This window comes from Gemmatimonadota bacterium, from assembly GCA_016712265.1.
Classification (GTDB): domain Bacteria; phylum Gemmatimonadota; class Gemmatimonadetes; order Gemmatimonadales; family Gemmatimonadaceae; genus RBC101.
Genome location: JADJRJ010000031.1, coordinates 1,037,177 through 1,094,302 on the forward strand (window position 1 = coordinate 1,037,177; position 57,126 = coordinate 1,094,302).

General features: G+C 66.9%; 52 protein-coding genes, 6 tRNA genes and 1 pseudogene (2 of these 59 only partly in view). 37 read left to right on the forward strand and 22 right to left on the reverse strand.

What is annotated here, in order from left to right:
- The 12 genes from IPK85_25295 to IPK85_25350 form a co-directional block, all read right to left on the reverse strand.
- Positions 1-97 carry the beginning of a flagellar hook-length control protein FliK gene (locus IPK85_25295; GenBank protein ID MBK8250685.1) on the reverse strand. Its footprint begins 2,252 nt before the window's first position, so only the first 97 of its 2,349 coding nucleotides appear in the window; it begins with the start codon at positions 95-97; its stop codon lies beyond the left edge, outside the window.
- On the reverse strand, positions 94-750 hold the full coding sequence (locus IPK85_25300) for a hypothetical protein (GenBank protein ID MBK8250686.1): 657 nt from the start codon (positions 748-750) through the stop codon (positions 94-96). The genes IPK85_25295 and IPK85_25300 overlap by 4 nt, the downstream gene beginning before the upstream one ends.
- Positions 747-1,214, reverse strand: coding sequence for a flagellar export protein FliJ (gene fliJ, locus IPK85_25305; protein ID MBK8250687.1), 468 nt, complete (start codon positions 1,212-1,214; stop codon positions 747-749). Before fliJ ends, IPK85_25300 begins: the two co-directional genes overlap by 4 nt.
- Positions 1,214-2,533 (reverse strand): FliI/YscN family ATPase, encoded by a 1,320-nt coding sequence (locus tag IPK85_25310; protein ID MBK8250688.1) that lies wholly within the window; start codon positions 2,531-2,533, stop codon positions 1,214-1,216. Before IPK85_25310 ends, fliJ begins: the two co-directional genes overlap by 1 nt.
- Entirely contained in the window at positions 2,526-3,131 is a 606-nt protein-coding gene (locus IPK85_25315; GenBank protein ID MBK8250689.1) for a hypothetical protein, read from the reverse strand. The genes IPK85_25310 and IPK85_25315 overlap by 8 nt, the downstream gene beginning before the upstream one ends.
- Before the next feature lie 22 nt (positions 3,132-3,153).
- Entirely contained in the window at positions 3,154-4,203 is a 1,050-nt protein-coding gene (fliG, locus tag IPK85_25320) for a flagellar motor switch protein FliG (GenBank protein ID MBK8250690.1), read from the reverse strand.
- Between the two features lies 1 nt (position 4,204).
- Positions 4,205-5,803 (reverse strand): flagellar M-ring protein FliF, encoded by a 1,599-nt coding sequence (gene fliF, locus IPK85_25325; protein ID MBK8250691.1) that lies wholly within the window; start codon positions 5,801-5,803, stop codon positions 4,205-4,207.
- Positions 5,804-5,816: 13 nt separating this feature from the next.
- Positions 5,817-6,158, reverse strand: coding sequence for a flagellar hook-basal body complex protein FliE (locus tag IPK85_25330; protein MBK8250692.1), 342 nt, complete (start codon positions 6,156-6,158; stop codon positions 5,817-5,819).
- Position 6,159: 1 nt separating this feature from the next.
- On the reverse strand, positions 6,160-6,486 hold the full coding sequence (locus IPK85_25335; GenBank protein MBK8250693.1) for a hypothetical protein: 327 nt from the start codon (positions 6,484-6,486) through the stop codon (positions 6,160-6,162).
- Between the two features lie 9 nt (positions 6,487-6,495).
- Complete coding sequence (gene flgC, locus IPK85_25340) at positions 6,496-7,002, reverse strand: flagellar basal body rod protein FlgC (GenBank protein ID MBK8250694.1); 507 nt, start codon at positions 7,000-7,002, stop codon at positions 6,496-6,498.
- 11 nt (positions 7,003-7,013) lie between these two features.
- Positions 7,014-7,301 carry a hypothetical protein gene (locus IPK85_25345; GenBank protein ID MBK8250695.1) on the reverse strand — a complete coding sequence of 96 codons (288 nt, stop codon included), beginning with the start codon at positions 7,299-7,301 and terminating at the stop codon, positions 7,014-7,016.
- A gap of 241 nt (positions 7,302-7,542) precedes the next feature.
- A complete protein-coding gene (locus tag IPK85_25350) occupies positions 7,543-8,982 on the reverse strand; it encodes a sigma-54-dependent Fis family transcriptional regulator (GenBank protein ID MBK8250696.1) in 1,440 nt (479 codons plus the stop codon).
- Between the two features lie 119 nt (positions 8,983-9,101).
- On the opposite strand from IPK85_25350, the gene IPK85_25355 reads away from it, so the two are divergent.
- The 14 genes from IPK85_25355 (at position 9,102) to IPK85_25420 (ending at position 22,323) form a co-directional block, all read left to right on the forward strand.
- On the forward strand, positions 9,102-9,983 hold the full coding sequence (locus IPK85_25355; protein ID MBK8250697.1) for a hypothetical protein: 882 nt from the start codon (positions 9,102-9,104) through the stop codon (positions 9,981-9,983).
- On the forward strand, positions 9,980-10,435 hold the full coding sequence (fliW, locus tag IPK85_25360) for a flagellar assembly protein FliW (GenBank protein ID MBK8250698.1): 456 nt from the start codon (positions 9,980-9,982) through the stop codon (positions 10,433-10,435). Before IPK85_25355 ends, fliW begins: the two co-directional genes overlap by 4 nt.
- 23 nt (positions 10,436-10,458) lie before the next feature.
- Positions 10,459-14,043 carry a tetratricopeptide repeat protein gene (locus tag IPK85_25365; protein MBK8250699.1) on the forward strand — a complete coding sequence of 1,195 codons (3,585 nt, stop codon included), beginning with the start codon at positions 10,459-10,461 and terminating at the stop codon, positions 14,041-14,043.
- 93 nt (positions 14,044-14,136) lie between these two features.
- A complete protein-coding gene (locus tag IPK85_25370; protein MBK8250700.1) occupies positions 14,137-14,748 on the forward strand; it encodes an FkbM family methyltransferase in 612 nt (203 codons plus the stop codon).
- 163 nt (positions 14,749-14,911) lie between these two features.
- Positions 14,912-16,006, forward strand: a complete 1,095-nt coding sequence (locus tag IPK85_25375; GenBank protein ID MBK8250701.1) for a flagellin — start codon at positions 14,912-14,914, stop codon at positions 16,004-16,006.
- A 120-nt stretch (positions 16,007-16,126) separates the two neighbouring features.
- Positions 16,127-18,790 (forward strand): flagellar filament capping protein FliD, encoded by a 2,664-nt coding sequence (gene fliD, locus IPK85_25380; GenBank protein ID MBK8250702.1) that lies wholly within the window; start codon positions 16,127-16,129, stop codon positions 18,788-18,790.
- 33 nt (positions 18,791-18,823) lie between these two features.
- Complete coding sequence (fliS, locus tag IPK85_25385) at positions 18,824-19,234, forward strand: flagellar export chaperone FliS (GenBank protein MBK8250703.1); 411 nt, start codon at positions 18,824-18,826, stop codon at positions 19,232-19,234.
- Positions 19,231-19,641, forward strand: coding sequence for a hypothetical protein (locus IPK85_25390; GenBank protein ID MBK8250704.1), 411 nt, complete (start codon positions 19,231-19,233; stop codon positions 19,639-19,641). Before fliS ends, IPK85_25390 begins: the two co-directional genes overlap by 4 nt.
- Positions 19,642-19,643: 2 nt before the next feature.
- Positions 19,644-19,949, forward strand: a complete 306-nt coding sequence (locus IPK85_25395) for a hypothetical protein (protein MBK8250705.1) — start codon at positions 19,644-19,646, stop codon at positions 19,947-19,949.
- A gap of 57 nt (positions 19,950-20,006) precedes the next feature.
- Positions 20,007-20,306: a flagellar biosynthesis anti-sigma factor FlgM gene (locus IPK85_25400; GenBank protein MBK8250706.1), complete on the forward strand. Its 300-nt coding sequence runs from the start codon at positions 20,007-20,009 to the stop codon at positions 20,304-20,306.
- An 18-nt stretch (positions 20,307-20,324) separates the two neighbouring features.
- Positions 20,325-20,696: a response regulator gene (locus IPK85_25405; protein MBK8250707.1), complete on the forward strand. Its 372-nt coding sequence runs from the start codon at positions 20,325-20,327 to the stop codon at positions 20,694-20,696.
- 2 nt (positions 20,697-20,698) lie between these two features.
- Positions 20,699-21,364, forward strand: coding sequence for a hypothetical protein (locus IPK85_25410; GenBank protein ID MBK8250708.1), 666 nt, complete (start codon positions 20,699-20,701; stop codon positions 21,362-21,364).
- Between the two features lie 49 nt (positions 21,365-21,413).
- Complete coding sequence (locus IPK85_25415; GenBank protein ID MBK8250709.1) at positions 21,414-21,926, forward strand: chemotaxis protein CheD; 513 nt, start codon at positions 21,414-21,416, stop codon at positions 21,924-21,926.
- Positions 21,927-21,939: 13 nt separating this feature from the next.
- Entirely contained in the window at positions 21,940-22,323 is a 384-nt protein-coding gene (locus tag IPK85_25420; protein ID MBK8250710.1) for a response regulator, read from the forward strand.
- Between the two features lie 29 nt (positions 22,324-22,352).
- Here IPK85_25420 and IPK85_25425 read toward each other — a convergent pair.
- The 6 genes from IPK85_25425 to IPK85_25450 form a co-directional block, all read right to left on the reverse strand.
- Positions 22,353-22,426: transfer RNA gene (locus IPK85_25425), tRNA-Arg, on the reverse strand.
- Between the two features lie 168 nt (positions 22,427-22,594).
- A tRNA-Pro gene (locus IPK85_25430) sits at positions 22,595-22,668 on the reverse strand.
- 33 nt (positions 22,669-22,701) lie between these two features.
- A tRNA-Arg gene (locus IPK85_25435) sits at positions 22,702-22,775 on the reverse strand.
- A gap of 54 nt (positions 22,776-22,829) precedes the next feature.
- A tRNA-Val gene (locus IPK85_25440) sits at positions 22,830-22,903 on the reverse strand.
- A gap of 64 nt (positions 22,904-22,967) precedes the next feature.
- A tRNA-Gly gene (locus tag IPK85_25445) sits at positions 22,968-23,040 on the reverse strand.
- Between the two features lie 78 nt (positions 23,041-23,118).
- Positions 23,119-23,191, reverse strand: a tRNA-Ala gene (locus tag IPK85_25450).
- A gap of 250 nt (positions 23,192-23,441) precedes the next feature.
- On the opposite strand from IPK85_25450, the gene IPK85_25455 reads away from it, so the two are divergent.
- From IPK85_25455 to IPK85_25530, 16 genes are all read left to right on the forward strand, one after another.
- Positions 23,442-24,329: an RNA polymerase sigma factor RpoD/SigA gene (locus IPK85_25455; GenBank protein ID MBK8250711.1), complete on the forward strand. Its 888-nt coding sequence runs from the start codon at positions 23,442-23,444 to the stop codon at positions 24,327-24,329.
- Positions 24,330-24,497: 168 nt separating this feature from the next.
- Entirely contained in the window at positions 24,498-25,247 is a 750-nt protein-coding gene (locus IPK85_25460; protein MBK8250712.1) for an ABC transporter ATP-binding protein, read from the forward strand.
- Positions 25,132-25,731, forward strand: a complete 600-nt coding sequence (locus tag IPK85_25465) for an NUDIX hydrolase (protein MBK8250713.1) — start codon at positions 25,132-25,134, stop codon at positions 25,729-25,731. Before IPK85_25460 ends, IPK85_25465 begins: the two co-directional genes overlap by 116 nt.
- Complete coding sequence (locus IPK85_25470) at positions 25,728-26,570, forward strand: helix-turn-helix transcriptional regulator (GenBank protein ID MBK8250714.1); 843 nt, start codon at positions 25,728-25,730, stop codon at positions 26,568-26,570. The genes IPK85_25465 and IPK85_25470 overlap by 4 nt, the downstream gene beginning before the upstream one ends.
- Before the next feature lie 110 nt (positions 26,571-26,680).
- Positions 26,681-27,991 carry a hypothetical protein gene (locus IPK85_25475; GenBank protein MBK8250715.1) on the forward strand — a complete coding sequence of 437 codons (1,311 nt, stop codon included), beginning with the start codon at positions 26,681-26,683 and terminating at the stop codon, positions 27,989-27,991.
- A complete protein-coding gene (locus IPK85_25480; protein ID MBK8250716.1) occupies positions 27,988-29,295 on the forward strand; it encodes a hypothetical protein in 1,308 nt (435 codons plus the stop codon). Before IPK85_25475 ends, IPK85_25480 begins: the two co-directional genes overlap by 4 nt.
- A 110-nt stretch (positions 29,296-29,405) precedes the next feature.
- A complete protein-coding gene (locus IPK85_25485; protein MBK8250717.1) occupies positions 29,406-30,974 on the forward strand; it encodes a F0F1 ATP synthase subunit alpha in 1,569 nt (522 codons plus the stop codon).
- Between the two features lie 59 nt (positions 30,975-31,033).
- Positions 31,034-31,894, forward strand: a complete 861-nt coding sequence (gene atpG / locus IPK85_25490) for an ATP synthase F1 subunit gamma (protein ID MBK8250718.1) — start codon at positions 31,034-31,036, stop codon at positions 31,892-31,894.
- A gap of 75 nt (positions 31,895-31,969) precedes the next feature.
- Positions 31,970-33,397 carry a F0F1 ATP synthase subunit beta gene (gene atpD, locus IPK85_25495; protein MBK8250719.1) on the forward strand — a complete coding sequence of 476 codons (1,428 nt, stop codon included), beginning with the start codon at positions 31,970-31,972 and terminating at the stop codon, positions 33,395-33,397.
- 1 nt (position 33,398) lies between these two features.
- Complete coding sequence (gene atpC / locus IPK85_25500) at positions 33,399-33,644, forward strand: ATP synthase F1 subunit epsilon (GenBank protein MBK8250720.1); 246 nt, start codon at positions 33,399-33,401, stop codon at positions 33,642-33,644.
- A gap of 244 nt (positions 33,645-33,888) precedes the next feature.
- Positions 33,889-37,296: a SusC/RagA family TonB-linked outer membrane protein gene (locus tag IPK85_25505; protein MBK8250721.1), complete on the forward strand. Its 3,408-nt coding sequence runs from the start codon at positions 33,889-33,891 to the stop codon at positions 37,294-37,296.
- A 58-nt stretch (positions 37,297-37,354) separates the two neighbouring features.
- Positions 37,355-38,995, forward strand: coding sequence for a RagB/SusD family nutrient uptake outer membrane protein (locus IPK85_25510; GenBank protein ID MBK8250722.1), 1,641 nt, complete (start codon positions 37,355-37,357; stop codon positions 38,993-38,995).
- A 2-nt stretch (positions 38,996-38,997) separates the two neighbouring features.
- Positions 38,998-39,483, forward strand: a complete 486-nt coding sequence (locus IPK85_25515) for a hypothetical protein (GenBank protein MBK8250723.1) — start codon at positions 38,998-39,000, stop codon at positions 39,481-39,483.
- A 34-nt stretch (positions 39,484-39,517) separates the two neighbouring features.
- A complete protein-coding gene (locus tag IPK85_25520) occupies positions 39,518-40,318 on the forward strand; it encodes a DUF4397 domain-containing protein (protein MBK8250724.1) in 801 nt (266 codons plus the stop codon).
- Positions 40,319-40,480: 162 nt separating this feature from the next.
- The gene (locus tag IPK85_25525) at positions 40,481-40,966 is read left to right on the forward strand and encodes a CHRD domain-containing protein (GenBank protein ID MBK8250725.1); all 486 of its coding nucleotides are present in this window, start codon (positions 40,481-40,483) and stop codon (positions 40,964-40,966) included.
- A 175-nt stretch (positions 40,967-41,141) separates the two neighbouring features.
- The gene (locus IPK85_25530; GenBank protein MBK8250726.1) at positions 41,142-41,777 is read left to right on the forward strand and encodes a hypothetical protein; all 636 of its coding nucleotides are present in this window, start codon (positions 41,142-41,144) and stop codon (positions 41,775-41,777) included.
- A gap of 383 nt (positions 41,778-42,160) precedes the next feature.
- On the opposite strand, the gene IPK85_25535 is transcribed toward IPK85_25530, so the two are convergent.
- A complete protein-coding gene (locus IPK85_25535) occupies positions 42,161-43,447 on the reverse strand; it encodes a hypothetical protein (GenBank protein ID MBK8250727.1) in 1,287 nt (428 codons plus the stop codon).
- Positions 43,448-43,453: 6 nt separating this feature from the next.
- Positions 43,454-44,227 carry a thioredoxin domain-containing protein gene (locus IPK85_25540; protein MBK8250728.1) on the reverse strand — a complete coding sequence of 258 codons (774 nt, stop codon included), beginning with the start codon at positions 44,225-44,227 and terminating at the stop codon, positions 43,454-43,456.
- A 107-nt stretch (positions 44,228-44,334) separates the two neighbouring features.
- Here IPK85_25540 and IPK85_25545 point away from each other — a divergent pair.
- The 3 genes and pseudogenes from IPK85_25545 (at position 44,335) to IPK85_25555 (ending at position 46,550) form a co-directional block, all read left to right on the forward strand.
- Positions 44,335-44,742, forward strand: a pseudogene (locus IPK85_25545) (TPM domain-containing protein).
- 347 nt (positions 44,743-45,089) lie between these two features.
- Complete coding sequence (locus tag IPK85_25550; protein MBK8250729.1) at positions 45,090-45,806, forward strand: nucleotidyltransferase domain-containing protein; 717 nt, start codon at positions 45,090-45,092, stop codon at positions 45,804-45,806.
- Positions 45,807-45,989: 183 nt separating this feature from the next.
- Positions 45,990-46,550, forward strand: coding sequence for a LemA family protein (locus IPK85_25555; GenBank protein ID MBK8250730.1), 561 nt, complete (start codon positions 45,990-45,992; stop codon positions 46,548-46,550).
- 11 nt (positions 46,551-46,561) lie between these two features.
- On the opposite strand, the gene IPK85_25560 is transcribed toward IPK85_25555, so the two are convergent.
- Positions 46,562-47,269: a thioredoxin domain-containing protein gene (locus IPK85_25560; GenBank protein MBK8250731.1), complete on the reverse strand. Its 708-nt coding sequence runs from the start codon at positions 47,267-47,269 to the stop codon at positions 46,562-46,564.
- A 64-nt stretch (positions 47,270-47,333) separates the two neighbouring features.
- Between IPK85_25560 and IPK85_25565 the strand changes: the two genes are divergently transcribed.
- Positions 47,334-48,767, forward strand: coding sequence for a vanadium-dependent haloperoxidase (locus tag IPK85_25565; GenBank protein MBK8250732.1), 1,434 nt, complete (start codon positions 47,334-47,336; stop codon positions 48,765-48,767).
- Positions 48,764-52,420, forward strand: a complete 3,657-nt coding sequence (locus IPK85_25570; protein ID MBK8250733.1) for a VCBS repeat-containing protein — start codon at positions 48,764-48,766, stop codon at positions 52,418-52,420. The genes IPK85_25565 and IPK85_25570 overlap by 4 nt, the downstream gene beginning before the upstream one ends.
- Positions 52,421-52,490: 70 nt before the next feature.
- Here the strand turns inward: IPK85_25570 and IPK85_25575 are convergent, their stop codons facing one another.
- Positions 52,491-53,273, reverse strand: a complete 783-nt coding sequence (locus tag IPK85_25575) for a carboxypeptidase regulatory-like domain-containing protein (protein MBK8250734.1) — start codon at positions 53,271-53,273, stop codon at positions 52,491-52,493.
- 255 nt (positions 53,274-53,528) lie between these two features.
- On the opposite strand from IPK85_25575, the gene IPK85_25580 reads away from it, so the two are divergent.
- Both IPK85_25580 and IPK85_25585 read left to right on the forward strand, forming a co-directional pair.
- Positions 53,529-56,636: a SusC/RagA family TonB-linked outer membrane protein gene (locus tag IPK85_25580; GenBank protein MBK8250735.1), complete on the forward strand. Its 3,108-nt coding sequence runs from the start codon at positions 53,529-53,531 to the stop codon at positions 56,634-56,636.
- A gap of 329 nt (positions 56,637-56,965) precedes the next feature.
- Positions 56,966-57,126: the start of a RagB/SusD family nutrient uptake outer membrane protein gene (locus IPK85_25585; GenBank protein ID MBK8250736.1), read on the forward strand. 271 nt of this gene lie beyond the right edge of the window; 161 of the gene's 432 nt are visible here — the first part of the coding sequence; the start codon lies at positions 56,966-56,968; its stop codon lies off the right edge, out of view.

Consider the following 57,126-nt stretch of genomic DNA (forward strand, 5'->3'; position numbering starts at 1 on the left):
ATGCGACGGCTTCCGTGGCCGTCAGGGGGGCAGCCGACGGTGCCGGCGGCGTCGTGAGCGGCAGGAGGGCGGGAGCAACCGGGATCGGCAGTGTCATTCGTGACCTCCCTTGAGGGCCAGCTTGCTGATGGCTGCAGCGCGGGCCGCGGGCAGGAACTGGAGGATGCCGGCCGCCTGCTTGTCGCTGAGCGCGCGGAGGATGTCATGGACCTCGGGATCGCTGAGCTGCTCAAGGACGCGCGCGGCATCCTTGGCCGGCATGGCACCGAAGATCTTTCCCATCTTGTCCGAACCGGGGGCCGGCGTGGTGACGCGGGGGGCGGGCACCGGTAACGTCGGCTTGCCGCGCGGCGTCGTCCCACCATTCGATTCCACCGTGGCCACTGCGCGTTGTCGGCCCCGCGCCGGGGCGGGGGCGTGGTCCGGTGGCGCTGGTGCGTGTTTGTCAGCGCCTGCTTTCGACGGGGTGGCCGGCGGTGCGCCGGGACCTGGCCCATGGTCGCCAGCGGTGGCGACCGCCGCTGGTCCGTGGGCTGTGTCGGGTGCCGCGTGGCTCGAGTCCGTTGCTGCCGCATGTGTGCTGTCGGCGCCGCCCGCGGGACGCATCCCGTGTTCGATGGAGTCGGCAACCACCTTCGCGCGCTTGGCATCATACGCCGCGAACGCCTTCTTGGCCTTCATCACGGCCATGGCGGACCCACCGCCAGCACCGAGCAGCAGGCCAAGGATGGCAAACAGGGCAAGCTTCATGGGGGTCCCCCGGTCGGATTATCGTTAGGTGTCCGTCGCGCAAAGCGCCCAAGCGCCACGGCGTCCATCTGGTCCCGCTCCTTTTGCTGCTCCACCGAGCGGTGTTCGTCCTCGCGCCGGTCGCGCAGGCGGTCCAGCACGCGGCGGTCCCGCACGGCGTCGTTCAGCACGGCGCCCTGGGTGGTGACCACGGCCTCTGCCGCAGAGACCGCGTGCGTCGCCTCGGCGACACGTTCCGCGATCTGCGAGACGGTGTAGCCCAGGCTCACGAGCTCACCCACCGAGGGGGCGTCGTGCGAGCGAGCGGCAAGGCTCGCGGTGCTTTCCGCCTGCAGGTCGCGCAGTGCGTCCCGGTGTTCGGTGGCGCGCAGGGCCTCGCCCTGCGCGGCCGCGAGTTGCCGCGCGAGCTCCTGCTCACGCTTGGCCCGCAGGTCCAGGAGGCGCTGCAAGGGGAACTTGAACATCAGGCGGCCGTCGCGGGACGTGGGTACATGTTCAGCAGGGTGTGACGCGTCTCGGCAAAGCCCGAGACCTCATCGGGCCGTTGCTGGAGGAAGGCGAGCGATCGCTCGCGTCCCCGGATTGCTGCGTCTACCATCGGGTCGCTTCCCTTCTGGTAGGCACCCACGAGGATGAGGTCCTCCTTCTCCCGGTACGCTGCCTCCTGTCGCAACAACTGGGAGGCCGCGTGGCGCTGCACCTCATCGATCACCTGATCGCGTACGCGACTCTTGCTCTCCAGCACGTCGATGGCGGGAAAGTGCCCGGCACTCGCAAGCCGCCGCGTCAGGACCAGGTGACCATCCAGGATCGAGCGCGCGGCGTCCGCGACCGGCTCATTGAAGTCATCGCCGTCGACCAACACCGTGTAGATGCCGGTGATCCCGCCATGGGCGGCGTTGCCCGCACGTTCCAGGAGCCGCGGCAGGTGTGCAAAGACCGACGGCGGATAGCCTTTCGTGGTTGGCGGCTCACCCACGGCGAGGCCAATCTCACGCCAGGCCATCGCGACGCGCGTGACCGAATCGACCATGAGCAACACCTGCTTGCCCTGGTCGCGGAAGTACTCGGCGATCGATGTGGCCACCAGGGCACCGCGGGCGCGGACGAGGGCCGCCTGGTCACCGGTCGCCACCACGAGCACGGACCGTGCGAGCCCCTCGGGGCCTAACGCATGGTCAATGAAGTCCCGGACTTCGCGACCACGCTCGCCAAGCAACGCAATCACGTTCACGTCGGCCGTCGCCTGCCGGGCAATCATCCCGAGCAAGGTGCTCTTGCCCACGCCCGATCCGGAGAAGATGCCGACGCGTTGTCCGCGGCCCATGGTGAGCAGGCCGTCGATCGCGCGCACCGAGGTGGCCAGCGGCGTCTGGATGGTCTGTCGCTCCAGCGGGTGGGGTGGTTCGCCGGCGAGCGGCACCCGCTCGCGAGTGGTGAGTTTCCCCTTGCCGTCAATCGGGTGGCCGAGCCCATTCAGCACACGCCCGAGCATGTCCGGGCCGACATCCACGCCGAATGAGCGCCCCAACGCGACGACGCTGCTCCCCGGGTGCAGTCCGGAAAGGTCGCCTAACGGCATGAGCAACACCCCACGCTCGTGGAACCCGACCACTTCGGCCAGGACGGAGTCTTCCGAGCTGAGCGAGTTGATGCGGCACAGTTCACCGACCCCGACGTCGAGTCCCACGGCCTCGATGACGAGCCCCACGACTCGTGTCACGCGGCCGTACCGCGCCAGGCGAGGCTCGCTCGCGATGCGGGCGATCAGTTCGTCACGCATCGGTGGCCGTCAGCCTCCGATACAGGCGTTCGAGCCCGGTGTCGATGCGACCGTCAATGATGCGGTCACGTCCTTCGATCAAGCATCCCCCGCGCGCTACGCGCGGGTCGGCGACCCACTGCACCTGGGACCGGTCGCCATTCAGCGACGCGCGCGAGGCTCCGGCCTCGTCAGGCAATGACTCCAGCACGTGGAGGTCGTCGGGGTGCATGCGCACAACGACCGGCTGGTCGACTGGAATCTCCACGAGGGCGCGGGTGGCGAGGGTCGCGACCAGCGACGCATCCCCTTCGATCTCGCGCATGAGCACCTGCCGAGCGACCGCCACCGCGATGGCGCACACATTCTCCCGCGCGTTGCCGACCCAGGCCTCGGCTTCGCCCTGCAGGCGGAGCAAGGCATCGTCCATGGCGCTCAACGCCGCCCGCATGCGCGCCGCTTCGGCCTGCACGCCGGCGAGCTGGCCATCCTGGTAGCCCCGCGCGTAGGCCTGTTGTTCGACCTCCTCGATGTCGACCACCGGCGCGCGGTCCTCCGGGCCAGTGGCGAGGTGCACGGACCCGCCGCCCCCAGCGAGATCCTCGAGGGCCCAGTGCACCGGGACGGCCGCAGGCCTTGCCCTAGAGGACGACATCGTCGTCGCCTCCACCGATCACGATCTCGCCGGCTTCCTCCAACCGGCGCACCATGGCGACAATGTTGGCTTGGGCGCCCTCGACGTCCTTCATGCGCACCGGGCCCATCATCTCCATCTCGTCGTTCAGTGCCTGCACGGCGCGTTGCGACATGGCACCGGTGATCTTGTCGCGGAGGTCCGGGCTCGCCGCCTTGAGCGCGAGGGCGAGTTCCTTCGAGTCGACGTCGCGGAGCAGTCGCTGCAAGGCGCGGCTGTCGAGCCCGGTGAGGTCCTCGAAGACGAACATGAGGTTCTTGATCTCGTCGCACAGCGGCTGGTCGATCGCTGCCACGCCATCCAGGAGGACCTTTTCCAGCGAGGCCGCGACGTAGTTGAGCACCGACGCCACCGCAGCGGGCCCGCCGGATGCGCTCATCCCCTGCGAGGCGGTGAGGTCCGCGTCCGCGCTGAGGGTGCGCTCGATGAGCATGATCAGCTCGGGCGACACCTTTTCCATGCGCGCCATGCGAAACACCACCTCAGACCCGATGCTCGTGTCGATTTCCTTGAGGATGGCGGCCGTGTGCTGGGGGTCGAGGTGCGCGAGGATGACCGCGATCGTCTGCGGGTGCTCGCCGGCCAGCATCGTGCCGAGTTGCTGGGGATCGGCGTTACGGAGCCGGTGCAGCCCAATGGTGTTCTGCAGCTGGCCCTGGATGCGCTCAAGGACCTGGCCGGCCTTCCGTGAGCCGAACGCCTTCTCCAGGATCTCACGGGCGGCGTCGATGCCGCCTTGGGCCAGGGAGTCGGCCACACTGATGCGGGTCAGCCACTCTTCGAGGACCGAATCCACCACCTCGGGGGAGATCTGCTCCACGCGCGCGATCTCGAACGACAGCGCGTCGACTTCGTCGGGCAGCAGCTTCTGCGTGACCTTGGCGGCCATGTCCGTGCCTAACGCGAGGCACAGGATGGCGGCCTTCTGCCGGCCGCTCATGGCGCCGGGGTCGACGAGGTCGATGCCGTTGGAGCGGGGGGCGAGCGCGGTGCTCATCTCACTCCTTCATCCAGGCACGGATCATCTTCGTCGCGATCTCGGGCTGCTGGTCCACGGTCGCCATCACGCGGTTCTTGGTCTCCTGGTTCGCCTGCAGCGCCGCGAGCTCGGGGGTCATCTGGACGTGTCGGGAGTCGTCCCCGACATCCGGGGTGCCGCTGCGGAGCTGGCCAGCGTCAAACCGGTTGGCAGGCGGCAGGTAGGAGGCTTCGTCGCGCAGCGTCATCGCGGGCGGGAGAGTGCCCCCGCCACCGGCCGCCGCGAGGGCCGGAGTGACAGCCGCTCGCCCCACCGGGGCCTTGATCGCCTTGAGGGCGAGGAACCCGATGACGAACGCCATCACCAGGGCGGCCGCATTCACGATCAGTCCCTGGTTGGACTGCACCGATTGCAACACGGTGGGGCCTTCGTCGACCGGCTCTAGCGTGATGACCGGCCGCGGGAACTGGACGGCGACGATGCTCACGATATCGCCACGCGCCGAGTCGAACCCGACGGCGGTGCGCACGAGCGTGTCGAGGCGTGCCAGTTCGACGGGGTCGCGCGGCTCGAACCGCGCGCTGTCACCCTGGCCGATGAGCCGCTCGTTCACGAGGACCGACACCGCCAGTCGCTTGATGGTGCCCACCGACTGGGCAAACGATTCCGTGCTGGTGCTGTTGTCGTACTTGATCGCCTGCTGGCTCGCAGCGGCACCGCCCTGGGCGCCCGGGACGATCTCGGACTTCTGCTCGGAGGCCGCGACCTGGCGGCTGGGATCGACCGTTGAGGTGGTCCGCTCCAGTCGGTCAAAGTTCATGGAGGCGGTGACTTCCACGCGCGCGTTCTCGATGCCCACCACCTGCGTCACCAGGTCCGCCGCCTTGCGCTGGATTTGTTGCTCCAGCTCGCGCTGGATCTCGTGTTGACGCGACGTCAGCCCGATCGGCGTCTCGTCCGCCGGGCGCGTCAGCAACCGGCCGCTCGCGTCCAGCACGCTCACATGTTCCGCGTCGAGTCCCATCCCCACGCTGGAGGCCACCAGGTGGGCGACGCCGCGGACCACGTCCGGTCCCGGCTCTTCGTTACCCCGGAGGGTGAGCGTTACCGAGGCGGTCGACTTGGTGTCCGCCCGACGAAAGGTCGACGTCTCCTGAATGGCGAGGTGAACCTTCGCGTCCGCGACACCACGCATCTGGCCGATGGTGCGCTCCAGCTCGCCCTCGAGGCCACGGCGGTAATTGATACGCTGCGTGAAGTCGGTCATCGTGTACGCGGGGTCGTCGAAGATCTCGAGTCCCCGTCGCCCCCCGCTCCCCGACGTCGGCACGCCGTCCTTGGCCAGCGCCACCCGCGCGCGGGGCAGGTCGGTCGCGGCCACGAGGACATCCGCGCCACCGCGCCCAAGCTCCCACGGAATCGCTTCCTGCGTGAGGCGCTGCGTCACCGGGTCCACCGTCTCCAGCGGGGCGCCACTCACGATCGGCACCATCGTGGGTTTGGAGGCCCACCGCGAGACGCCAAAGATGAGGCCGATGGCGAGCAGGCCGACACCAATGGTGGCGGCCCGGCGCGCGCCACCGACACGCGCAAAGAGGGGATCGAGGCTTTCCAGCATCCGTCAGTGACTCCTACCCCTGCATGTTGACCAACGTCCGATACGCATCGAGCACCTTGTTGCGGAGCTCGACCATCAGGTCCAGCGCGATGCGCGCCTCGGCGGCCGCCGACGTGACGCGATGCAGCTCAACGTGTTCCCCGCGGAGCAGCGCGTCGCGAAGGGCACCGGCCTGGTCCTGCGCGTCGGAGACCTGGTTGATGAACCCGGTCATCGTCTCGCCAAAACTCCCGGCGCCCTCGGTCGGGGCACCCTTGCCGATGTCGACGGTGTAACGCTTGGCGCCGTCCTGCTCGAGGCCGGCCGTCGACAGTCCACCGAGGCTCGCACGCGCGGCGCCAATCGGGTCGCTCATCCTAGGCCTTCACGTCCAGCCGCACGCCACGCGGCGTGGGCGTGGGAGCCGGGGTCTGTCCGGACAACACGCGTCCGTAGGTTAACGGTCCCATCGCACCGAGCCGGGCGAAATAGGCCCGTTCGTCGGGAGTGAGGACCGTCCACAGGTCAGGATCCGTGCCCGGTGGGGCGGCGGCCGCACCACCAGCGGCGGACGTGGCAGGAGCCGCCGGGGCGCGGGGTGTCGCCGGGGCTGGTACCGGGGACCGCGCGGGCTCCGGGCGTACACCCGGGGCCTGGCGCGGTGTTGCCGGTGTATAGAGACTGCGAATGCCGTTGATGCTCATGGACTGGGGCTAGAGGTCCAGGGCGCGGCGCAACATCTGGCGCGCGGCCTGGAAGACCGTGGCGTTGGCCTCGTAGAGGCGGCGGGCATCCATCAGGTCGATCACTTCGTCGGTCACGCGTACGTTAGGCATCCGGACGTACCCCTCGGGGTTGGCGTCGGGATGTCCCGGGTTGTAGACCAGCGGCCCCTCCGAGGGATCCTCCTCGATGGCTACGACCTCCACGCCGCCGAGTGCGTCCGTTGGAGAGGGCCCGACGGATCCCTCGGGCCGCGTCGGATCCGCGGTGAGGGGTGGAAAGGCCGGCAAGCCGTCGCGCGTCCCTTCCTCAAGCCGCACGACGCGTCGTCGATAGGGACCACCGCCTTCGGTGCGCGTGGTCTCGGCGTTCGCGATGTTCGTCGCGGCCACTTCCATCCGCGTGCGATACGCCGTGAGCCCGCTCTTGGCGATATCCAGCGGCCGGAACAGGTTGGGCCGCGAGGGCGGCTCAGTATTTCCGGGCAGGGGCAGCATCGGGGGAATCGTCATCCGCGATCCCGAATGACGGAGCGGAGCGTGTCGTACGTCCCACGCAGGAGCGTATTGATCGCCTGGTTGTGCGTGTCCTCGTTGGCGAGCGCCGCCATTTCGGTCTCGAGGTCAATCGCGCCGGCTGCAGCCGTCGGGTCGGTGGGCAACACGAACCCGGTCTCGTTCCGTGCCTTGGCGGCAGCCACCCGTTGCCCGATGGTCGTCAGGCGCTGCTGACTGGCATCGAGCGCCTCGACCAGCCGTGGGGCGGAGGAGACACGTCCAAAGAACCCATACAGCATGACTCGATGGCCTCGGGCGTTGGGGGAACGGACAGCGGACACAGACCCGGAAAGGCAATGCGCGGACCAATCCCCAAAACGAGGCGGCGCGCCCCCTGGGAGGGACGCGCCGCCTTGGCCTAACGTGTTGTCAGTACACTACATGCAGGGTGTTTCGAGATGGTGGTGAGGGCGAGCTGTCATGGCAGGGCGGGCGTCGCAACTCCTGCCGTCGCGGAAGGTATTGCCGACCGGAGCGCGGTCAGCTTTGCCCCTGCGAGACGGCGGGCTCCCGCGTTGGACCGTTCAGCTTGTTGCGCAAGGTGCGCACGGAAATGCCCAGCAACTCCGCGGTGCGCGTACGATTGCCACCAGTCATTTCGAGGGCGCGCTTGATGAGTGCCTTCTCCGCCTCGTCGACGTTCAGGGTAGCCAGGACGATCCCGTTCGGTGGCGCCGTCGACCCGACGTTGAGAGCGGCGAGTGTCGTCGGGGTCGCGCGCGAGAGCACCTGCTGCACCAGCGACTGGATCGACCCCCCACGTTGCTGGTCGAACAGGTGGGCCTGCAACACCTGGTCGTGCGTCAGGATGACGGCGCGCTCCACCGCATGTTGCAGTTCCCGCACGTTGCCGGGCCAGGGATACGACTGCAGGATCTGCAGCGCATCAGGGGCAATCGCGGTGACTTCCTTGCCGACCTCGGCAGCCGTCCGCAGGGCGAAGCGATACGCCAGCATCGGGATGTCTTCCTGCCGCTCACGCAGGGCGGGAATGAAGATCGGCACGACGCTCAATCGATAGTAGAGGTCCTGGCGGAAGGCTCCCGTCGCCGCATACTCGGTCAGGTTACGGTTGGTCGTGGCGATCACGCGCACGTCCACCCGGATGGGTGAGGTGCCACCCACGCGCTCGAACTCCTGCTCCTGGAGCACGCGCAACAGCTTGGCCTGCAGCTCCAACTTCATCTCGGAGACTTCGTCCAGGAGCAATGTGCCGCCATGCGCGCGCTCGAACGCACCCTCGACGCGCTTCACGGCCCCGGTAAACGCCCCCCGTTCGTGCCCGAACAGTGCGCTCTCGATCAAGCCATCGGGCAGTGCCGCACAGTTCAGCTTGATGAACGGCTTCTCCCGCCGGTCGCTCTGGTCGTGGATCGCTCGGGCGAACAGCTCCTTGCCTGTCCCGCTCTCGCCCTGCAACAGCACGGTCGCACGCGTCGGTGCGACCATGGCAATGGTCTGCTGGATCTTGCGTACCTCGGGAGCCTCTCCGATGACGGCCCGCTCGCTGCGAAACTCCATCACCTCGCGACGCAGGGCGTCGTTCTCCCGTCGCAGCCGCACGTACTCCAACGCCTGCTCGACCGCGAGCTCAAGCTGCTGCGTCCGGATGGGCTTGGTGATGTAGTCGATGGCCCCCGCCTTGATGGCGCTGACCGCGTGTTCAATAGATGCGTAGCCCGTGACCATGATCAGCGGGATGTCGTAGCCCTCACGCTGGAGCAGCGCCAGGAACTCGAGTCCCGTCAGCCCCGGCATGCGGTAATCCGAGATGATCAGGTCGATCGTCTCCCGCGACAGGACTTGCAGGGCCTCGACGACGTTGGCCGCGCCGAGGGCGCGATGCCCCGCACGCGTCAGCGTGTCGTCGAGGATCATGCCGACGGAAGGTTCGTCGTCAACGTACAGTATGGTCGCCATGAGCTGGGAAAGACGTGCCGGGGTTCAGGGCCGGATCGACCGGCCGATACTGCTCCCCAGACGCTCCGGACGCGCGTAGGCAACTTCTTCCGCCTCGCCGGAGCCCGTTTCCTACCGGCATGCGGATCACGAACAACCTGACGACGCGGAACGCGCTGGTCACGCTGCAAAAGTCATTGCGGGCGGTCGACGAGGCACAGCGTCGCGCCAGCTCGGGCCTCCAGGTCGAGCGGGGATCGGATGACCCCTCGGCCGCCACCGCGATCGTCACCGCGGGTTCCTCGTTGCGAGCGATCGAGCAGTACCAGCGCACGATCAACGCCGCCTCCTCCCGCATGGCGGTGGAGGAACAGGCGCTCAGCTCGGTGACCAACCTCCTCGAGCGCATCAAGGAACTGGCCATTTCGCAAGGCACCTCGACGGCGAACGCGGCCACGCGCCTCACGGTCAAGGCCGAGGTCGACCAGATCATGCAGGCCGCTATTCAGCTGGGCAACCAGAAGCACGATGGCGAGTACCTGTTCGGCGGCGACCAGTCCGGCGTGATGCCGCTGACAAGCAACACGCCGCCGTTCAGCGCGGCCGCACCGACCGGCACGCGTCGGATGGAGATCTCGTCCAACCTGCGCATCTCGGCCGGCCACAATGCGACCGATGTCTTTCTCAACTCGGGCGTGCTCGCCGCGATCGACGAGCTTTCCACCGCGCTGGCGGCGGACGACGAGACCGCGATCCGTGCGTCGATCACCTCGATTGATGCCGCACACGGGGCGACCCAGGTGCTCCTCGGGGACTCGGGCGCGCAATCGGCACAACTCGAGATTGCAAACGCCAACCTCGGGGCGCTGGACACCTCACTGCGCTCGTTTCGCTCCAATCTGCAGGATGCCGACCTTGAGAAGGCCGTGACCGAGCTGGTCAGCCGACAGACCGCGTACCAGGCGGCGATGCTCGCGACGTCACGCATCATGGGCATGTCCCTCACCGACTACATGCGATGAGCGCCGGCGCTACCATGACCCCACCCCTGATCTCCGTGACCTCCGAGGTGCTCGGCGCAATTTCTGTCGCCGCCGACCAGGTCGTCGAGGTGTCGGAGGGACTGTATGGCTTTCCCACCGCGACGCGGTTCGCCCTGCTGCCGACGCCGCGTGAGGGACTGTACTGGCTCCAATCCATGGATCACACCGCGCTGGTGTTCCTGCTGGTGGACCCGTTCCCCTTCTTTGCCAACTACCACGTGGAGTTGGGCGAGGCAGACAAGGCCCGGCTAGCGACGACGACGGCCGAGGACATCCTCGTGCTGGCGATCGTGACGATGCCGACCACACCCGGCAGTCGCCCGAGCGCGAACCTCCACGCGCCGTTGATGTTCAATGTGCGCGCCGGACAAGGGCATCAGTCGATCCGCCCGGACAATGCGTTCGGGATTCGCGAGGAGTTCGACCTCTGAGCGCGCCCCCACCGCTTCGTCCCGTGGCGCGTTCCGTTGACACCCTGTTCCAGGCCGCGGTGCGCGCGCACCTCGCCGGTCAGCGACCGGTCGCGATGCGCGGGTATCGCGAGACTCTGGCCGACGCGCCCGACCATGCGCCCGCGCACAACAACCTTGGCACCCTGCTCGCCCAGTCGGGTGCGACCGCAGATGCCGAGCGCCACTTTCGCGCCGCGATTGAGGCCCAGGCCGACTACGGCGAGGCGTGGAACAACCTCGGGATTCTCCTCTGCGGTACCGGCCGCTTTCCGGAAGCCATTGCCTGCTTCGGGCGCGCCACGCGCCTGGAACCCGACAAGGGCGGTTGGCACAACAACCTCGGGAATGCGTTCCTCGAGGTGTTCCAGTTTCGCGACGCCATTGCGGCCTACGATCGCGCCATCGCGCTCGAGCCCACGCGCGCGGACTATCATGCCAATGCGTCCCTGGCCTGGCGCGGACTGCGTGAGGACGAGCGCGCCATCGCCACGGCCGAAGCGGCACTCGCGCTCGACCCGCAGCATAACGCCGCGCTCAACAACCTCGGCGCCCTCCTGAAGGAGGCACGCCGCTACGACGAGGCCATCGCGACCTTCACCCGCGCCATTGCTCTCTCGCCGGGTGACGCCACGCTCGTCGCAAACCTGGCGTCGGTCTATGAGCGCCGCGGTGATTATCCCACCATGCGCGAGGTGGCGGCACAAGCACGGGATCTCGACCCCGCCAATCCCGAGCCCTGGAACCTGCTCGCCAACGGTGAGCTGGAGGCCGGCCGGTATGCCGAGGCCGAGCGACTGTACGAGCACGTGCGTGCCCTGGACGCGGACAACCGGAACGCCAACTGGAATCTCGCGCTCCTCTGGCTCATGCGCGGGGACTTCGCGCGGGGTTGGCGCCAGTTCGAGTGGCGCAAGAAGCTCACTTCCGTAGTCACCGACCATGGGGACTACGGGCCGCACGAGTGGCAGGGTGAGCCCCTCGCCGGGCGCACCATCCTGCTGCACGCCGAGCAGGGGATGGGTGACGCCATCCAGTTTGTGCGGTACGCGAGCGTGCTGCGGGCGCGTGGGGCAGGGCGCATCATCGTCGAGGTGCCGTGGCCCATGGTGCCGCTCATGCTGTCAGCGACTGGAGTGGACCACGCCATCGCTCGCGGGGAGCCGCTCCCTCCGTTCGACGTCCACGTCTCCCTGATGTCGCTCCCACTCCTGTGTGAGACGACTCTGGAGACCGTGCCAGCCACCGTGCCCTACCTCCGGGTGGAGCCGCGGGCGGTGGCGTCCCTCGTCACGGCCCCTCCGGGAATCCTCAAGGTCGGGATCGTGTGGGCGGGGAACCCGGTCCACGCTCGCGATCACCTCCGGTCGGTGTCGCTCGATGCCATGGTGCGCGCGATCGCGCGATCGGGCGTACAGCTCTTTTCGCTCCAGAAGGGCGAGGAGCCCGAGGCCGCGCTGCGCGAGCGTGCAGACGCGGGCATCATCGACCTTGCCCCACATCTCAAGGACTTCCGGGATACCGCAGCGGTCATTGAGCAACTGGACCTCGTCATCACGGTGGACACGTCCGTGGCCCACCTCGCGGGCGCGTTAGGCGCCCCGACGTGGCTCCTCCTGCCGCATGTCCCGGATTTTCGGTGGATGCTCGACCGTCAGGACTCACCGTGGTACCCGTCGATGCAGCTGTACCGCCAACCGATGCCCGGGAACTGGGGCGACGTCTTTCGCCGCATCACCGCGGATCTCGGCGCCGTTCGCCCGCGGGTCGTCGCGGCCACGGAGGACGTCGTGACGGTGCATGCCGCGACGACCTTCCCTGACGGGCGCTCCCGTTTTGACGTCTGGGTGCCGCTGTCGGCGCTCGCGATGCCGGACCTGTTCGCCGAGTACGAAGCGGAACTTGTGGGGGGAGGCGCGCACTTGGCGCATCGCCTCTTCCTCGCCGAGGTGTTACGACCCGAAGATCACCTGGTCGACACCGCTCCGGGGTTGGGGCTGGTGGTGCTGGACGCCGCAACGCAGGCGGTGCCTCCAGCGACCATCTGGCTCATCGGTGATGCGACCGCTGGCGCCCGCATTCGGAGCATGCTCGCGAATCGGGCGCCTCACGTGCACTGCGAAATGAGGGATCGACCCGCGGAATGCCCTCCGGCCCCTGCGCGCGCCATCCTGCGCGTCGCCGGTCCACACGCCGCCGTTGCGCTCCGTGTCGCCATGGCGGGTGCTACTCCGCCACGCATCGTCTTGTGGGATGAGGAGGGGCACGTCGGCCGCAGCACGCTCGGGCCAGACTGGCACCACTTTGCGCTGTCTGTGGTTGATGGCGAGCTCGTGCTCGATGCCATCGCGGCAACGGACACGGTGCCAAGCGCCGTCTCGCTGATGACAACGGAGCTGGCGGCGTTGCAGCAGCAGCCCACGGCAGCACAACGCGTCATCGGCATCGACTGGGCCCTGCAGGCGGACACCGGCTGGGGAGTGTACGGGACGAACCTGGCCCTTGAGTTGGCCGTGGTCCCCGGGGTGACCCCCGCGGCCCTGGTGTCGGTGCCCCAGGACGTGAACCCGTTGGCCCGCGCGCGCTTTGCCCATCGCTTGCCCTCCGGCGAACCCTCGATCCTCCAGGGGGACGATGCGCGTGCGGCCGTGCGCGACGGGGTCCTGCTGCGCGCGTTAGGCAACGGCCTGCAGGGCGCCGAGGCGAGCCTCACGGCACGGCGACAAGTGGGGGTGATCTTCTTTGAGGATACCGCCTTCGACCACGCGGCGCGGGCGCGCGCCGCCGCATTCGACCTGATCGTGGCCGGGTCAACCTGGAACGCCGACCTGCTCCGCGCGGCGGGGATCGGGCCGGTGACCATGGTCATGCAGGGGATCGATCCCTCGATCTTCCACCCGGCCCCTCGCGCGGGGCTCTTTCCCGGCCGGTTCGTCATCTTCTCAGGCGGCAAGCTGGAGTATCGCAAGGGACAGGACATCGTCGTCGCGGCCTTTCGCGAGTTTGCCCGCCGCCATCGTGATGCTCTGCTCGTTATTGCCTGGCACAACGCATGGCCTGAGCTGCTCTGTGACCTCGACCTCGCCGGTCACGTGCGCGGTCGACCGGAACTCCAGGGCGGTGCGCTGGCCCTGGTTCCCTGGCTCGCGGCCAATGGCGTCGACCCCGCGCAGGTCATCGACCTCGGCCGCCAGCCGAATACCCTCATGGGCCAGCTAGTGCGCGAGGCGGATGTCGCCCTGTTCCCCAACCGCGCCGAAGGGGGCACCAACCTCGTGGCCATGGAATGCATGGCCGCCGGCGTCCCGACCCTCGCCGCGGCCAACACCGGGCAGTTAGACCTCACGCGGAGCGGGGGCTGCGCCCCGCTGACGGACCAACGCGCCGTCCCGACCCCGAGCCGCTACTTCGCCGGTACGGACGGGTGGGGAGAGACCTCGGTCGAGGAGGTGCTCGCCCTCCTGGAAACGGCCTACACCGATAATGCATGGCGGGCCGATCTCGCAGCACGCGGGGCCGCCACCATGCAACAGCATACCTGGCGACACCAGGTCGGGCGGTTGCTCGACGCCCTCGAACCGCTCTGGTAGTCCGCTCGTTCCCTTCCCAGCAACATCCTCGGCACCCTCCTGCAGCCGGGGGACACCTTCATCGATATCGGCGCGCATGTCGGGTACTTCTCCATGCTCGCCGCGGCCCTCGTCGGTCCGACGGGGCAGGTCTACTCCTTCGAGCCGGACACGAGCAACTTCGCCCACCTCATCGAGCATATCGACGTCAACGGGGCGACGCAGGTGCGTCCGCTGCACATGGCGGTTGGGGCCAAGCCGGCGATCGCCGAGTTCTTTGTCAATGCGGACAACGACGGTGGCCACGCGTTGTGGGAGGTGGGGCGTCATCCCTTCAATGAGAGGTCGCGCCAGGCGCCGACCACGCGCAAGGTGTACGTGACCTCCCTGGACCACCTCTTCGCCCATACCGACCTCGGTCGCCTCAAGGCCATCAAGATCGATGCGGAAGGGGCCGAGTTCGCGATCTTGGTGGGCGCCAAGGGGATTCTCGCCCGGCACCGCATTCCCTTCATTATCGCCGAGATCAACCGCTTTGGCCTGGAGGCGATGGGGGCCAGTGAGCGCCTCCTTCGGGGACTGATGAGTGACATGGGCTACGAAACCTGGCTCCTCCAGCCTGGGCAGACCCACGCCACCAAACTCTCCCCCACGGACATTCCGGACACGAACGCCGTCTTCAACGTGCTGTTCCGCCATCTGGAGGCACCGGCGATCGCGGCGTAGGCCCAAACCGTTACGCCGGTGGCCCACCGCCGCGTGGTGTGCCCGGCGGGCTAAAGTCTCGTCGCCGTTCGCCCGATACACGCCCTTGGAGGGTTTGAGGCACTCCGCCTGAGGCCCTGAGGGGAACGGATTCCCCGACTTCATCACCCAAGGAGCAGCAACGATGCGTATCAACACCAACGTCAGCGCCCTGCGCGCCCACGGCAACCTCACCCGCGTCAACGAGGATGTCTCGAAGTCGATGGCGAAGTTGTCATCCGGCTTCCGGATCACGCGAGCCGCTGACGACGCCGCCGGACTCGGTATTGCGAACGTCCTGCGCGCGGACATCCGCGCCCTCGGACAGGCGGCACGCAACTCGGAGCAGGCCAACTCGGTGCTCAACATCGCCGAAGGTGCCACGTCCACGATCCAGAAGATGCTCGAGCGCATGAAGGAACTGGCGGCCCAGGCCGCGTCCGACAGCGTCGACTCGGCGGGCCGCGCGCGTATCACCAACGAGTACCAGTCGCTCCGCAACGAAATCGACCGTACGGTCGCGACGGTCAAGTTCCAGGGCAACACGCTGCTCAACGGCGCCTTCGGCGCCACGGTCAACAGCTCTTCGACGGCGCTGGCGACGACCACGGGCGTCTACGACATCAAGCTCACCGGCGCGTCGGTCGGTGCGTTCACGTTGTCGTCCGGCTCGAGCGTGGTCACCCTGACCAACGGCTCCACCTCGCAGACCCTCGGTGTGACCGCAGCGACGAAGCAGACGCTGAACTTCACCTCGCTCGGTCTCACGCTCGAGACCACGTCGGCCGTCGGCGCGGCCACCATCGCGGGCAACATCACCGTCGGCGGCGGCTCGGGCACCTTCCTCGTCTCGTCGTCCGGTCAGTACTCGGGCAACGACGCGATCTCGATCACCGGTTCGCAGCTGAACCTGACGTCGACCTCGCTGACGATTGCGATCGACCCGACCACGCTGGCCAACGCGCAGACTGCGCTGTCCCAGATCGACGTCGCCATCACGAACGCCAACGTGGCGATCGGCGTCATCGGTGCCTTGCAGTCGCGTATCGAGACCGCCACGGAAAACGTCCGCACGAGCATCCAGAACTTCAGTGCGGCGGAAAGCACCATCCGTGACCTCGACATGGCGGCCGAGATGACGACGTTCTCGAAGAACCAGGTACTGCAGCAGGCGGGCACGGCGATGTTGGCGCAGGCCAACGCCGCGGGCCAGAGTGTTCTCACCCTGCTCCGAGGCTAACACCAGCTCATCGCAGGCCGGGACGCGCGGGTGGGGACGCCCACCCGCGCGCCTCCGGAAGGGGGCCAGGGCCCGGGGTTGGCATGACGCCGACACCGGGGTTTCGCGTAAGGAGGAATCATGTCGGACCCGATCGGTAGTTTCAGCGGACTTTCCAGCGGCGTGCAGTGGCGCGATCTCGTGGACACGATCATGTCCATCGAGACGCAGCGCCGACTCACTCCGCTGCAGGATAGGCGCACCCTGTCGCAATCGCGCCTCGACGCCTGGGGCAAGTATCAGGGCCTCGTCACCAAGTTCCGGGATGCGTCCAGGGCCCTCCGGGACAACACGGCGTTTGCGAGCTTCCGGGTGTCCGGCGGCGCGAGCGCCACGAGCGGACGCACCCTGGTCACCGCGACCGCGGGCGCCGGGGCCAACCCGGGCACGCATACGGTCGAGGTTCTCGGCCTCGCACGAGCGAACAAGCTCAGTGGGGATATCGTGGCCAGCACGAGCACGGCCCTGGCCATCACCGGCGAGTTTGCCGTCAACGGCCAAAAGGTAACCGTCGCGGCCGCTGATACCCTCGCCCAGGTGCGGGACAAGATCAACGCCCTCAATGCCGGCGCCAACGCGACCGGCGTGACCGCGTCCATCCTCACCACCGGGGCCACCCAACATCGCCTCATCCTCTCCGCCGACCAGACCGGGGCGCGGGGCATTGAGCTGGTGGACGATGCCACGGGGACCCTGCAGGCGCTCGGGGTGACCGACAATAGCAAGGCGCTCTATATCGGGAGCTCCGGCGGTGCCGAATCGCACCACGTGTCCTCGGCCACGGCGGCCGTGGCCACCATGCTCGGCGTGTCCTGGCCGCCGCCGGCCACAATCGAAATCGGCGGACGGACCATCAGCGTGGACCTCTCGGTCGACTCCCTCTCGGCGATCGCCGCGCGGATCGCCGCCGCCGGCGGCAATGCCAGCGTGGCGACCGAGACCCAACAGGGAAAAACAACACATCGCCTGGTGACCAGCGACACCGTGAGTGCCAGCACCGTCGACGGCCAGCGGACCCTCGAGGTCCTCGGCTTTGTCCGCAGCGGACGTGGCAGCGTGACGCAGGTCGTCCAGAGCGAGAACACGTACACCGACGGGGGAGGTGCCAATGCCGGCGCGGCCACCCTGCTGTCCGCCCTGCAGGTCAGTGGCAACGCCCTCGGCCTCGTGGCCGGTGATACCATCGCCATCCAGGGCAAACGCGGCGACGGCTCCGCGGTCAGCCTGAACCTGACGATCGGCGCGGCGGATACCATGCAGACCCTCGTCAATCGCATTAACGACGCGACCAGCGGCTTTGGTGCCGGCACGCGCCCGGCCACCGCCAGCCTCGCGGCGGGCCAGATCGTCCTCACCGATGCCACGGCCGGGGACTCGCAACTCGCTCTCTCCCTCACCGCCACCCGTGCCGCAGATGGCAGCGTCGTGAACCTGGGCCGCCAGTTGACCCAGACGGTCGGTCGCCAGCGGGAGGTCAGCACCGGCGCCGACGCCCTCGCGCGTGTCGACGGCGTGGTCGTCCAGCGCAACAGCAACACCTTCAGCGATGCCATCGCCGGCGTCACGCTGTCGCTTCAACAGGCAGAAGTCGGCACGACGACCACCCTGACCCTGGATCGCGACGTGCCGGCGATCGCGCAGCGACTCAAGGATGTCGCCACGGCGTACAACGAGCTGTTCAAGTTCCGGGTCGAGCAGCAAAAGGAACAAGCGCCGCTCCGCAACAATGCGACCCTGCGCGGCTCTCTCGGCTCGCTCACGGACCAGCTCCTCAGCGACGTCACCGGCCTCACCGGCTCCTTCAAGCGCGCGGGGATCGTGGGACTCGCCCTGCAGGCCGATGGCACCCTTAAGCTGGATGAGACCGTGCTGGCCGCGGGACTCACCAACAACTTCGCCGACGTGGTCACCCTGTTCACGACGGGAGCGTCGTCAAACAACGGTGCACTCAGCTACTTCACGTCGACTCCCAAGAGCAAGCCGGGCAGCTACGACGTGGACATCACCCAGGCGGCGACGGTCGCGTCCACGACCGGCAGTGGCTTCTCGGGAACCTACGTCGATGATGCAACCGCCGACACCCTGACGATCACCGACGCGGCCACCGGGATCAGCGGCGACATCACCCTCGCCAACGGCGATACCATCGACGCCATCGTCACCAAGCTCAACACGCTGTTCACGACCAGTCGGATGTCGTTGCAGGCCTCCACGAGCGGCAATGAACTGGTGTTGAGTGGAACGCGGCATGGGTCGGCCGCGTCATTCACCATCGCCTACACGGCAGGGGGAACGGATGGCAGCGCCCAGCTCGGCGTCGCTGCGGCCACCTATGCTGGCACGGACGTCGCTGGCACGATCGGCGGATTGGCAGCGAATGGCTCGGGCCAGGTCCTGACCGGCGCGAGCGGGGGAATCACCGAAGGGCTGGCCCTCAACTACACGGGGGCCACCCTCGGCCTCGTTGGCAATGTGAACTTCACCCTCGGGGTCAGTGGGATGCTGGCCAACGCCGCCGAGGCGATCGTGGATCCCAACGGGGGGCTCGAGGCGCAACGGGTCGCGCTCGACGAGTCGATGCGGGAACTGCAAACCCGTGCCGATACTGTCCAGCAGTCGCTCGATCGACGACGGCAGCAGATGGTCAAGCAGTTCGTCGAAATGGAGCGGGCGATCAGCCGGATCCAGGCGCAGGGGACGTCGCTTTCGAGCTTCATCACCTCGCTCCAACCGGCTCGATCGTAACGGCACCCATCCCATCGCCACACGCGAGGTTCCATGTCGTACGCTGCGGTCACGAAGCAGGCCACCCGGTACAAGGAAGCCGAAGTCCTGTCGGCCACCCCTGGCCAACTCGTGCTCACGATCTTCGACCACATCCTCGTCAACCTCTCGCGCGCACGTCTGCGACTCGACGACAAGGACGCGACGGCGCGCAGCGAGGCCCTGGAGCGGGCACGCGCGGGGCTGACGGAGCTGCTCGTGACGCTCGACCGCCCCCGGGGTGGCGAGATTGCCGGCAACCTGGCCTCGCTGTACGTGTTCTGGCTCGGAGAGCTGTCGGTGCTTGGGGTCAAGCCCAACGCCCAGCGACTCGACGCGATCGTCGCGATGATCACCGAGTTGCGCGGCGCCTTCAGCGAGGTCGTCGCCACGGTCACGCCTCCGAACGCCATGGCCGTGTCATGAGGGACCTGGCGCGGACCGCGATGGAGTTGCGCGACCTCATTGAGCGCTTCGCGGCGCTCTCCGAGGGCGCGTTGCGGGCCTGTGCCTCTGCCGACACCGCCGTGCTCACGGCGACCCTCGATGCGCGCGAGTTGCTGCTCACGCGTGCCAATCACCTGGCCGCCTCGGTGCGCGCGCGTCGCGCCGCGATGACCCCGGCGGACCGCGCGTCGTGCGACGCCCTCCTCCTGCCGGTACAGCGCGCCGCGGATCATGCCGCGGCGGCCAACCAACGCGTGCGCGCAGCCGCCGCGCGTTCTCGCGAGGAAGTCGGCCGTCAACTGGACCAACTCCGCGTGGAAACGGGGGCCACCGCGGCCTACGGCAATAGCGCGCCGGCCCTGGTCGCCTTCGACGCCGTGCGTTAGGCATGTCCACCCCGCGGGATGCCGCCCTGGATCGGGCGCCCGGGCGGGATGCCGCGCTCCTGGCCGATGCCCTTCGGGCCCTCCAGGGGCACCTGGAAGGACCGGTGCCCGAGGACGAGCTAACGGCGGCCCACGTCGAAGATCTCGTGGCGCAGGCCCTGGCCGAAATCCACCGAGTGCAGGGCGCCACCGCGCCGCGCGGAGGCATAGCCCCGGTACTGGGCAGTGGTGTGCTGCAGGAGTTGCTCCGGGCACGTCGGGCACCGGCTCCCGCAGAAGCGCCGACGTCCGTCGACACCACGAGGTAACAACGGCTCTCAAGCAGGGCACGGTCCCGGCCGATACTCCGAGCAGAGGAGGATGCCATGAAAGTCAACCAGGGGAACTCCGGTCCGGTCCGCCCCGAGCGACCGCGAGAGCCGCGCCCAACGCCCGTCCCGTCGCACCCGGCTCCGTCGCAGCCCACGCCGGAGCGTGCGGAACGCCGGGACCGAGTCGAGATCTCCAGTGCGGGACGCGCGCGCGCGGCCCGACTCGATCCCGTCCAACCCGCAGCAGCAGATCGTTTGGCGGTGGTCCGCCAGCGCATCCTGGCCGGTGCGTATGAGGCCGATGCGGTGGTGGCCGACGTGGCCCGCCGCATCCTCGACCGCGGCGACGTCTAAGCCCCCAAGGAGCCCGCCATGAAGTTCCTCGTCGTTGACGACTCGGCCACGATGCGCCGCATCCTGATCAACTCCCTGCAGCGGATTGGTTACTCGACCTGCGTCGAAGCCGGCGATGGGGCCGAGGCGCTGGAAAAGTTCGATCCCACGATCGAATTCGTGATCACCGACTGGAACATGCCCAACATGTCGGGGATCGAGTTCACGAAGGCCCTGCGACAGGCCGCCCCGGCGGTGCCGATCCTCATGGTCACCACGCGCTCGGTCCGCGAAGACATCATCGCGGCGATCGAAGCGGGGGTGAACAACTACGTCGTCAAGCCGTTCACCCCGCAGGTCCTCAAGGAAAAGATCGACGCCGTGCTCGCTGGCCAGGCCGCGGCGGCCTGATCATGACCTCCCGAACCCACGGCGCCCTCTACGATTCCGAAGCGGCGCTCCGCCTCGTGGACACCACGCTGCGCGAAATGACCGGCGAGTCAGCAGACGCCGTTGTTCCCCCGGCACCGTCTGCCGGGCTCTCCATTGGCGCCCTCGCCCAGCGCATCGAGCAGGGGTATGCGGAGCTGGTACAGACCCTGACGACCCTCCGGCAGACCCGCAGCGTCCTGGAGCAGTCGGCCGTGGCGCCGATTCATGTGACACACGACAAGCTCAAGCAGGTGTCGGCTGCCACCGAGGTCGCGGCGACGGACATCCTCAACGGGATCGACCGCGCCGTCGCCATGGTGGACGAACTCGACGCGCTGGACGGGCAGGATCCGGAGCGCCGCGCGCCCGAGGTGCGTGGCGCACTGCGCGATGAGCTTTTTGCCGTGATGGGCCACATGCAGTTCCAGGACATCACCAGCCAGCAGCTGGCGCATGCTTCGGCCGTGTTGTCCAAGATGGAAGCGCGGCTGGTGAGCCTCTGCCAGCTCTTTGACCCCGCCCAGGGTCCCGGCGCCGCCACCCTGGAGGTCCTGGGCGCGTTTGACGATCACGCGACGACGAGCGGGCGCGAGGAACGCCAGGCGGTGGCCGACGAGGTCGTCGCCGCGCGCCCGGCCGTCGGGTGACCCGCGGGGCCAGCGGCCGCCCGGGCTGCTCGCCCGGCGCGGTGCCCTGATGGTGGACGGGGCGTCGCTCACCGTTCGGGAGCGCGTCGTGGGAATGGCCGCATTCGCCGTATCGGCGGAGCCCAGCGACCGACTGGTCACGTACGCCGTCGGGACCTCCCTGGGCATTGCCATCCACGACCCCGTGCGCCGCGTCGGCGGCCTGCTCCATGCGATGTTCCCGTCGTCAGAGCTGGACGTTGAGCATGCCCGGTACAACCCGGCGCAGTTTGTCGACACCGGTCTCCAGGCCCTGTTCCGTGCGGTGTATGACCTCGGTGGGGTGAAGGATCGCCTCGTCGTGAAGGTCGCGGGCGGGGCGTGGCGTGAAGATGCCTTTCCGCTGGTGGCCATGCAGCTGGGCGAACGCAACGTGGAGGCGTGTCGGGCGCTCCTTGGCCGCAACGGGGTGCGGGTGGCCGCCGAGGAGGTCGGCGGCACGGAGTCGGCACGCACGGTGATGTTGGATATTGCCTCCGGTGACGTGACCGTGCGGTGCGGCGGCCGGTACGTCGTTATCTAACGAGGGAAGGCAGATGGCATTGACGATCCTCCTCGCGGATGGCAGCGCCGTGATGCGCTCCATGCTGATTCGCACCCTGCAGCTCAGCGGACTGCCGGTCGATGCGGTGCACCAGGCCTCGAGCGGTGACGATGCGCTGGCCGCGGTTCGGCGCGACGCCTTCGACGTCGCCTTGATCGATCTCGACCTGCCCGGGATGGACGGGGCGTCGTTGGTGGACGCCATCCGGGATCACGCGCCTTCGTCCAGCCTGCCGTGTGTCGTGTTTGCCGCCGACGGCTCCGACGCGCGGGTCGCGCGGGTGGTGGACCGTGGCGCTGGGAGTATCCGGAAGCCGTTCACGCCGGAGCAGGTCCGCGCGGCGGTCCTCAAGGTCGTGGGAGCCCGGACCGCGTAGGTCGAACGGTCGCGCGTCCGGCGTAGAGATGCGCCCTGAGGGACTTGAACCCCCAACCTTCTGATCCGAAGTCAGACGCTCTATCCAATTGAGCTAAGGGCGCAACACCACCAATTGTAGCCTCGCTCCATGCCACGCGGCACCCGCGCGCCCGATTGCACCCTGGCGCCTCGGTCCCCCGCGTTCCGCTTGTCAGGCAGCCCCGGCGCGACAACGAACGGCTGCACAAACGCCCACCCGCGCAAGCGCGGATGGGCGTTTGGTGTGACAGTCGGGGCGAGAGGATTTGAACCTCCGACCTCCTGCTCCCGAAGCAGGCGCTCTACCGGGCTAAGCTACGCCCCGAGGGGTAAAGACTTACGGTGGTACGATGCTACATGCGCTCGGAGAGACTCGAACTCCCAACCTTCTGATCCGTAGTCAGATGCTCTATCCAATTGAGCTACGAGCGCAGCGTCCAGCAACCTGCCCCTCCCGACCAGCCCCAGCCCCCAGCAACCAGCTCATGGGCGGTACAAGACTCGAACTTGTGACCTCCACGATGTCAACGTGGCGCTCTAACCAACTGAGCTAACCGCCCCTTCCAACAGAACGCGCGGCCAGATGGCCGCGCGGTATGACACCTCTCGACCAACACCTTCGAGAGCGGGAAACGGGACTCGAACCCGCGACCCCAACCTTGGCAAGGTTGTGCTCTACCAACTGAGCTATTCCCGCATGACCTGCTGACCCACCGATCCCACCAGGGGTTCCTGCTGCTCCAGCCGCCGGCTACCCCTGTCGTGCCGCCGGTGATGGAGGCGAGGGGAATCGAACCCCTGACCTCTTGAATGCCATTCAAGCGCTCTCCCAACTGAGCTACGCCCCCGTTTTCCACCCAATTCGACGCGGCGGATTAGGAACCGAGAATTGTATCCGGGGGTATAGTCGAAGTCAAGAAATCCACTCTAGCGGATTCCTGCCCTGACCGTATTTTGCAGCGACTTTTCGCCGCGTCTTTCACTGCCTGACGAGATGCCCACCGTGGCCGTCGGCATCCTGCTGTCGCGCGGAAACTCCGGCCGCACCGCTGCGGTTGGTTCAATACCGAATTCAGTGTCCACGAGGACCTTGCCAACATGACCGACGTCAAGCGCCGCCGCCGCCGCACGACCCCCCAGGGGATCGCGCCGAGCGAGCCGGAGCGCGATATCCTGGATCAGTACCTCTATGAAGTCAGCACCTATCCCCTCCTCAAGGGGATGGAAGAGATCGAGCTTGCCCGGAAGATCAGGGCCGGCGATCAGGACGCCCTGCAGGAATTGGTAAAGCGCAACCTGCGCTTCGTCATCTCTGTCGCCAAAAAGTACCAAAACCGTGGCCTGCCCCTCATCGACCTCATCGGCGAGGGCAATGTCGGTCTCCTGACCGCCGCCCGGAAGTTTGACCCCGATCAGGGGGTCAAGTTCATCTCCTACGCCGTCTGGTGGATTCGCCAGGCCATCCTGTCGTCGCTCGCCCGTCAGGGGCGCACTGTCCGCGTTCCGCTCAATCGGACGGCGGATCTCTCGCGCATCATCAAGGCGTCGGAGATCCTCCGGCAGCAGCTCCGCCGCGAGCCGACCCCGGACGAATTGTCGCGCCTCACCGGACTCTCCGTCGACGTCGTCCAGTCGCTGGCCGCCCTCAACACCGGGGATGTCCGGCTGGATGCCCCCATGGATCCCGAAGGCGACCGCGCCCTGATCGAACGCTTCGTCGCCGACGAGATGCCGGACACGGAAGAAGAAGCGATGAATCGCTTCCTTACCGATGAAATCGAGTTGGCCCTCTCCACCCTGCCCCCAAGGGACGCGAAGGTCTTGCGCCTCTATTTCGGGCTCGAAGGTGGTCGGGAGCACACCCTCGAAGAAATCGGCTCCATGCTCGGCGTCACCCGCGAGCGCGTCCGTCAGCTTCGCGATCGCGCCCTCAAGCGCCTCCGCGAAGGCGACGTCGGTCGGGCACTCTCCAGCTTCGCCGCCTGATCGCTCACCGCTGAACATCGCAGACGGGGCCCGGACTCACGCCGGGCCCCGCTCTGTTTTCGGCACTTCCGGTGCGCGCTCGACCGCCCGAAGAACAGCCCTTCCCGGCATCACGGATGTGATGTTGATTCGAACTGCTGTCTGCCGTCCACCGTCGCCGCCTGACCATTGATCGTCCTCGACAACGTCCACAAGGCCTTCGGCCCCAAGAAAGTCCTCCAGGGCTTTTCCCTCGAAGTGCAAGAGGGGGAGACCATGGTGATCATCGGGTACTCCGGGACGGGGAAGTCGGTCGCCATCAAGCACATCGTCGGCTTGCTCCACCCGGACGCAGGCACGGTGTTTGTCGACGGCCAGGAGGTACCCGCCCTCCCGCGGCGCGATCTCTACGAACTGCGCGCGAAGATCGGATACGTTTTCCAGTTCGCGGCGTTGTTCGACTCCATGAACATCGGGGAAAATGTCGCGATGGGATTGCGCAAGCGCGGGACGATGACCGAATCGGAGATCCAGCACCGCGTCGCCGAGGTCCTCGACCTGGTCGATTTGCCTAACGTGGAAGGCAAGTTCCCGGCGGAGCTGTCCGGCGGCATGCGCAAGCGGGTGGGGCTGGCTCGCGCGATTGCCCTCCGCCCCTCCTACATCCTCTACGACGAGCCCACCACCGGCCTCGACCCGGTCACCTCGGCCGTGATCGACAACCTCATGGTCCGCATGCGCGACCGGTTGGGCGTCACCTCGATCGTGATCACGCACGACATGAAGTCCGCGTTCCGGGTCGGGACGCGCATCGCCATGCTGTATGAAGGGCGTGTCCGGCAGGTGGGCACCGTCGACGAGATCCGGCACTCCGGCGACGAGGTGGTGCGCCAGTTTGTCGAGGGTCGGGCGGACCTGGACGAGTCGGCGGGCGTCTAGGATGCCACGCCGGGGGCGGAGGGGGCGCGGGAGTGCTCGTCCAACGAGCAGGCGGAACGCCCGTGAGGAGGTGTCCGCCGGTGGGGTGGTCGTCCGGCGCGGGGAGGGCGCTTCCGCCTACCTCGTGATCCGGGACTCATACAAGAACTGGGGTTTTCCCAAGGGCCACCTCGAGGAGGGGGAGACCGCGGAACAGGCCGCGCTGCGCGAGGTGCAGGAGGAGACGGGGCTCGATGACCTGCGGATGCTCGCGCCACTGGGGGCGATCGACTGGCACTTCCAGTTCCGTGGACGCCACATCCACAAGTGGTGCCACTTCTTCCTGCTGGAGTCGTTTGGGGCCGCGACCGTGCCGCAGGCCGACGAAGGGATCACCGAGTGTCGCTGGGTTGAGTTATCAGCCGCCATGGAGATGATCGCCTACGACAATGCGCGCGACGTGTTGCGGCGGGCGGCCGAGTGGGTGGGAGCCCCCGGGGGATGAGCCGCCCCACCTCGCCGGAGTTCACGGTACCGCTGGTGCCGCCCTGCGTCGTGGCCCTGGCCAATCGCGATCGTGCGCGGACGGCGCTGCGCCACGCGTTTCCGCGGCGCCTTGCGTCGCTCCACATCGTCCGCTCGCGACGCGATTTCGTCGCCGCGTTCCATCGGCGCCTTGTGGACGCGGCCATTATCGACCTCGCGTCGCCCACCGAAGACAACGTGAGCGCGCTTACCCTGGCCCGTGAGTTTCCCAGTACGCCGTTTGTGGGGATGACCCCGCTTCGACCGTCGGACACCAGCCTGGCCGCGCGCGCCGCGGCGGCCGACTTCGCCGACCTTGTCGTGGAGCAGGTGGACGATTCGGTGTTCCGTCAGATCGTCGAGGAGCAGGCGTTTACCCGTCGCTTCGCTCGTGCCCTCGCGGAACCGCCGGACGCCCTCCAGCTCAATTCGCGCATGCAGCGGCAGGCATGGGCTGTCCTCGTGGCCCATGGGGGTCGGCCCATCCTCACGGAGGTGATCTCGCTCGCCCTCGGTGTGTCGCGTGAGCATTTGAGTCGGGCGTTCTCCGCCGACGGGGCGCCGAATATCAAGCGGGTGATCGACCTCGTGCGCCTGATTGCCGCGGCGGAGTTGGCGAAGAATCCGGGATACGACGTGGGGGACGTCGCTGATGTCCTCGGCTTTGCTTCCTCGTCACACTTGAGCACGGCGGCGATTCGCATCGCCGGGACCCGCCCGACCTCTCTCGCGCGGCTTCGAGCCGTCGACATCATCGACCGCTTCGCCAGGGACCGCAGCCGGTCCCGGAGCCTCCCCGACCGGCCGGCGTCAACGTGAGGTGATCCCCTTGGGGGACCGTTCACGCGTTTGTGGCGTGGCGGTTCGAGGTCTGGAGCACCGCAGTGCCAGTCCGTCACCTGGCCCGGTGCGCTGAACGAGTTCTCCCAATGAAGACACTTCCTGCTGTACTCGCGCTATTCCTCATCGCGTGCGCCGAGCCTGATCGTGGCGTCGCAGGCCCGCTCGAGCCGACGACTGCGCTCCGAGCCGTGATTCCCCAGCAGGACATCCGACGACCCCAGGAAGAGAAATTCGTCGCCCTCGCCGCCGCCGTGCCCACCTTCAGCGGATACCATTACGAGCGCGGGGACCTTGTGATCTCGCTGACGGACACGGCGGATGGTGCCCGGGCGGCGGCGATCGTCGCGCGCGACGGCACCGGCGCCGGGGGAAGTGTTCACAAGCAGGCGCGCCGCACCGGTCACACGAGGTTTGCGAGCGTCACCTTCTCGTTCATGCAGCTCAAGGGATGGCGCGACGCGTTGTTCCAGGACCTGATCGAGTCGGACAGCGTGGAGTACATCGACCTCGACGAGCGGGCCAACGTGATCGCGGTCGGCGTCACGGACGCTGCGGCCGCGACCTGGGTGCAGCAACTTGCCGCCAAGCTGGGAATGCCAGACCGTGCCCTCGTCGTCGAAGCGGTGCCCCCGAGTCGCACCTTCGCGCTGCTCACGGAGCGCGTTCGTCCGGTTCGGGCCGGCCTGGCGATCACACAGCGAGACGGAGCCGGGTGCACACTGGGTTACGTCGTGCGGTTCGTCGGTACCGCCGGTATCGAGACGGGGTTTCTCACCAACTCGCACTGCTCGGACACCTTTTGGGGGCCGGATCAGGCGCCGCAGTTCCAGGTTGGTGCCGGAGTGGTGGCCGACTCTATCGGCCGCGAGGTACGTGATCCCGCCGGCTTCGCCTGTGGATGGCGTGGGAAGAAGACGTGTCGCTACAGCGACGCGGCGATCCTTGGACTTGCGACAGGGAACCGCCTGAGCGGCGCGATCGCGCGCCCGACCGACCTCATCGAGTCGCCCGGCGATGCATTCGTCCCACACCCCATCGACGCGACGCAGCCCAACTTCACGGTTACGAGTACCACCTTCAGCGCGAGCGTTGGCGACGTGCTCGACAAGGTCGGCCGCACGACCGGGTGGACCTCGGACGAAGTCAACAAGACCTGCCTGGACCTCAAGGGTCGCCTGGGCGACAAGAATCGGGTGTTGTGCCAGGATGAGGCGTTTACGTTCAGCTTCAACGGCGACAGTGGCTCCCCGATGTTTGTGTTTCAGGGCGCATCGGTTCAGGCGCACGGTATCCTGTGGGGAGGGCGCGTGCCGTTCCTTGGTCGGTCCGTCACGTTCCTTTCTCCGCTGCAGAACGTCGTCATTGACTTGGGCGGCCTGACCCCGGTGGCCCCATGAACACCAAGTGGAACGCCCGTGGGACCGCGCCAGTCCTGCTCGGTGCCCTGCTGGCCGCGGGGGCCTGTCGAGGCATCGCAGACCCGCCGTCGACCGACGCCGCGCTCAGCGCCGGCCTTCAGCTCAATACGCCGCCGGCGATCGAGCGCCCCCAGGAAGAGTGGTTCCAACACATCGCCAGGGAAGTGCCAACGTTTGCCGGCTTCTTCTACGACAAGGGCGACCTCGTCGTGTCGGTGACCGACCTGCGCGACACCGTGGCGGCCTTCGCCGCCGTCGCGAAGTATGGACCGACCGGGAAGGGCACGTCACACCCGGGGCTGGGCCGGACTGGGCGAACCCGTGGACAGCTCGCCACCTGGACGTTGCTGCAGCTCGCCACCTGGCGCGATGCCCTTTTCGGGGAGTTGATGGAGCTCGACGAGGTGGAGTTTCTCGATCTCGACGAGCACGGGAATCGGGTGCTCGTTGGCGTGGGGCGACCGGAGGCGACGGCCACCGTCCTCACCTTGGCACGCCGCCTCGCCGTCCCGATGGCTGCGGTGGGGATAGACACCACCTCACCCATGCGGCCGCAGGCCGGACTGTCTGATCGCCAGCGGCCCATCATCGGTGGGCTCGAGATCAATGAAGAAACCGCGGCGTGCACCCTTGGTTTCATCACGAGGAGGGCTGGCGTCCTCGGCTTCGTCACCAATTCCCATTGCACCAGCACCTTCTGGGCGCTCGATGGCGTCCGGTTCCTCCAGGGATCGAATCCGTCCACGGACTCCGTTGGCGTCGAGGTGCTGGATCCACGTGGCTGGGCCTGCGGATTCCGCAATCGCAAGCTGTGCCGCTACAGCGACGCTGCGATCATTGGACGTGTCGTCGGTCCTGAACTGGGGACCGTCGCCCAGCCCGAGTTTCTCGACCTCGATGGGGCTCCATACTCTACGACGATTGATCCGAACACCCCCACCTTCGAGGTTACGTCGAATGCCGGCCATGCAACCTGGGGTGACGTGCTCGACAAGGTCGGTCGCACGACCGGGTGGACCCGAGGTGAGGTCCGGGGGACGTGCGTCGACATGCGAAACGGCATGGACCGGGTCCGGATCCTCTGCCAGGACCTGGTGACCTATAACAGCGACAATGGGGACAGCGGGGCTCCCGTCTTCGTCTTCCAGGGAGCGGTGATCCGGGCACATGGTCTCAACTGGGGGAGTCGAGAGCGCGTCCTGGGTGGCACGGCCGCAGGGGTCTCCCCCATGGCCAATATGACCCTGGACCTGGGGGCATTTTCGGTCGCGACGAGCCCCTGAGATTTCTGCCGGACCCACGTGGGGTCGCCTTGAACCGAGGGGGAGCTTGTGATAATTTTCACAAGCTCCCCCGGAGCTTTTCCTGACTCCCGCACTACCGAGCCCCCGACATGGCGTCTGAAACCATCCTTCGCCCCGGCGAAATCAAGGACATCCTCCTCCGCGAGATCGAAGCGGCGGACCTGCACGGCATCGACGTCGATGAAGTGGGGACTGTCCTCGAAGTGAAGGACGGCGTCGCACGCATCTACGGCCTCAAGAAGGCAATGGCCGGCGAGATGCTCGACATCACGGCCAAGGAGACGGGGAACCAGGTCACCGCCGTCGCGCTGAACCTCGAAGAGGACAACATCGGCGCGGTCGTCCTCGGCGACTACCTGCAGTTGAAGGAAGGGGATGAAGTTCGACGCACGTCGCGCGTGCTCGAAGTGCCGGTGGGTCCTGCGCTGGTCGGGCGCGTCGTGAATCCGCTTGGTGAGCCCGTCGACGGACGCGGACCGATTGTCGCGACGATGCAGCGGCGCGTGGAGTCGCCCGCGCCCGGCATCATCGTTCGGCAGCCGGTGAAGGAGCCGATGCAGACGGGGATCAAGGCGATCGACTCCATGATCCCGATCGGCCGCGGCCAGCGCGAGCTGATCATCGGCGACCGCGGCACGGGCAAGACGGCGATCGCGATCGACACGATCATCAATCAGAAGGGCACCGGCGTTATCTGCGTCTACGTGGCTATTGGTCAGAAGGCGTCGACGGTGGCCTCGGTGGTGGAGCGCCTCAAGCAGGCCGGCGCGATGGAGTACACGATCGTCGTCGTCGCCGCCGCATCCGATCCGGCCCCGATGCAGTACATCGCGCCCTACTCGGGCGCGGCGATGGCCGAGTACTTCATGTATCACGAGGGCAAGCCGACGCTGTGCGTGTACGACGACTTGTCGAAGCAGGCCGCGGCGTATCGCCAGCTGTCGCTCATCCTGCGCCGTCCGCCGGGTCGTGAAGCCTTCCCGGGCGACGTCTTCTATCTCCACTCACGCCTCCTCGAGCGCGCGGCCAAGCTGCGCGAGGACGCGGACGTGGTGGACAACAAGATGATCTTCAAGCCGGGTGGCTCGCTGACGGCGTTGCCGATCATCGAGACGCAGGCGGGCGACGTCTCCGCGTACATCCCGACGAACGTCATCTCGATCACCGACGGCCAGATCTTCCTCGAGACCGACCTGTTCTTTGCGAACGTGCGCCCCGCCATCAACGTCGGCATTTCGGTGTCGCGCGTCGGTGGTTCGGCGCAGATCAAGGCGATGCGCTCCGTCGCGGGACGCCTCCGTCTCGACCTGGCGCAGTATCGCGAGCTCGAAGCCTTTGCGGCCTTTGCCTCCGACCTGGACGCAGCCACCAAGAAGCAGCTGGAGCGCGGGGCGCGCACGGTGGAAGTGCTCAAGCAGCCGCAGTACTCGCCGATGGTGGTCGAGCAGCAGGTCATGGTGATCTATGCGGTGACCAACGGCTTCATCGACGAAGTGCCGGTCAACAAGATCCGCGCATGGGAGCTGGGCTTCCACGAATTCATGGCCGCGCAGTACCCGCAGGTGGGCGAGGCGATCCGCAAGGAGAAGGCGCTCTCGAAGGACACCGAAGAGGCACTCAAGCGCGGGATTGCGGCGTACCAGAAGGTGGCGAAGTAGCGCAGGTCGCAGGACGCAGGTCAGTCGAGGCGCCCCATCACCTGTCGCACACGTGAAGCATGGCTAAAGGTCGCGAGCTCAAGGGCCGCATCAAGACGGTCGAGAACACGAAGAAGATCACGCGCACCATGGAAATGGTCGCGACGTCGAAGATGAAGCGCGCCCAGGATCGCGTCGTTGCGGCGCGTCCGTACGCGACCTCGCTCACCGACGTCATCTCTTCCCTGTACAACGCCGAGCTGGCCGAGCGCTTCCCGCTCCTCCGCCAGCCCGCGCAGGTCCGGAAGGCGGCCGTCATCCTCCTGACGACCAATCGCGGGATGTGCGGCGGCTTTAATGCGAACCTCCTGCGCGAGGCGCGTGGGCTCCTTGCTACCCTGCGTGAGCAGGGGACCGAGCCCGAGTTGCACGTCGTGGGCCGCAAGGGGATCGGCTACTTCCGCTACGTCGGTCAGGCGCTCGCGGTCAGCCGGACGGACATCACCGACCGTCCGACCGCCGACGACGCCGCCTCGCTGGTCGACGCCCTCATGGCGCAGTTTGTCAGTGGCGCGATCGACGCCGTGTACGTGGTCTACGCCAACTTCAAGTCGGCCATCGCCACGCCGCCGTCCACGATGAAGGTGCTTCCCGTGGACCCGCCGGCGCGCAAGGGCCAGATGCCGGACTACCTGCTCTACCCCTCGGCCGACGCCATCGTCACCGAACTGCTCCCGGCCTACGTGCGCAACGCGATCTACCGCGCCCTGGTCGAGACGGTGGCCGGTGAGCAGGGCGCTCGCCGTACCGCCATGAAGAACGCGACGGACAACGCTACCGAAGTGCTCGGTGTCCTCCGTCGCACGTACAACCGTGCTCGTCAGGCCAACATCACGCAGGAAATCGCCGAGATCGTCGGCGGTGCCGCTGCGCTCGAGTAACACTCCGCTGTCCGTGAACTGCTGTCTGCTGTCTGTCGTCTCCTGTCTTAATTCTCCCTTCGCCGTTCGCACGAAATGACTACCGCCACGCTCCACGCCGGCAAGATCGTCCAGGTCATTGGTCCCGTCATCGACGTTGAGTTCGACGCCGACAAGCTGCCGGAGCTGTACAACGCCCTCGTGGTCAAGGGGCGTTCGGCCACCGGCGATGACATCAACGTCGTCGCGGAAGTGCAGCAGCACATCGGGCGCAACCAGGTGCGCGCGGTTGCCATGTCGTCGTCCGACGGCGTGACGCGCGGCATGGACGCGGTCGACACCGGCGCGGCCATCTCGGTCCCGGTGGGGGCGGCGGCCCTGGGCCGCATCCTCAACGTGCTCGGGGAGCCGGTCGACAACGGCGAGCCGATCCCGGCGAGCGCCGAGCGCTGGCCGATCCACCGCAAGCGCCCCGACTTCGTGAACCTCGAGCCCAAGACCGAGATCTTCGAGACGGGCATCAAGGTCGTTGACCTCATCGCCCCGTTCGTGAAGGGTGGAAAGATCGGCCTCTTCGGCGGCGCCGGCGTGGGCAAGACGGTCGTCATCATGGAGCTGATCAACAACGTCGCCAAGGGACACGGCGGCAAGTCGGTGTTCTGCGGGGTGGGCGAGCGCACGCGTGAGGGCAACGACCTCTACCTGGAAATGAAGGAGTCCGGGGTCATCAACTCCTGCGCGCTGATCTACGGCCAGATGAACGAGCCGCCTGGCGCGCGTCTTCGCGTCGGCCTCTCGGGCCTCACGGTGGCCGAGTACTTCCGCGATCGTGAGAACGCCGACGTGCTCGTCTTCATCGACAACATCTTCCGCTTCACGCAGGCCGGCTCCGAAGTGTCCGCATTGCTCGGCCGCATGCCGAGCGCCGTGGGTTACCAGCCGACGCTCGCCTCGGAGATGGGCGACTTGCAGGAGCGCATCACGTCGACGCGCAACGGCTCGATCACGTCGGTGCAGGCGATCTACGTTCCGGCCGACGACCTCACGGACCCGGCGCCGGCGACCGCCTTTGCCCACTTGGACGCGACGGTCGTGCTCTCGCGCAAGATCACCGAGCTGGGGATCTACCCCGCCGTGGATCCGCTCGATTCGTCGTCCCGTATTCTCGATCCGCAGTTCGTTGGCGAGCGCCACTACAAGGCCGCCATCGAGGTGCAGCGCATCCTGCAGCGCTACAAGGAACTCCAGGACATCATCGCCATCCTCGGGATGGACGAACTCTCGGAAGACGACAAGAAGATCGTCGGACGCGCCCGCCGCATCCAGCGCTTCATGTCGCAGCCGTTCGCGGTCGCCGAGCAGTTCACCGGCATGAAGGGCGCGTACGTGAAGCTCGAGGAGACGATCAGCTCGTTCGAGCGCCTCTGCGCCGGCGAGTTCGACCACTTCCCGGAGCAGGCCTTCTTCATGTGCGGCGGGGCGGACGACATCGCGAAGAACGCCGAGAAGCTGGCCAAGGCGTAAGATGCTCAAGGTCTCCGTCATCTCCCCCGAGCGTGTCCTCTTTGAAGGCGAAGCGGACAGCGTGGTTGCCCCCGCGTTCGACGGTGAGGTGGGCATCCTCGCCGGGCACGCCCCGATGATGACCCTCCTCGGCAAGGGATCGCTCAGGCTCGGGGGCTCCGGCGGCGCCTTTCATATTGAAGGGGGCTTCATGCAGGTCATTGATGACCATGTGCGCGTGGTGACGGAGAAGGCCGTGCAGGCCTGATCGTACGGTCGGTCAAGTTGGATAGGGCGCCATCGGTCATCCGGTGGCGCCCTTGCGTTTGGGGACCGCCGGACGCACCTCGGCCGCCGTCTCCGTCTGCCCGTTCGGACCTCCCGTCCCAGCCCCTTGCGCGATGATTACGGTGGTCGGAGATTGGCCGACGGTCGTCCGGACCCCCCCCCGGACGGCTGACAACTGTTCAGTTCGGCTCCCACCCCACCCTTGGCCCCTTATGGGAGGTCGCATGAGACAACTGCTGTCAGGACAGCGGAGGTCCCTGCTTATCGCTGCGTTTGCCACGTTCGTGGCCGCTCCGGTATTCGCGCAGGGTACCGTAATCACGGGGACGATCACACGGCAGGAAGGCGGTGGCCCGCTGTTCGGTGCCAACGTCTACATCACGGAGCTCGCAATCTCGGCAGGCACCAACGAGCAGGGCGTGTATCGCCTGACGCTGCCAGCCGAGCGAGTGCGCGGGCAGAACGTGATGCTCCGGGTGCGTTCCATCGGCTTCAAGCCGGGACAGAAGAGCATTACGCTCGCGGCCGGCGGCGGCACGATCACCGAGAACTTCGCCCTGGAGATCGACGTGAATCGTCTCTCCGAGGTCGTGGTGACCGGGGTGACCGGCGCGACCGAAAAGAAGAAGCTGGCGTTCACCGTGGACCAGGTGAACGTGGCGGATCTTCCGGTGCCCGGGACCAACGCGCTGACGCAGCTCCAGGGGAAGGTGACCGGGGCGCAAATCGTCTCGCCGTCAGGGCGACCGGGCCAGGCGCCGTCGATCGTGTTGCGCGGCCCCAAGTCGCTGAATGCGAGCGGCCGGTCGCAGGCGCCCCTGGTGATTGTGGACGGGGTGATCTACGACGGTGGGTTGCAGGACCTGAACCCCATGGACATCGAGAATGTCGAGGTGGTGAAGGGTGCTGCGGCCGCGTCGGTGTACGGGTCACGCGCCGGGAACGGCGTGATCCAGGTGACGACGAAGAGCGCGAAGAATGCGCGCCAGGGCACGCGGTTCAACGTGCGGAATGAGGCTGGGTATAACGACATCGCCGGCGAGTTCCAGCTTGCGAAGAACCACTTCATCATGATGGACCCGACGAACAAGCGGTTCTGTCGCCGGGCCACGAACGCGGCAACCGGGCTGGTCAACGGGCAGCCGCAATGTTGGCAGACCATGGACTTCGAAGAAGAGGCGCTCCGGATCAATGAAGGGGGCGGCCAGTTTGCCCTTGGTCCGAACCTATTCCAGTACGACGGCGGGATCGCGCTGTCGTTGTCGAAGCCACAATTGCGCGGCCTGTTCCAGTCCGGGTTCTTCCCCCGGTCGTACGACCCCATCGCCGCCACGACGACGAACGGGTTGTTCAACAATGCGACCTTCGAGATGACCGGCAAGTTCAACAACACCGGCGTCTTCGCGAGTGCCTCGCAGCTCCGGCAGGAAGGGGCGATCGACTACCTCAAGGGGTACACCCGCAACACCTTCCGGCTGAATGCGGACCAGCAGATCAACGACAAGTGGACGACGCAGCTCAACACGTTCTACTCCAACAACACGTTGTTCCCGGACGGCGAGTTCTTCCGCCTTACGCGCGTGCCGGCCGGTGTGAACCTGCAGCGTCGCGATGCCTTCGGGCGCCTGTTCGTGCGGTCGAACCCGCTGAACCAGGGTGACCAGAACGCGAATCCGCTGTACTGGAACGAGGCGAACCAGGGTCGCACGGACACGGACCGGTTCCTCGCGTCGAACACTACGCGTTTTGCGGCGGCGAGCTGGCTCGACTTTGAGGCGAATGCCAGCTACGACCGGCGGCGCCAGAGCGGGTTCTTCCAGCAGGACCGTGGATATCGCGTGACCACGTCAACCGGCACGACCGGCATCGGCAACCGCAGCGAGTCTTCTTCGCTGGACGACAACATCAACATGTCGATCCAGGGGACGGCGCGGAAAAGCAACTTCGTTCTTGACGGGCTCGATGCGCGGGTGAATGCGCGGTACGCGTATGAGCAGCAGGACAGCGAAGGGATTGGCTCCTCGGGGACCACGTTGGCGATCCCGAGCTTGGGAACGCTCAACAACGTCACGGCGAACCAGTCGGTGAGCTCGGGATTCCAGACGGTGCGCGCGGTCGGCGGTGTCCTCGCGGGCGGGCTCGACTACAAGGGCCGCTACATCATGGACGGCTTGGTCCGTCGGGACGGTTCGTCGTTGTTTGGCGAGAACAATCGCTGGGCGACCTACTACCGCGGATCCATGGCGTGGCGGCTTTCCGACGAGAGCTGGTGGCCGCTCAAGACTTCCGTGAACGACTTCAAGCTGCGCGGCTCATATGGGACCGCCGGCGGGCGCCCGAGTTTTTCCGCGCAGTACGAAACGTTCACGATTGGCGCCGGCGGTACGGTGACCGCCTCGACGCTGGGTAACGCCAACTTGCGCCCGGAGTACACGACCGAGCAGGAGTATGGCCTGGATGCCGAGCTGTTCAGCAAGATCGGCTTGAACGTGACGTATGCGTACTCGAGTACGGACGACCAGATCATCCTCGTGCCCCCTTCGGTATCGTCCGGCTTTGCGAACCAGTGGCGGAATGGCGGAACGCTCGACAACCACACGTGGGAAGTGTCGCTGAACATTCCGGTGCTCACCACGAACAACCTCACGTGGACGAGCCGCGTGGGTTGGGACCAGACCTACTCGTTCATTACGGACCTCGACATCCCGCCCTTCTTCCAGACGACGGCGAGCTCCACCTTCCGCTTCGCCGAGGGTGAGCGCATTGGCACGATTTGGGGCCGTGCATTTGTCACAAGCTGCTCGCAGCTGCCCGCCCAGTTTGCGGCGGACTGCGGCGCGGGGAAGAGCTACCAGAAGAACAACCAGGGGCTGATCGTGTGGACCGGTGCCGGTAACACGACCAAGGACGGCATCACCAAGAATCTGTGGCAGGCGGTCAATCCCGGGTGCGTGCGAAACGGCACCGCCACCGGGACGACGGGCGAAGCGAATTGCCGTCTTGCTGGCGGACAGGTCAACGCCCCGTGGGGAATCCCCGGCTACAGCTGGGGGATGCCGATCGTCCTCCGTGATTCCACTGGCAATGCGATCCAGGCCCGCCTCGGCAACACGCTGCCGAAGCATCGGATCAACATGTCGCACAACGTGTCGTACAAGAAATTCAACCTGTATGCGCTCGTCGATGTCTCCCTCGGCAACGCGGTCTTCAACCAGGAGCGTCACTGGTCCCTTGGTGATTTCCAGGTGCGTGAGGGAGACCAGTCGGGCAAGTCCGTTGGCGATGCCAAGCCGCTCGGGTATTACTGGCGCACGACGGCGCCCGACAACTCGGCTGGCGTCGGTGGGCTCTACGACATCCTTGGTTCGAATAACATCACCACTGAAGACGCCGCCTACGGCAAGCTGCGCGAGGTTAGCCTCGGCTATCAGCTCGGGCGCTTCCTCGGGTTGGGCGACGTGAACGTCTCGGTGGTTGGTCGCAACCTGTTGACGATCACGAATTTCACCGGTTGGGACCCGGAAGTGGGTGTGGCCGGAACCAACTTGAATAGCTCGGCGCTCACCGCGGTCGCTGCCTTCCAATATCCGCAGATGCGCACCTTCACCTTCACGGTGGGGACGCGGTTCTAGACTCATGATCGGGGGCGGCACGGGCCGCTCCCGGTTTTCCCTTCGACGAGACGAATCCATGTCACGTGTGAACAGACTGGCGCCGTTCGCGCTCGGGGTGCTGGCCGTGGTGGCCTGCAACGAGTCGCTGGACGTCGAGAATCCCAACAACCCAGACGTCGGGCGCGTGTTCGCGGCCGTCGCGACCATTGAGCAAACGCTCGGCACGGGGTACCAGCAGTGTCGCAACGCCTACCAGCAGAATGCGGTGGAGCCCCAAGTTCTGGTGCTCTCGCTGGAGAGTTACTCGCAGCTCAATAATTTCTCGATGGGGGTCCGCGTCGGTATCCCGCGCACGCCGATCGTGAACTCACGCGGTGGTCCGGGGACGGGCGAGCCCTTTACGCATTTCTCCCTCCTGTCGCGACTGTCGCGCCAGCTCTCCAACGGCATTGGCGCGCTCGACCAGATCAAGAAGGACCAACCGACGCAGGTGCAGGACGGGCTGTACGCTCGCGTGAAGTCGTTCGGGTTTTTCGGTGTGGCGTGCGCACTCGGAAACATCGCGCTCCTGTTTGACTCGGCCGGTGTCGTGGGGCCCGGGATGCCGTCGGATTCCATTCCGCCGCTCAGCGACTACAAGGCGGTCATGAACGCGGCCCTCTCCTATCTGGATAGCGCGCAGGCCATTGCCTCAACGTCCGCTGCCGTCGCCACCGGTGGGTATCCGGCGCCGGCCGCCTGGATGTCGGGCACGGCCGTGTCTCGCGATCAGTTTGTGCAGATCGTGCGGCAGGTGCGCGCGCGATTCCGCGCCCAGGTCGCCCGAACGCCAGCGGAGCGTGGGGCGGTCAACTGGGACCTCGTGATCGCGGACGCCAACGCAGGGGTCACGGCCCCGGTGTCGGTCACGATCGGTGGGTCAACCGGATGGAACATCGGGTTCCAATCCAGCCAGATGCACGTCTCGGCCGGCTGGAGCCAAATCTCCCCGATGTACTGGGGGATGGCGGACGTCTCGGGCGGCTATGATGCCTGGCTCGCAACGCCGCTGAATAGTCGGGCCGGATTCCTCGTCGTGACGCCGGACAAGCGGTGGCCGCAGGGAGCCACGCGCGCCGCGCAACAGGCCAACGCAGCTCCGGGGGACTTCTCGGCCATGCCGTACATTCGCAATCGCAGCACGTCATTGGATGTACCCGGCGATCCCTGGGGTACGTCCAACTACGACTACGTGCGGTTCAAGTACATCCGCGACGCGTCCAGCACGGGTCCCTGGGCCGAGTTCCGGCCGGAGGAGGCGCAGCTTCTGGCCGCGGAAGGGTACATCCGGAAGGGGCAGATCGCGCTCGCCGCGGCGAAGATCGACCTGACCCGTACGCGTGCCGGATTGCCGGCGCTCGCGGGGGCCGTGAACTCGCTCACCGACCCGGTGCCCGGCGGCTCGCAATGCGTGCCACGGGTGCCAGCGGCGCCCAGCTTCACGTCGACCTCGTGCGGCAACATCCTCGAGGCGATGAAGTACGAAATGCGCATCGAGATGGCCCACGGCCGATTCGGCTCCTGGTATTTCGACTCGCGCGGTTGGGGCGACCTGGTGACCGGCACGGCCTTCCAGTTCCCGGTACCTAACCAGGAGATGGATGCCCGGGCCAAGCCGTTCTACGACATGGGCGGTGGTGGCCCCGGGACCGCGGCACGCGGCACCTACGGCTTCTAGTCATGCGCAACCTCCTCGCTGCGTCCCCGATGCTCGCTTGCCTCACCGCGTGTTACGTCAACAAGCCGGTCGATGCCAGCGTGCGCCCGGTGGCGCCGGGGATGGAGGTGGCACTCGACATCTCGGACCAGGGGCGGGTCAACCTCGCCGAACGTTTTGGTCCGGGGGTGACACAGATCGAGGGGCGCCTTGCGGCCGTGAGCGATCGGGAATTCCGGTTGCGCGTCTTCAAGGTGTCCTACCTGCGCGAGGGAGATTCTCGTTGGACCGGGGAGGACGTCACCATCGCGGCGGCACACGTCGGTCGCGTCTATGAGCGCACGTTGTCTCGTGGACGGACGGCGGCGGCGGCCGCCGGGTTTGGTGGCGGACTCATCGCCTTCTTCGTCACCCGCGCCCTCGTCGGTGCGGGACGCGACCGCGATCCCGAAGTTCCGCCGACGGGGCCCGACGAGATTCGAATTCCCCTCTTCCGCATTTCTCATTAAGCCAGTCTCCAGACACCTCTCAGGACTCCACCCCATGAGAACACACACTTTACTTGCTGCAGCGCTGTTCGGCGTCGTCGCCTGCGGCGAGGACGATGCTGGTCCCATCCTCGCTCCCACGCCTCCCATTGCCTTCGTTCGATACGTCCACATCGTACCGGATACGTCCCGCATGGATTGGCGGCCGATCGATGCCGTTGACAATTCGCCATTCGCCCTCGGGATGCAGTTCCGGGCGAATACACCCTATCAGGCCATGGGGGCCGGCGCCCGTCGCCTGCGAATCTTCCCAACCAGCGAGGATATCAACATCACCTCGCAGATCGTCGTCGACACGACGATCACCTTCACGCCAAACACGTACTACACCCTCATCCACGTCGGACTCGCCCGGGCCGGACAGACGCCGGCCGACCGCATCTGGGTCATCGAAGATCCCATTCCGGCCACCATCGCGGCCAGCCAGGTCGCCGTTCGTGTGGTGCATGCGGGAGTTGGTCTCGGGGCCGTTGATGTGGAGCGATCTACCTCCACCACCGGGACCTTCAGCTCTGCCGGGACGAACGTGCAGTACGGCACGGCCGGCGCGTACCAGCTCGTCCCGACCGGGGCACTCGTTATGCGGGCGAACACGGCGGGAACCACCACGGCGCTGGCCGCAGCCGCGACGGCGCCGGCAGGGATCGCCGCCGGGGGCGGCCTCTCCGCGGCCGGTGGCTCAACGATCGGCGGCAGCGCTCTCACCGCCATCGTGGTCCCCCGCTCGGTGGCCGGAAGTGCGGCCGCCAGCTTCACGGCCCCTGGAATCATCTACCTCGTAGATAAGGCACCGTAGCCCGGCGACCTCGACCGGTACAAACCCCCGATCCGCCCTGCGGGTCGGGGGTTTGTGCTTGGGGCTGGCCGAACGGGACGGCCTGTCGCAAATTCCCCGACGTCGGGCGCGCGCCGCACCCCCATGCCTCGTCGCGCGCAGGCAATGTACAACGGAGTCGTTATGCAGTTCGCTCGTGCGCTGTTTCTCTCCAGCGTGGCGGTCGTGTCGCTGGCCGCGTGTGGGGAGGAGGAATTTGTGGCTCCCGCCAGGGAGCAGTACGTGATCAACCTGCTGGGGGCGAACGAACGCCCAAACCCCGTGACCTCCACGGCGTCCGGAAGTGCCGTCGTCACGGTCATGTCGCCGGACAGCATCGAGTGGACGCTCTACGTGTCCGGGATTGACTCGGTCACGCAGGGACACTTTCACGCTGGAGACGCCAACTCGGCAGGGCCGGTGATGTTTTTTGTGTTCAGCGGTCCCACGACCGCTCGCGGGATTACCGGGCTGCTGAGCTCGGGAATGATCCGGCGCAGCGGTTCCACCTTCAGCGGTGCCTTCACCTACGATTCGCTCCTGACGCGAATCCGGGCGGGCACGACGTACCTGAACGTGCACACCAGGCGGAACGGACCCGGAGAAATCCGAGGGCAGGTCACCAAGTAGTTCCAGGCCCAATCAGGAAACAGGCGATGCCGGCGCGAGCCGGCATCGTCATTTCCTGCTCAGCCTGCTACCTCGACGCATGTCGGTCATCGCACGGCGAAGGTGGATCATTCGTTAGGTTGTGGACTACTATGGAAAGGCCCCCCCTCGGGGGCCGCGACCCGCAACTGACGCCATGACCAAGCGAATCGCCCTCCTCCTCGTTGCCACCCTTTCCACCCGCGCCGCGCAGGCGCAGGCGTGGAACTACCCCGCCTTCCAGCCGCCACGCATCGAGTCCCGCGAGTTCAACTTCGCGCTCGCCGATGCCGGGAGCGCCGGCACGACGGTCCTCGTCCAGTGGCGCGAACTGGCCGGGACCCGATCGCAGTTCACCCTCGAAGCCGGGCTCGTCGCACCGGACTTCGGTGACAACATCCTGGCGCTCGGAGCCGGCTACGCCTACGAGGCGCACCGCTCCACGTCGGACGTGCCGCTCGATGTCGTGCTCACCGCGAGCGCCGGACTTGGGCTCGGCCGATCCACGACCATCCGTGTACCGGTCGGCGCGTCGATTGGCTACCGTTTCGAGCTGGAAAAGAACGTCGCGCTAACTCCCTACGTACACCCTCGACTCTCGGCGGACATCTGCAACAACTGCCGCCGCAATGACGACCTGGGCTTCGGGATCAACTTTGATATTGGCGCCAACCTCGACGTGACGCGCGCGCTTTCCCTGCGCGCGGCGGCGCTGTTCGGTGGCGGGGACCTCTTCTCTCAGAACGGACTGGGGATCTCGCTCGCCTGGCGTCCACCAGGACTCCGCCGGTAGACCGGACTCGGTCGAAACGGCGAGGGTCGCGATCCGACACCGCAGCACGCGACAAGACGACCCTCACGTCGTTCGCCGCGAGGACCGGTGACAACGCCACGACTCTCGGCGGCGAGGAAACGACCCCCGATGCGGTCGCCACGAGGACCGGTGGCAACGCCGCGACTCTCTGAGGCGAGGAAACGACCCTCGATTCGGTCGCTCCGAGGACCGGTGGCAACGCCGCGACTCTCTGAGGCGAGGAAACGACCCTCGATTCGGTTGCCACGAGGACCACCCACAAGGCGACAACCGCCGGTGGCGACAGGACAACGCCGCTTTGGCCGCCACCACGATCAATCGTGCGGCATCTGCCTCTGACCGGCTGGCTCGGCCCTCGTTCGCTACGTCCGCACCGGATCCAGGACCAGTCGTCGGACCAGCTCGTACGACCGATCGCTCGCACCGGTTCCCGCGCGCACCAATTGCAGCGCCGCACCGCCCGCCACCGTCGGATCCGTCAACCACCGATGCACCGCGTCGATCGCCGCGGGGAGGTCAACGACCACGCACCCCCCGCCGCATGAGATCAGGAGTCCGGCATCGCGCGCGTTGTCGTGCCGTGGCCCAAAGACCACGGGGGCCCCGAAGGCGGCGGGCTCGAGGACCGAGTGCAGTCCTGCGCCGTGAAAGCCCCCACCGACCCACGCGACGGTCGCGAGCGCGTACAGCTCTCCCAGCACCCCCACCCGGTCCACAACGACCACTTCCGTTTCCGGGGTAGCGTCCCCCAGGCGCGCCCAGTTCAGGCCGGCCCCGCGCGCCCACGCTTCGATGGGGGCGAGATGCGCGGCGGTTGGTTCATGCGGGGCGACGATCAGGCGGGCGCCGGCAACGCGCGTGCGCACGGCCTCCCAGGCCGGTCCGAGGACCGCTTCATCCGAGGGCCAGGTGCTCCCAGCCACCAGGGTTGGTCGGCGATCGCCCAACGCAGCGAGCAACGGAGCGTAGCGGTCGACCGCGGCGGCGCGACCAACCACCTGGTCGTACCTCGTGTCCCCCGTGACCGTGATCGCCCCTCGCGGGAAGCCGAGTTCGGCCAGGCGCTGCGCGTCCTCGGGCCCAATGGCCCCAACGGCCGTGAACGCCGCGTGTGCCTCGCGCAGGATCGCGCGGGCCATGCGGCCGCGGCGGGCCGAGGCCGGGCCGACCGTCGCGCTCACCATGCCTAACGACACCCTCGCGCGGGCACATTCCTCCGCCAACACGGGCCACACATCGAGCTTGCTGAATACGAGGGCAGATGGACGAAGGGCCGCCAACAGTCGCGAGGCTGCATCGCGCGTATCGAACGGCAGGTAGTCGGCGAAATCAGCCGCCAACCCGGCAGCGAAACGCTCCGCGCTCGGCGAGAAGTGTGAGTAGACCAGTTGCCAGTCCGGGTGGCGCGCGCGCACCAGCTCCATCACGGGACGCGCCTGCAGTCCCTCGCCGACCGAGGGCGCATGGAACCAGACCAGCGGTCGCGAGGGGTCGCGGTGGTCATGCGCCCAGCGCTCCCACCGCTCCACGACCCCCGCGCGAGCGGTGAATGTGCGTCGGAGTTTGCCTTCGCCCTCGGGGACAACGCGGGAAAGGGCGGTGGCCAGGCGGCCGACCCCCGCGTACGCGACGCCGAGCGGCCCGAGCACCTGCTCCTACCTGGCCGCGGCCCGGACCTGCTGCATCGCACGCCGGATCGAAGCGATCGGGGCATTGCCGTCGAGCCGGATGTTGTCGACGAGGATCGTCGGCGTGCTGTTGACCCCGACCTGCACGCCGCGCTGGTAGTCGGCCTGGATCATCGGGAGCATCACGTCGTCGCGCATGCACTGCTCGAACTCGGGAAGTGCGAGGCCAAGTTCACGTGCGAAGGTGCGATAGGTCGCATCAGGTGCGGCTTCGGCTGCCCAGCGTTGCTGGGTGGCGAACAGCCGATCATGAAAGGGCCAGAACTTTCCCTGCGCCGCCGCGCACATCGACGCCTCGGCCGCTGGGACCGCGTTCGGGTGGATGCGCAACGGGAAATGGATGTAGGCCATCCGGGCGATCCCGGTCTGCACAAACTCCTTCCGGACCTGAGCGGCCGTCTTCTCGTGGAATTCCTTGCAGTAGGGGCACTGGAAGTCCGAGACAATGAGGATCCAGTGCTTGGCCGTGGGCTTGCCCTCGATGCGGGCGAGGTCGGCACGGGTGACGCGCGGGTCGATGGCCTTGCCCTGGGCGGTGAGCGGAGCCGAGAACGAGCAGGAGGAGGGCGACGGATCGGCGCACGGATGAGCGGGTAAAGGGCGGACGGCAGACGGCAGACGGCAGCTCAGGGGGCTCGGCGCGGATCCCCGAAAGGCAAGAGAACGTCCGTGCAGAATCCCCCCGCAAAGTAGTGACTCCCGGGTGTCACCATTCCGCTTAGACTCCCGTAGTACTCCCAACCTTCCCCACACCGTTGTCGCTGGTTCTCCTCCTCGGCGTTTCGCTGTTCCTGCAGGACGTGCAGATCCCCTCGCCACCGCGGGGGTTCGCCGCCGATCGGGCCGACATGGTCGTCGATGCGGCCGCCGTGCTGCAGCCGGCGACGGTTGATCGGATCAACCGGCTGATTTTTGCGGTCAAGGCCCGCTCGGGCGGCGAGATCGTGGTCGTGACCATGCCAGACATCCGCGGCGCGGAGGCCGGCGATGTCGCGCTCCGGATCGGGCGGGAGTGGAAGCTCGGCGAAGCGGCCGACATCGGGGACCGAGCACGCAATGCCGGCGTCGTCGTCCTGGTCGTGCCCAAGGAGACCGCCTCGGACGGCCGGGGCCAGGTCTTTATCGCGACGGGGCAGGGGGCCGAGGGGTTCATTACTGACGGGACCGCCGGGGACATTCGCCGCGAGGCGATCCCGTATTTCCAGCAGCAGGACTACTCGAGCGCGCTTGAACTGATCACGACCCGGATTGCGCAGCGGTACGCGGGGGAGTTTGGCTTTGCCTTGGATAGCGCGCTGGTGGACGCGCGGTTTTCGCCAGGGGCCGGGGGAACCGGGGAGTTCCCTCCGGAACTGCTCCTCGTCCTGTTCTTCGTCCTCCTCGTCGTGCTGTCAGCGGCGGCGAAGGCGAGCCGATACGGCGGTGGTCGGCGCGGATGCCTCTACGCCCTGGCGGCGGAGGCGGTGCACTCGGGGCGGCGCGGCGGGGGACACGTGAGCTGGGGTGGTGGCGGTTTTGGCGGTGGTGGGGGCGGCGGAGGTTTCGGCGGATTCGGTGGTGGTGGCGGTTTCAGCGGCGGCGGCTCTGGCGGGAGTTGGTGACCATGGCAAAGATGACCTTGAACAACCTGATCGATCAGCTGCGGGCGGTGTACGGCACCGACCTCGTGGCGGTCGTCCTCTACGGCTCGGCGGCGCGCGGCGAGCATCTCGAAAAGCATTCCGACCTCAACGTGCTCGTGGTCGTCGAGCGCATCGGGATGGAGCAGCTCCGGAAGGAGGCGCCGGTGGCCCAGGCCTGGCGGGAGGCCGGGAACCCCCCGCCACTCACACTCACGCGGGTCGAGTGGCTCGGCAGTGCCGACATCTTCCCCATGGAGTACGCCGACATCCTCGCGCACCACAAGGTGTTGGCGGGGTCACTCCCACTGGACGGTGTACGCGTCGACATGAAGGACTTCCGGCTCCAGCTGGAACACGAAGCGATGAGCAAGTTGTTGCGGTTGCGTCATGCGGTGCTCACCACGGGTGGTGATGTGGCGGCCCAACAGGAGCTGCTGGAGCAGTCGGTGAGCACGATGATGGTGCTGGTGCGTGCGACGCTTCGCCTGCTTGGGGAGGAGCCCGCGGCCGACTCCGAAGCGGCGTGCGCACGGGCGACGGAACGCTCGGGTATTGACCTGTCGGCGGTGCTGCGGGTGGTTCGCCATCTCCGTGCCAAGGAACTGATGACGAAGGCCGAGGTACCGGTGGTGCTGGAGCGCTATCTCGTTACAGTGGGAGCGCTGGCGTCGTACATCGACGCGCGAGTGGTGGGGTAGTCGTTGCGGGTTGCTGGTTGTTTGTCGCAGGTGTAATGGCTGGGACGTGGTGCTAGTGGTGGTGCCGCTGCTCGTGTCGTCCCACGGTCTGTTGTCTGTTGTCTGTTGTCTGTTGTCTGTTGTCTGTTGTCTGTTGTCTGTTGTCTGTTGTTCGTTGTCTCTCACCTCTCGACCCCGACTCTCATGCGCATTCGACACTTCCTCCTTATCGCGCCGCTGGTGCTCGGCGGGTGCGGCTACAACACGATCCAGTCCTACGACGAACGCGCGGCGCGTGCCAACCAGGATATCCAGGTGCAGCTGCAGCGTCGCGTTGACCTGATCGGCAACCTGGTCGAGACCGTGAAGGGCCAGGCCAAGCAGGAACTGGAGGTCTTTACCCAGGTCGCGCGCGCGCGGTCGGGGCTCAGCAGCGCCCTCGAGAAGGGCGACCTCAAGGAGATGGCGTCGGCGAACGATCAGCTGACGACGGCGGTCCGGGGGCTCAACATCGCGGTCGAGGCCTATCCGCAGATCAAGTCCGACCAGGCCTTCCTGCGCCTGCAGGACGAACTCACGGGGACCGAGAACCGCATCGCCACCGCACGCAAGGACTACAATGCGATGGTCGAGGAGTACAACGCCTACATTCGCCGGTTCCCGCAGGTGCTGACGGCCAAGGTGATCGGGTCCAAGGCGCGGGAGTACTTCGAGGCGAGTGCCGCGGCGACGGGCGACGCGCCGAAGGTCGACTTCTCCAAGTAACCGCGGGGTAGCTACCGCCGCGCGGCGTCTATCGCGCGGCGGAGTTGCGGGAGGGTGAGCGAGGTGCCGCTCAGGCGTTTTTCGCCGATGATCACGGTCGGAACCTCCCGTACGCCGGCTGCGGCGCTCCGCTCCATGTCCTGGGCCATGAGGTGCAGGAGGGGCTGGCGCTCGGTGCAGCGGGATTGAGCGGCCGCGTCGGCGCCCACCGCGACGGCCATGCTGTCAAACCAGGGTCGCGGGTCCTCGCGGCGCGCCCATTGGCCCTGGGTCGCGAACAGGGTGTCATGCATCGCCCAGAACTGGTTGGACGAGGCGGCGCACAGGGCGGCGTGGGCGGCGAAGCGCGCGTTGAAGTGGTCGTCCTGCGGCGCGTTGATGAAGGCGAGTCGAGCGAGTCCGGTGGCGACATACTCGTCGCGGAGGACGGGGAGCACGTCACGGGCGAACGCGCGGCATTCCGGGCACTGGAAGTCGCTCACCACGACGATGTACACGCCGGCCCCGGGAGACCCGGCGATCCGCAGCGAGTCCACCCGGTTCCCCATGGTGTCAGGGCGCAGCGCCAGACGCGCGTTACGACGGGCGCGGACCGAATCCGCGACGGAGAGCCCTCGCTGGCGCGAGGCGGCTGTCCGGTCGTCGCCGGCGCAACCAGTGACGATCAGGGCCAGCGAGGCCAGGGTGAGGCGGAAGGTGGTTCGGTATCGTGGCTGCATGGACTTCTCCGACTGTGGCTGAGTCCGGGAGGGCGGTAAGATACTCGGGTCCCCACTCCTCCCTATGCGCCGACTTTCCCTTCTCCTGCTCGCGTGGCTCAGCGCCTGCGATCGGGGCGCGCCACCCGCCGACCCGCAGCTCGTTGCCCAGTGGCTCCGCTCCTCGCTGTCGTTCGTGCGGAGTGAACGACTTGGGCCGCCCGTGGCCTCGCGGATCTCGGCGTATGCGTCGCTGGCGATCTACGAGGGCTACGCGGCAGATCCGGCGAGCGGTCTGCGCTCGCTGGGCGGTCAGCTGAATGGCTGGACTGCTCCGCCAGTGCCGACGGATCCGGTGGATGGAGCGATTGTCGCGGCAGTCGCGGAGCGCCTGGTGATGGACTCGCTCTTTCGCGATGGGTTCGCGGCGACGCGCCGCACCGTCGACTCCCTCGGCGCGGCGCAGGTTGCGGCACGAGTGGCGGCTGGTGTGAGCGAGGCGGTACGCGCCACCTCGGAACAACATGGAGCGGTGCTCGCCGCCGCCTTGTTGGGGTGGGCGGCGAGCGATGGCTTCTTCGAGAGTCGAGCGCGCACCTGGGATGCCCCGGGCGGTCGCGACCGCTGGCAGAATACCTCGACGCCAGACCAGCTGGTGCCGATCCAGCTCTCCGGGGAGACGGACATCGTCATGCCCGCCAACCCGGGAGTCGCGATGGACCTCGAGCGCGCAGGGGAACGTTTCGTCCTGACCAACCGCCCGAAGAACGCAGCCGGTACGACCCTGCCCACCTTCAACCCGGTGCGACCCACGGAGCCGCTCTGGGGCACCCTGCGCCCGTTCGTCATTCGCGACGGGGACGAGTGCGCGGCGCCACCCCCGCCGACCTACAGCGAGAAACCGGGCACGCCGTTCTACCAGATGGGGCGCGAGTTCGCCGACTCGATGGCGGTGCTGGACTCCACGCGGCGCAACATCGCGTTGTTCTGGGCGGACAACCCCGTGGCGACGGGTACGCCAAGCTTTCATTGGATCAGCGTCGTAAACCAGATGATCGCGCGGCGCGACCTGACGGCGGCCGCAGCGGCCGAGCTCTATGCGCTCACCTCGATCGCCATTGCCGACGCCTTTATTGGGTGCTGGAAAGAGAAGTACCGGTCGCTCGTGGTCCGGCCGGTGGCCTGGATGCAGCGGGTCATTGATCCCAAGTTCGCCACGGTGATTCCCACGCCACCATTTCCTGAGTACACGTCGGGGCATTCGGTCCAGTCCGCCGCGGCCGTGCAAGTGCTCAAGGCGATCGTCGGTGACACCGTGGCGTTCGTCGATTCGACCCAGGTGGACGTCGGACACCCACCGAGGCCCTTTGCCAACTTCACGGCGGCGTTAAACGAGGTCGCAGTGTCGCGCATTTACGCGGGGGTGCACTACCTCCCCGCCGTGGTCGACGGCGTCGTGCAGGGGGTGTGCATCGGCGATCGGGTGATGTCGCGTCTCAAGACCCGGTCCACCTCGTGACCGGTGCGCGGGGCGGATGGCTGCTGGCGCTCGCGGGAGCGCTGACGGCCTGCACGCCTGCGGTCGATGCGTCGTGGCACCGCGAACCGGGACATCGGTGGCGGGCGCTGGATGTGCGCGGGAAGGGCGCGGGGTTCACCATGCTCGGCCCCGGCACCACCGGACTCACGCACGCGAACACCATCACCGACGAACGCGCCCTGGCCAACCGGCACTTGCTGCTTGGGGCGGGGGCGGCAATCGCCGACGTGGACGGGGATGGCCTCCCCGACCTGTTCCTGCCGTCCGTCGAGCAACCGGCGGCGCTGTACCGCAATCGCGGATCGCTGCGGTTTGAGGATGTTACGGCGGCCAGTGGAATCCATCTCCAAGGTCGCGCGACGATGGGCGCGACCTTTGCCGATGTCGATGGCGACGGCGACCCCGACCTCCTCGTCGGGTCGTTAGGCGGACCGATCACCCTCCATCGCAACGACGGCCAGGGGCACTTCACCGACGTGACCCCGGCGAGCGGGCTCGATAGTGGGTACGCCGCCACGACCCTCACCCTCGCGGATGTCGATGGGGACGGTGACCTCGACCTCTACGTGGCGACCTACAAGGTCCGCAACACCCTCGACGCCGTCCCGCCGCAGGCCCGGGCCTTTGACCAGGTCGTGAAGAAGGTCGGGGATCGCTATGAGGTCGTGCCGGCGTGGCAGCGCGACTACCGCATCGAGGACCGTCCGGACCTCGGCGGCATCGTGCGGTTCCAGCGCGCCGAGGAGGACCTGTTCTACCTGAACGACGGGACCGGGCACTTCGTGCGGCAGTCGGTGATTGGGGACCGATGGCGCGATGAGGACGGCCGCCCGCTGACTGAAGCCCCCGACTACTTCTCATTGGCCGCCAGGTTCTACGACGTCAATGGTGACGGCGCCCCCGACCTGTATGTCTGCAACGACTTCGAAGATCCCGACCAGTTCTGGCTGAACGACGGCCGCGGCAACTTCCGCCTGGTGCCGCGCCTCGCGATCCGCGCGACGAGCAACACGTGCATGTCCGTGGACTTCGGGGACGTCAACCGCGACGGGCACGTCGATCTCTTCACGGCCGACATGCAGAGCCCGACGCTCGCCGCCCGCCAGCGCCAGGTGCCGACGCATACGCCGCTCCCCAAGGTGATCGGCGAGTCGCCAGACCGGGCGCAGTGGATGCGCAATGCCCTGCAGGTCTCGCGCGGGGACGGGACGTGGGCGCAGGTCGCGGATTTCGCCGGGGTGGCGGCGTCGGACTGGACGTGGGGCTCCGCCTTTGTGGACGTGGATCTCGACGGGTACGAGGACCTGCTGCTCGCCGCCGGGCACCACTGGGACGTCCGCGACGCCGACACCTTCGACCGGATCCGCAACGCTTTCCCGCGGGTCCCGTGGAACCGGGAACAAGGCGAGTTCCCGCGACTCGCGGTGCCTAACGTCGCTTTTCGCAACGCGGGCGATGGGACCTTTGCCGACGCGAGCCGGGCGTGGGGATTTGCTGGGGACTCCGCGGTGTCTCATGGGATCGCCCTGGCGGATTTTGACGGCGACGGGGACCTGGACCCGCTGGTCACGCGACTCAACGACGCCCCACGCCTCTATCGCAATGAAGGGGGGGAGCCCCGGTTGGCGGTCCAGCTGAAGGGCCGGACACCAAACCCCGACGGGATCGGTGCTCGCGTCGAGGTGCGATTTGGTGGTCTGCCGAACCAGTCACGGGAAATGACCCGGGGCGGCTACTACCTCTCCGGGAGCGACGCGCAGCTCGTCTTTGCTGCTACGGCGGACACCACGGGACACCTCATCGTGCGATGGCGCAGCGGGCGCTGGAGCGAGGTGACGGTGCGCGCGAACACCCTGGTGGAAGTCGAGGAGCCGACCGGCGACGCGGTGAGGGACACGTCGATCGCCACTCCCGTGGCATTGTTTGCCGATGCGACGGCACTGCTCGGTGGTCATCAGCACCTCGAGTCGCGGTTCGACGACTTCACGCGGCAACCGCTGCTCCCCAATCGCTTCTCGCAGTTTGGGCCCGGCATTGCCTGGGGCGACCTCGACGGGGATGGCCGCGATGACCTCGTGGTCGGGGCGGGGCGCGGCCAGGCGATGGGCGTGCTCCGCAACACCGGGCGGGACTTCGTAAACTGGCCAGGGGGTGCGGTTCTTCCCGGCGATCAGGGTGGTCTTGCGGTGATGGCTCGCGATGGGCGCGCGGGCGTGATCAGCGCGGTCTCCAGCTATGAGTCGAGTGCCCCTGCCGAGCGTGGTGCCGCGCTGCGCTGGGCGGCACCGGGCGCGGGTGGCCTGGCGTGGACGGAAGTTGTCGGGCCGGATTCCTCAGCGAGTGGGCCGATTGCTGTCGGCGACGTTAACGGCGATGGGCGGCCGGACATCTTCGTTGGGGTGCGGGTCGTTCCCGGTCGATGGCCACTCCCAGCGGCATCGCACCTCTGGCTCGCGCAGCCAGATGGCTCGTTTTCCGAGGATCGTGTGAACGCGCAGGTGTTGTCCGCCTTGGGGCTGGTGACGGGGGCGACCTTCGCCGACCTCGATGGGAATGGTGCGCCGGACCTCGTGGTGGCTAGTGAGTGGGGCCCAGTGCGCGTTCTGCTGAATGAGGGCGGTCGCCTGACCGACGCCACGTCGCGGCTCGGGCTCAGCGGGATCAGTTCGCGCTGGATGGGGGTCACGGCCGGCGATTTCGATGGCGATGGGCGGCTCGATCTTGTTGCGACGAGTTGGGGTCGTAACCTCCCGTGGCACGCGACTTCCGAGCGGCCGGTGGAACTGCACGTGGCCCGTGTCGACAGCACGATCGGGTTGGTGTTCGCCCAGCGTGATTCCGCGAGCGGGCGCACGATGCCACTCGAGTCACGCGCGCGGCTCGGGGTCGCGTTGTCCAGCGTGCGCGAGGGGATCGGATCGTACGCCGCGTACGCATCGGCCACCGTCGCCGACGTCCTTGGCGACGCGGCGGCGCAGGCGATCCGCGTGGGCGCCACGACCTTTGATCACACGCTGTTCCTGAATCGGGGAACGGCTTTCGAGGCGCGGCCGCTTCCCCGGGCGGCGCAGGTTGCGCCGTCCTTTGGTCCCGTCGTCGCCGACTTCGACGGGGATGGACGCGAGGACCTGTACCTCGCCCAGAACTTCTATCCCACCGAAATCGACGCCCTGCGACAGGACGCCGGCGCCGGACTGATCCTGCTCGGCGACGGGACCGGCGGGTTCCGCGCCCTCTCGGTCCGCGACGCCGGGATCTCCGCGTTAGGCGACCAGCGTGGGGCCGCGACTGCGGACTACGACGGCGACGGTCGACCCGATCTCGCCGTGGGCCAGAACGGGTGGCGCACCAGGTTGTTCCGGAATGTTGGCGCCGCCCCCGGACTCCGGGTGGTACTCGAAGGCACACCAGCGAATCCCCGAGGAGTGGGGGCGCAGTTGCGCGTGATACGTGGGGCGTCACGCGGCCCGGTGCGCGAGGTGCGCGCCGGCACGGGGCCGTGGTCCAGCGACAGCCCCGTCACCGTGATGGCCCTTCCCGCCGGCGCCGACTCACTCTGGGTCAGGTGGCCCGGTGGGGTGGAACAGGTGGTACCGATTGCCGGCCCCGGCACGATCAGGGTGAAGCGGTAGGCGTCCCCAAGGTTGGTGTTTACGCAAATCGCTCAACACCGCAACCCATCGATCTTCCGCCTGCCCGCCGCTAGCCCTTCTTCCTCGGCGGCCCCGACTTGGTCCAGATCACCACCACTCCGCACCCCGAGTTGCGGCCCGCAAACTCGCCGGGCACGTCGGACGGCCCAGTGTAGACCTCAAGCGCCTCGATGTCTCGCACGGCCACGTAGGGACCAAACTCGTTGTCCACCCGTTCGTCCACGATGTATTCGGGGAGGCAGCGCATGGGGGCCCGCACCATGCGGATGTAGCAGCCTGTCCCGCCGGAGCATTCGACCGCGACCCCTCGCAGCCCGCGGAGCGCATCCTGGAGGTTGTTCGCGCCGAGGGTCTCGATCTGGGTGCGGGTGAGGTAGTGTCCGCGCCCCATGGCCTTTCGGCGCTCGAAGTCGGCGAAGCGCCGGCCGAGGGGGGCGGGTGCCTCAACCTCCACACCGGCGAGGGTTTGGGCGGCCTGGGTGCTATCCCCCGCTTTGGGGGCATCGAGTTCGATGTCCCGTTCCATCCGCTCGCCGTTTGTCAGGGCGACGGTGAACGTTACAGTTGGATAACCGACGGCGCGCACACTGAACCGGACGATCCCCGCTTTGAGTTCGGGAAACTGGTAGAAGCCGAGCGAGTCGGCGATGATGACCCGTCCGTCGCCCCCGTGGATGATGCGGGCGTTGGGGATCGGCCCCTGCGTCATCCGATCCACCACAGAGCCGAACATCTGGGCCGACCCCTTCTGCGCGCCCGCCTCGCCGCTGAGCCAGAGAGGTGAGGCGGCCGTGAGCACGAACGAGCAGAGTGTCGCGGGACGCATAAACATGCCTCGCGTGTGCATGTGGGGGCTTGGGAGGACGCCACGTATATACCCCCGCTGGGAGATTCGGGACAGCGGGTTGGGACGAACCGTGCTCGGTCCATCCCCCAGCATTGCGCGTTACGCCCGTCGGGCACATTTTGCCCGGGCCCAGACCGTCCTTAACAGATTCGCATCAGCTTCGCGAAGGAATCGCGAAGTGTTGTGGCGTTGTTTTGGCGGCGAGGTCCACCCCCACACACCCCAACGTGGAGAGGCTGTATGAAGCGTAGTTTGGTCCGGCGAGGCCTCGCGGCGCTCGGCACAGCGGCAGCAATGCTGTTGGTCGCCAGCGCGGCGCAGGCACAGAACGCCGTGTTCTCGGGACGCGTGACGTCGTCTGCCGGCGGTGGTCCGCTTGGCGGTGCGAGCGTCGGCATCCCGGAACTCGGCGTAGGTTCGATCACGTCCGTGGATGGTCGGTACACCTTCACGATCGACGTGGCACGTGCATCCGGTCGCCAGGTGAACCTGGTGGTCCGCTACATCGGCTACAAGCCGAAGCGCATGCCGATCACCTTGACGGCGGGTCGCGTTGAGAAGGACTACGAACTCGAGCGCGACGTGCTCTCCCTTGAGCAGGTCGTCGTGACGGGTGTGTCTGACGCGACGTCGCAGACGAAGACGGCCTTCTCGGTCGCCGTCGTTGACAACAGCGCCATCAAGGACACCCCGCAGACGTCGCCGGTCGCTTCGCTCAGCGGCAAGATCGCTGGCGCGAGCGTCCAGACGACGAGCGCGCAGCCGGGTGAAGAGCCCTCGATCCGCCTCCGTTCGGCGACGAGCCTCACCGGCCGCCAGGATCCGCTCATCATCGTGGACGGGACGATCACCCGCCTCGGCCTGGCCGACATCAACTCGGAAGACATCGAGCGTGTCGAGGTCATCAAGGGCGCGGCGGCCTCGTCGCTCTACGGATCGGACGCGGCCAACGGCGTCGTCCAGATCTTCACGAAGCGTGGCGGCAACCTCGCGGAAGGACAGACCAACGTCATCTTCCGGAACGAGATGGGTCGCAGCGACCTGCGTCGCACGATCCCGAACAACATGTCGCACAACTACCGCCTGAACGCGGACGGTTCGTTCTTCACGGACGCCAACGGCAATCGCGTGCCGGAAGCCGACCGCATTTCGGACAACAACTATCCGGTCACCTACGACCAGCTGGGCCAGGTGTTCAAGCCCGGCACGTTCATGACGAACTACGCGTCGATCGGGCAGCGTCGCGGCAACCTGAACTACAACGTCTCGTTCCAGAACCAGAAGGAAACCGGCGTACTCGAGCTGCTCAACGGGTTCAGCCGCCAGAACTTCCGCATGAACCTGGATCAGTCGCTCAGCGACAAGCTGGACTACCAGGTGGGCGCGTTTTATGGTCGTTCAAATGCGGATCAGGCGGAGGGTTCCGCCGACATCTTCTTCGGTCTGCGCTTCCTCGAGCCGAACATCGACCTGACCGCGAAGAACAAGGATGGCTCGCCGTACAATGCGAACATCCGGCAGCCACCCGCATCGGGCAACTTGTCGAACCCGCTGTACCGCCTGTACAACGCCGACACCAAGCAGGCGCGTGACCGCTTTACCGGGACGTTCAAGGCGCGGTATCGCCCGGCGATCTGGCTGACGGCAGAAGGCAACGTGAACTACGACCAGTCCGGCGAGAACTACAAGGCGTTCCGCCCGACGGGCTTCCTCAACTCGGCCGGCACGTCGGACAAGGGATCGCTCTTCTCGCAGGTGACCAACCTGCGCTCGATGAACATCGGCGCGACCGTGACGGCCCAGAAGCAGCTGTTCAGCTGGCTGGCCAACACGACGAAGCTGGCCTGGGTCCAGGAAGACCAGACCAACGCCAACATCTCGGTCAATGCGTCGGCCCTCACCGTTCCGCGGGTGACGGAGTTCACGGCGGCTTCGCGTGACCCCAGCTTCCCGATCACCCCGGGGTCCGGTACGGAGATCATCCGTAACCAGAACTACTTCGCGGTGACCACGCTCGACATCAAGGACAAGTACATCATCGACGGGCTCGTGCGCCGCGATGAGTCGTCCCTGTTCGGCCCCGACCAGCGCGAGCAGAACTACTTCCGCGTCTCGGGTGTGTGGCGTCTCTCGGAGGACTTCAAGGTCCCGGGCGTCGATGAATTCAAGCTGCGCGCCTCCTACGGGACGGCCGGCCTGCGCCCCGTGTTCAACGCGCAATACGAAGTCTTCTCGGTGGCCGGCGGCACGCCGTCCAAGGTGACCCTCGGTAACCGGAACCTGCGCCCGGCGCTCTCGAAGGAGGTCGAGTACGGGTTCAACATGAACTTCCTCAAGAACTACACCCTCGAGTACTCGTACTCGGACAAGGTCACCAGCGACCAGATCCTCAACGTGCCGGTGTCGGCCGCGACGGGATATCGCAACCAGTGGCTGAACGCGGGTGAGCTCTCGGGGTACACGCACGAAATCGCACTCAATGCGGTGCTGGCGTCGACGAACGACTTCTTCTGGCGTGTCAACGTCGTGGGTGACCGCACCCGCCAGACGATCACCGACCTCAGCGTCGGTCCGTTCCTGGCTGGCCCGGATGCCAACGATGGCAACACCCGCATCTTCCGCATCGCGAAGGGCCAGAAGTTCGGCGTCATCTACGGCTCCAAGTGGATCAAGAGCGCGGAGGAGCTGGCCACGACGATCAAGTCGGGTCGCCTCACCGGTTCGGCCGCGGACTACGAGCTGAACTCGGAAGGCTACATGGTGCGGAAGTCGGAGCACCGGACCGTCAACGAGGTCCCGCTCAAGTACTACGCGGAGAATGGCGAGGCGCTCACCGAGATCGGTGACGTCAACCCGGACTTCAACCTGGGCTTCGGCTCCAACCTGCAGTGGAAGGGGTTGAACCTCTCCGCGCAGTTCAACTGGGTGCAGGGTGGCAACATCTACAACTACACCCGGCAGTGGCCGTTCAACGAGTTCCGCGATGTCGCGATCGACCAGCGCGGCAAGGCGGACGCCGAGAAGAAGCCGACCACGTACTACTCGACGTTCTACAACAACTTCGACGCGAACGAGTACTTCGTCGAAAACGGCTCGTACCTGCGTCTTCGTGAGCTGGCCGTCAACTATGCGGTGCCGAAGTCGTTAATGAGCAAGTTCGGCCTCGGTGGGTTGAGCAACACGCGCATCGGCGTCGTGGGGCGCAACCTGTGGACCAAGTCGGACTACACCGGTTATGACCCGGACGTCTCCGGCCCCGGTGGCGGTAACCCGTTTGGCTACCGGGTGGACTACTTCACGTATCCTCCCTTCCGCACCTTCACGTTCATGCTCGAACTCGGCTACTAAGGCCGCTTCCCCAGACTCAGGAGATCGCAGTTTATGATGCATGCGAAACTGATGCGGGCCACGGCCGTCCTGGCGCTGTTTGCGCTGGGAGCGTGCAAGTCGCTCGACATCGAGAACCCGAACGAACCGGACGCCACGCGCGCGCTCAGCGACCCGAGCGCTCTCGAGGCACTTGCCGGTGGTACCCTCCGCACCTGGTTCAACCGGTACACCGGGATGGAGTCCGCCGGCGTGCTCACCACGCAGGCGCAGTCCTTCTCGTCCTCGTGGAACAACTTCAACATGAACTTCTACTCCGGCATCGATAATCCAGATGCCGGACCGGCCGCGTGGAACCGGAACTCCGTTCCTGGCAGAACGACCCCGCCGCAGCAGGGCGCACGTCAATCGAGTGGTTGTGGACCGGGATGTACTCCGCCCTGTCTTCGGCGAACGACGTGCTCACGGCCATCAAGGGCGGCAAGGTGATCAACAACGCGAGCGACACCAA

Bases quoted from the DNA above. Each gene is read 5' to 3' on its own strand.
- IPK85_25300 (MBK8250686.1), bottom strand. From the start codon at position 750: ATGAAGCTTGCCCTGTTTGCCATCCTTGGCCTGCTGCTCGGTGCTGGC.
- fliJ (MBK8250687.1), bottom strand. From the start codon at position 1,214: ATGTTCAAGTTCCCCTTGCAGCGCCTCCTGGACCTGCGGGCCAAGCGT.
- IPK85_25310 (MBK8250688.1), bottom strand. From the start codon at position 2,533: ATGCGTGACGAACTGATCGCCCGCATCGCGAGCGAGCCTCGCCTGGCG.
- fliG (MBK8250690.1), bottom strand. From the start codon at position 4,203: ATGAGCACCGCGCTCGCCCCCCGCTCCAACGGCATCGACCTCGTCGAC.
- fliF (MBK8250691.1), bottom strand. From the start codon at position 5,803: ATGCTGGAAAGCCTCGATCCCCTCTTTGCGCGTGTCGGTGGCGCGCGC.
- IPK85_25330 (MBK8250692.1), bottom strand. From the start codon at position 6,158: ATGAGCGACCCGATTGGCGCCGCGCGTGCGAGCCTCGGTGGACTGTCG.
- IPK85_25335 (MBK8250693.1), bottom strand. From the start codon at position 6,486: ATGAGCATCAACGGCATTCGCAGTCTCTATACACCGGCAACACCGCGC.
- flgC (MBK8250694.1), bottom strand. From the start codon at position 7,002: ATGCTGCCCCTGCCCGGAAATACTGAGCCGCCCTCGCGGCCCAACCTG.
- IPK85_25345 (MBK8250695.1), bottom strand. From the start codon at position 7,301: ATGCTGTATGGGTTCTTTGGACGTGTCTCCTCCGCCCCACGGCTGGTC.
- IPK85_25350 (MBK8250696.1), bottom strand. From the start codon at position 8,982: ATGGCGACCATACTGTACGTTGACGACGAACCTTCCGTCGGCATGATC.
- IPK85_25355 (MBK8250697.1), top strand. From the start codon at position 9,102: ATGCGGATCACGAACAACCTGACGACGCGGAACGCGCTGGTCACGCTG.
- fliW (MBK8250698.1), top strand. From the start codon at position 9,980: ATGAGCGCCGGCGCTACCATGACCCCACCCCTGATCTCCGTGACCTCC.
- IPK85_25370 (MBK8250700.1), top strand. From the start codon at position 14,137: ATGCTCGCCGCGGCCCTCGTCGGTCCGACGGGGCAGGTCTACTCCTTC.
- IPK85_25375 (MBK8250701.1), top strand. From the start codon at position 14,912: ATGCGTATCAACACCAACGTCAGCGCCCTGCGCGCCCACGGCAACCTC.
- fliD (MBK8250702.1), top strand. From the start codon at position 16,127: ATGTCGGACCCGATCGGTAGTTTCAGCGGACTTTCCAGCGGCGTGCAG.
- fliS (MBK8250703.1), top strand. From the start codon at position 18,824: ATGTCGTACGCTGCGGTCACGAAGCAGGCCACCCGGTACAAGGAAGCC.
- IPK85_25390 (MBK8250704.1), top strand. From the start codon at position 19,231: ATGAGGGACCTGGCGCGGACCGCGATGGAGTTGCGCGACCTCATTGAG.
- IPK85_25395 (MBK8250705.1), top strand. From the start codon at position 19,644: ATGTCCACCCCGCGGGATGCCGCCCTGGATCGGGCGCCCGGGCGGGAT.
- IPK85_25400 (MBK8250706.1), top strand. From the start codon at position 20,007: ATGAAAGTCAACCAGGGGAACTCCGGTCCGGTCCGCCCCGAGCGACCG.
- IPK85_25405 (MBK8250707.1), top strand. From the start codon at position 20,325: ATGAAGTTCCTCGTCGTTGACGACTCGGCCACGATGCGCCGCATCCTG.
- IPK85_25410 (MBK8250708.1), top strand. From the start codon at position 20,699: ATGACCTCCCGAACCCACGGCGCCCTCTACGATTCCGAAGCGGCGCTC.
- IPK85_25415 (MBK8250709.1), top strand. From the start codon at position 21,414: ATGGTGGACGGGGCGTCGCTCACCGTTCGGGAGCGCGTCGTGGGAATG.
- IPK85_25420 (MBK8250710.1), top strand. From the start codon at position 21,940: ATGGCATTGACGATCCTCCTCGCGGATGGCAGCGCCGTGATGCGCTCC.
- IPK85_25455 (MBK8250711.1), top strand. From the start codon at position 23,442: ATGACCGACGTCAAGCGCCGCCGCCGCCGCACGACCCCCCAGGGGATC.
- IPK85_25465 (MBK8250713.1), top strand. From the start codon at position 25,132: ATGAAGGGCGTGTCCGGCAGGTGGGCACCGTCGACGAGATCCGGCACT.
- IPK85_25470 (MBK8250714.1), top strand. From the start codon at position 25,728: ATGAGCCGCCCCACCTCGCCGGAGTTCACGGTACCGCTGGTGCCGCCC.
- IPK85_25475 (MBK8250715.1), top strand. From the start codon at position 26,681: ATGAAGACACTTCCTGCTGTACTCGCGCTATTCCTCATCGCGTGCGCC.
- IPK85_25480 (MBK8250716.1), top strand. From the start codon at position 27,988: ATGAACACCAAGTGGAACGCCCGTGGGACCGCGCCAGTCCTGCTCGGT.
- IPK85_25485 (MBK8250717.1), top strand. From the start codon at position 29,406: ATGGCGTCTGAAACCATCCTTCGCCCCGGCGAAATCAAGGACATCCTC.
- atpG (MBK8250718.1), top strand. From the start codon at position 31,034: ATGGCTAAAGGTCGCGAGCTCAAGGGCCGCATCAAGACGGTCGAGAAC.
- atpD (MBK8250719.1), top strand. From the start codon at position 31,970: ATGACTACCGCCACGCTCCACGCCGGCAAGATCGTCCAGGTCATTGGT.
- atpC (MBK8250720.1), top strand. From the start codon at position 33,399: ATGCTCAAGGTCTCCGTCATCTCCCCCGAGCGTGTCCTCTTTGAAGGC.
- IPK85_25505 (MBK8250721.1), top strand. From the start codon at position 33,889: ATGAGACAACTGCTGTCAGGACAGCGGAGGTCCCTGCTTATCGCTGCG.
- IPK85_25510 (MBK8250722.1), top strand. From the start codon at position 37,355: ATGTCACGTGTGAACAGACTGGCGCCGTTCGCGCTCGGGGTGCTGGCC.
- IPK85_25515 (MBK8250723.1), top strand. From the start codon at position 38,998: ATGCGCAACCTCCTCGCTGCGTCCCCGATGCTCGCTTGCCTCACCGCG.
- IPK85_25520 (MBK8250724.1), top strand. From the start codon at position 39,518: ATGAGAACACACACTTTACTTGCTGCAGCGCTGTTCGGCGTCGTCGCC.
- IPK85_25525 (MBK8250725.1), top strand. From the start codon at position 40,481: ATGCAGTTCGCTCGTGCGCTGTTTCTCTCCAGCGTGGCGGTCGTGTCG.
- IPK85_25530 (MBK8250726.1), top strand. From the start codon at position 41,142: ATGACCAAGCGAATCGCCCTCCTCCTCGTTGCCACCCTTTCCACCCGC.
- IPK85_25550 (MBK8250729.1), top strand. From the start codon at position 45,090: ATGGCAAAGATGACCTTGAACAACCTGATCGATCAGCTGCGGGCGGTG.
- IPK85_25555 (MBK8250730.1), top strand. From the start codon at position 45,990: ATGCGCATTCGACACTTCCTCCTTATCGCGCCGCTGGTGCTCGGCGGG.
- IPK85_25560 (MBK8250731.1), bottom strand. From the start codon at position 47,269: ATGCAGCCACGATACCGAACCACCTTCCGCCTCACCCTGGCCTCGCTG.
- IPK85_25565 (MBK8250732.1), top strand. From the start codon at position 47,334: ATGCGCCGACTTTCCCTTCTCCTGCTCGCGTGGCTCAGCGCCTGCGAT.
- IPK85_25575 (MBK8250734.1), bottom strand. From the start codon at position 53,273: ATGTTTATGCGTCCCGCGACACTCTGCTCGTTCGTGCTCACGGCCGCC.
- IPK85_25580 (MBK8250735.1), top strand. From the start codon at position 53,529: ATGAAGCGTAGTTTGGTCCGGCGAGGCCTCGCGGCGCTCGGCACAGCG.